The organism is Gemmatimonadota bacterium (assembly GCA_016720805.1).
Taxonomy (GTDB): Bacteria; Gemmatimonadota; Gemmatimonadetes; order Gemmatimonadales; family GWC2-71-9; genus Palsa-1233.
Genome location: JADKJZ010000010.1, coordinates 1 through 46930, shown reverse-complemented (window position 1 = coordinate 46930; position 46930 = coordinate 1). Strand labels below are relative to the sequence as shown.

Annotated in this window: 41 protein-coding genes; 30 read left to right on the top strand and 11 right to left on the bottom strand. The window is 67.4% G+C overall.

Annotation, left to right across the window (positions count from 1 at the left end; all coding sequences use genetic code 11):
* Nucleotides 1-331, top strand: a 331-nt coding sequence (locus tag IPP98_09280; GenBank protein MBL0179300.1) for a hypothetical protein, incomplete at its 5' end; no start/stop codon positions are given.
* A gap of 191 nt (nt 332-522) precedes the next feature.
* Entirely contained in the window at nt 523-1065 is a 543-nt protein-coding gene (locus IPP98_09275; GenBank protein MBL0179299.1) for a hypothetical protein, read from the top strand.
* Between the two features lie 448 nt (nt 1066-1513).
* On the opposite strand, the gene IPP98_09270 is transcribed toward IPP98_09275, so the two are convergent.
* Nucleotides 1514-1741 carry a hypothetical protein gene (locus IPP98_09270; protein MBL0179298.1) on the bottom strand — a complete coding sequence of 76 codons (228 nt, stop codon included), beginning with the start codon at nt 1739-1741 and terminating at the stop codon, nt 1514-1516.
* A 545-nt stretch (nt 1742-2286) separates the two neighbouring features.
* Here IPP98_09270 and IPP98_09265 point away from each other — a divergent pair.
* The 6 genes from IPP98_09265 (at nt 2287) to IPP98_09240 (ending at nt 6045) form a co-directional block, all read left to right on the top strand.
* Nucleotides 2287-2592: a hypothetical protein gene (locus tag IPP98_09265; GenBank protein ID MBL0179297.1), complete on the top strand. Its 306-nt coding sequence runs from the start codon at nt 2287-2289 to the stop codon at nt 2590-2592.
* Nucleotides 2593-2621: 29 nt separating this feature from the next.
* Entirely contained in the window at nt 2622-3146 is a 525-nt protein-coding gene (locus IPP98_09260) for a hypothetical protein (protein ID MBL0179296.1), read from the top strand.
* An 839-nt stretch (nt 3147-3985) separates the two neighbouring features.
* Entirely contained in the window at nt 3986-4669 is a 684-nt protein-coding gene (locus tag IPP98_09255) for a hypothetical protein (protein ID MBL0179295.1), read from the top strand.
* Between the two features lie 386 nt (nt 4670-5055).
* Nucleotides 5056-5238, top strand: a complete 183-nt coding sequence (locus tag IPP98_09250) for a hypothetical protein (GenBank protein MBL0179294.1) — start codon at nt 5056-5058, stop codon at nt 5236-5238.
* A gap of 5 nt (nt 5239-5243) precedes the next feature.
* Nucleotides 5244-5537: a type II toxin-antitoxin system RelE/ParE family toxin gene (locus IPP98_09245; protein ID MBL0179293.1), complete on the top strand. Its 294-nt coding sequence runs from the start codon at nt 5244-5246 to the stop codon at nt 5535-5537.
* Between the two features lie 22 nt (nt 5538-5559).
* Nucleotides 5560-6045: a hypothetical protein gene (locus IPP98_09240; protein ID MBL0179292.1), complete on the top strand. Its 486-nt coding sequence runs from the start codon at nt 5560-5562 to the stop codon at nt 6043-6045.
* Nucleotides 6046-6284: 239 nt separating this feature from the next.
* Here IPP98_09240 and IPP98_09235 read toward each other — a convergent pair whose 3' ends face one another.
* Complete coding sequence (locus IPP98_09235) at nt 6285-6974, bottom strand: hypothetical protein (GenBank protein ID MBL0179291.1); 690 nt, start codon at nt 6972-6974, stop codon at nt 6285-6287.
* Between the two features lie 446 nt (nt 6975-7420).
* Here IPP98_09235 and IPP98_09230 point away from each other — a divergent pair, with 446 nt between their 5' ends.
* The 6 genes from IPP98_09230 (at nt 7421) to IPP98_09205 (ending at nt 12888) form a co-directional block, all read left to right on the top strand.
* On the top strand, nt 7421-7861 hold the full coding sequence (locus IPP98_09230) for a hypothetical protein (protein ID MBL0179290.1): 441 nt from the start codon (nt 7421-7423) through the stop codon (nt 7859-7861).
* Nucleotides 7858-8625, top strand: a complete 768-nt coding sequence (locus IPP98_09225; protein ID MBL0179289.1) for a hypothetical protein — start codon at nt 7858-7860, stop codon at nt 8623-8625. Before IPP98_09230 ends, IPP98_09225 begins: the two co-directional genes overlap by 4 nt.
* A 245-nt stretch (nt 8626-8870) precedes the next feature.
* On the top strand, nt 8871-9404 hold the full coding sequence (locus IPP98_09220; protein ID MBL0179288.1) for a hypothetical protein: 534 nt from the start codon (nt 8871-8873) through the stop codon (nt 9402-9404).
* A 213-nt stretch (nt 9405-9617) separates the two neighbouring features.
* Nucleotides 9618-9998 (top strand): VOC family protein, encoded by a 381-nt coding sequence (locus IPP98_09215; protein ID MBL0179287.1) that lies wholly within the window; start codon nt 9618-9620, stop codon nt 9996-9998.
* A gap of 127 nt (nt 9999-10125) precedes the next feature.
* The gene (locus tag IPP98_09210; GenBank protein MBL0179286.1) at nt 10126-10881 is read left to right on the top strand and encodes a hypothetical protein; all 756 of its coding nucleotides are present in this window, start codon (nt 10126-10128) and stop codon (nt 10879-10881) included.
* Between the two features lie 168 nt (nt 10882-11049).
* Entirely contained in the window at nt 11050-12888 is a 1839-nt protein-coding gene (locus IPP98_09205) for a CocE/NonD family hydrolase (GenBank protein ID MBL0179285.1), read from the top strand.
* A gap of 162 nt (nt 12889-13050) precedes the next feature.
* Here the strand turns inward: IPP98_09205 and IPP98_09200 are convergent, their stop codons facing one another.
* Nucleotides 13051-13398, bottom strand: coding sequence for an alkylphosphonate utilization protein (locus tag IPP98_09200; GenBank protein ID MBL0179284.1), 348 nt, complete (start codon nt 13396-13398; stop codon nt 13051-13053).
* Nucleotides 13399-13707: 309 nt separating this feature from the next.
* Here IPP98_09200 and IPP98_09195 point away from each other — a divergent pair, with 309 nt between their 5' ends.
* Together IPP98_09195 and IPP98_09190 are read left to right on the top strand one after the other, a co-directional pair.
* Nucleotides 13708-14052 carry a hypothetical protein gene (locus tag IPP98_09195; GenBank protein MBL0179283.1) on the top strand — a complete coding sequence of 115 codons (345 nt, stop codon included), beginning with the start codon at nt 13708-13710 and terminating at the stop codon, nt 14050-14052.
* 533 nt (nt 14053-14585) lie between these two features.
* Entirely contained in the window at nt 14586-15221 is a 636-nt protein-coding gene (locus IPP98_09190) for a PEP-CTERM sorting domain-containing protein (protein MBL0179282.1), read from the top strand.
* 125 nt (nt 15222-15346) lie between these two features.
* On the opposite strand, the gene IPP98_09185 is transcribed toward IPP98_09190, so the two are convergent.
* From IPP98_09185 to IPP98_09170, 4 genes are all read right to left on the bottom strand, one after another.
* Complete coding sequence (locus IPP98_09185) at nt 15347-17881, bottom strand: carbohydrate binding family 9 domain-containing protein (GenBank protein MBL0179281.1); 2535 nt, start codon at nt 17879-17881, stop codon at nt 15347-15349.
* A gap of 64 nt (nt 17882-17945) precedes the next feature.
* Nucleotides 17946-19280, bottom strand: coding sequence for a HEAT repeat domain-containing protein (locus tag IPP98_09180; protein ID MBL0179280.1), 1335 nt, complete (start codon nt 19278-19280; stop codon nt 17946-17948).
* Nucleotides 19281-19373: 93 nt separating this feature from the next.
* On the bottom strand, nt 19374-21347 hold the full coding sequence (locus IPP98_09175; protein ID MBL0179279.1) for a HEAT repeat domain-containing protein: 1974 nt from the start codon (nt 21345-21347) through the stop codon (nt 19374-19376).
* Nucleotides 21348-21350: 3 nt separating this feature from the next.
* Complete coding sequence (locus tag IPP98_09170) at nt 21351-21743, bottom strand: BlaI/MecI/CopY family transcriptional regulator (protein ID MBL0179278.1); 393 nt, start codon at nt 21741-21743, stop codon at nt 21351-21353.
* A 196-nt stretch (nt 21744-21939) separates the two neighbouring features.
* Here IPP98_09170 and IPP98_09165 point away from each other — a divergent pair, with 196 nt between their 5' ends.
* Nucleotides 21940-25131 carry a protein kinase gene (locus IPP98_09165; GenBank protein ID MBL0179277.1) on the top strand — a complete coding sequence of 1064 codons (3192 nt, stop codon included), beginning with the start codon at nt 21940-21942 and terminating at the stop codon, nt 25129-25131.
* 32 nt (nt 25132-25163) lie between these two features.
* On the opposite strand, the gene IPP98_09160 is transcribed toward IPP98_09165, so the two are convergent.
* Nucleotides 25164-27410 (bottom strand): hypothetical protein, encoded by a 2247-nt coding sequence (locus tag IPP98_09160; GenBank protein ID MBL0179276.1) that lies wholly within the window; start codon nt 27408-27410, stop codon nt 25164-25166.
* Between the two features lie 81 nt (nt 27411-27491).
* Nucleotides 27492-30896: a TM0106 family RecB-like putative nuclease gene (locus IPP98_09155; protein ID MBL0179275.1), complete on the bottom strand. Its 3405-nt coding sequence runs from the start codon at nt 30894-30896 to the stop codon at nt 27492-27494.
* A gap of 160 nt (nt 30897-31056) precedes the next feature.
* On the opposite strand from IPP98_09155, the gene IPP98_09150 reads away from it, so the two are divergent.
* The 4 genes from IPP98_09150 to IPP98_09135 all read left to right on the top strand — a co-directional run bounded on the left by IPP98_09150 (nt 31057) and on the right by IPP98_09135 (nt 34358).
* The gene (locus IPP98_09150) at nt 31057-32100 is read left to right on the top strand and encodes a WYL domain-containing protein (protein ID MBL0179274.1); all 1044 of its coding nucleotides are present in this window, start codon (nt 31057-31059) and stop codon (nt 32098-32100) included.
* On the top strand, nt 32097-33059 hold the full coding sequence (locus tag IPP98_09145; protein MBL0179273.1) for a WYL domain-containing protein: 963 nt from the start codon (nt 32097-32099) through the stop codon (nt 33057-33059). Before IPP98_09150 ends, IPP98_09145 begins: the two co-directional genes overlap by 4 nt.
* Nucleotides 33060-33150: 91 nt before the next feature.
* Nucleotides 33151-33681: a hypothetical protein gene (locus IPP98_09140; GenBank protein ID MBL0179272.1), complete on the top strand. Its 531-nt coding sequence runs from the start codon at nt 33151-33153 to the stop codon at nt 33679-33681.
* Nucleotides 33678-34358: a hypothetical protein gene (locus IPP98_09135; GenBank protein ID MBL0179271.1), complete on the top strand. Its 681-nt coding sequence runs from the start codon at nt 33678-33680 to the stop codon at nt 34356-34358. Before IPP98_09140 ends, IPP98_09135 begins: the two co-directional genes overlap by 4 nt.
* Nucleotides 34359-34366: 8 nt before the next feature.
* Here the strand turns inward: IPP98_09135 and IPP98_09130 are convergent, their stop codons facing one another.
* Entirely contained in the window at nt 34367-35815 is a 1449-nt protein-coding gene (locus IPP98_09130) for a multicopper oxidase domain-containing protein (GenBank protein ID MBL0179270.1), read from the bottom strand.
* Nucleotides 35816-36037: 222 nt separating this feature from the next.
* Here IPP98_09130 and IPP98_09125 point away from each other — a divergent pair, with 222 nt between their 5' ends.
* From IPP98_09125 to IPP98_09095, 7 genes are all read left to right on the top strand, one after another.
* Nucleotides 36038-36490: a MarR family transcriptional regulator gene (locus tag IPP98_09125; protein MBL0179269.1), complete on the top strand. Its 453-nt coding sequence runs from the start codon at nt 36038-36040 to the stop codon at nt 36488-36490.
* Nucleotides 36491-36594: 104 nt separating this feature from the next.
* The gene (locus IPP98_09120; GenBank protein ID MBL0179268.1) at nt 36595-37668 is read left to right on the top strand and encodes an alkene reductase; all 1074 of its coding nucleotides are present in this window, start codon (nt 36595-36597) and stop codon (nt 37666-37668) included.
* A gap of 137 nt (nt 37669-37805) precedes the next feature.
* Complete coding sequence (locus IPP98_09115) at nt 37806-38330, top strand: hypothetical protein (GenBank protein ID MBL0179267.1); 525 nt, start codon at nt 37806-37808, stop codon at nt 38328-38330.
* Nucleotides 38331-38450: 120 nt separating this feature from the next.
* Complete coding sequence (locus IPP98_09110; protein MBL0179266.1) at nt 38451-39077, top strand: PD40 domain-containing protein; 627 nt, start codon at nt 38451-38453, stop codon at nt 39075-39077.
* A 1083-nt stretch (nt 39078-40160) separates the two neighbouring features.
* Entirely contained in the window at nt 40161-41012 is an 852-nt protein-coding gene (locus tag IPP98_09105; protein ID MBL0179265.1) for an endonuclease/exonuclease/phosphatase family protein, read from the top strand.
* 24 nt (nt 41013-41036) lie between these two features.
* Nucleotides 41037-41441 (top strand): MliC family protein, encoded by a 405-nt coding sequence (locus IPP98_09100; protein ID MBL0179264.1) that lies wholly within the window; start codon nt 41037-41039, stop codon nt 41439-41441.
* Nucleotides 41442-41608: 167 nt separating this feature from the next.
* A complete protein-coding gene (locus IPP98_09095; protein ID MBL0179263.1) occupies nt 41609-42109 on the top strand; it encodes a hypothetical protein in 501 nt (166 codons plus the stop codon).
* 153 nt (nt 42110-42262) lie between these two features.
* On the opposite strand, the gene IPP98_09090 is transcribed toward IPP98_09095, so the two are convergent.
* Nucleotides 42263-43681 carry an Ig-like domain-containing protein gene (locus IPP98_09090; GenBank protein ID MBL0179262.1) on the bottom strand — a complete coding sequence of 473 codons (1419 nt, stop codon included), beginning with the start codon at nt 43679-43681 and terminating at the stop codon, nt 42263-42265.
* Nucleotides 43682-43849: 168 nt separating this feature from the next.
* On the opposite strand from IPP98_09090, the gene IPP98_09085 reads away from it, so the two are divergent.
* Entirely contained in the window at nt 43850-45736 is a 1887-nt protein-coding gene (locus IPP98_09085) for a serine/threonine protein kinase (protein MBL0179261.1), read from the top strand.
* 75 nt (nt 45737-45811) lie between these two features.
* A partial coding sequence (locus tag IPP98_09080; GenBank protein MBL0179260.1) for a serine/threonine protein kinase occupies nt 45812-46930 on the top strand: 1119 nt, incomplete at its 3' end.

Below are 46930 nucleotides of genomic sequence, written 5' to 3'. Positions count from 1 at the left end.
CTGTCTGAAGGGGGACGGGTGCCAGGGTCCCGTCCGAACCGAGTGGTTTACGAACTGCGGCGAGCTGTTCCTCCGCCCGCAAATTGAACTGGTCCGCCCGAAGGTCGTCATCACCGTCGGGGAGCGAGCCTACCGAGGGGTGACGCACTCGTTCGGGATCGCCGGGCCGAAGCGGTTCCGAGAAACCGTCGAGAGCCCCGGCATCGAGCTACCCAACGGGTCGGTGCTAGTGCCTGTGTACCACTGCAGTCAGCGCATTCTGAACACGCATCGCAAGCGTGACCTCCAGTTTGCTGACTGGAAGCGAGTAAGCGCTGCCCTCATGCTGTAGCCCGCCCCCAAGTCCGACTCAGCCATCCCACAAGCGAGGGTAGATGGAGCAGCTACTTGTCTCTCCCGGGCCGCGTGGAAGGAAATCAATCGCCGAGTCAAGAAATCGGGACGCCGGTACTGTGCCGTCGGTACTTTGGGCAAGGCGGCAGCAAGCTGTTGCCTCTCAAAGCGAAACGACGTACATATGATATGAGTCTCGCATGCGTTCGACAGGGTGCAACTGACCCTCGCGAGATCAAGAAGCTGATCGACCGAGGAGTCAATGTATTCTCGCGTGGTCGTTTGCATTCCAAGGTATTTGTGCTTGGAGGTGCCGCGATCGTTGGTTCTACTAATGTCTCGTCGAACTCGATGGATTGGCTCGAGGAAGCAGCGGTTCTATCTACGAACACGGGAGTTGTCGCGGCAGCTGTGAAGTACGTGGAGTCGTTGGCAACCGAGCCGGTCAATCCTGGATATCTGGAGGCATGTTTGGCGGAATACCGGCCCCCACGATTCAAGGCGTTCGTACCTGTTCGATCTGGGGCTGAAAGCTCACCACATGGTAAGGGGAATGCACGTCTCTGGTTCCTCTCTGGACTTGCGGAGATTGAGGTTCCGGAATCCGAACTCGATAGCGTCACCCGGATCGAAGAAAGTGCCAAGAAATTGCGGTCTCGCTCGACCTATCGAGTTGAACAGATCTTCGACAGGTCGCCACGCATTTTCGCTCCAGATGCGAAGGGCGATTAGGTGGTCCAATGCGTCCAGGATGGGCCGCGACAGTTTGTTTGAGGCGCCGGGGCAGCTGCTTTCGAAGCGCTCGTATAAGAGAAAATCGGGTGCGGTGAGGACCGTCTTGAATGTAGAAATCCCGCCAGGTGGAGAACGACTAGCGCTTGGAAAATTTCGTCGGGCCGTAAAGCCCTCCGTACCGAACCTGGATAAGCCCAACCCCCGGTCGAGGGGAATTACAGATGATTCCCACGTCGACGCGATCCTCTCACTCTGGAAGCATGGCGGGAAGCTGAAGAAGTCCCGCTGACGACACGCTCAAGCAATTCAGTGAGGGGGAGACTATGCTCAGCAACTCGGCGAAGCGGTTCTGAGTCGCTGGACCAATGTCTCGACCGGGAGGCATCTATCTGTCCCGTTCCGAACGGGAGAGTCCTGGCGGGCTACACCTACCAGCGCCACAAACTCATGCCACCCATGTTTCCTCCTCCTCGTCCGGCTCAGCATCCCCCGGACCAGGTGGCACAGGGTCGGCACTCCCCCGCTCCGCCTCGAAGTAAATCCCGTCTATCAGCGCCGACCGGATCGCGCCTCGTTTTCCGCCGTCGCCTCCCCACAGCAGCACCGACCCGCAACCCTTGTAGTTGCTGGTGTCGCGGTACAGGTAGTCGAAGCGGCAGACAGGGCGGGGCATGCACTATGGTAAGGCGGGCCCAGCCTGTTAAGTGGTACCGGGAAACGCGCATTCGGTCGGACGATCACCGCCGTGCCAAAGGAAGCCTGGCAAATATCCAACTTACTTATGGGACAACTATTTCTTGGTTAAGTGTATGTATCACTTTGGTTTAGCGTTGCACTCTTCTGTGTCGAGATGTAAGTACTTGCGCTATTAGAGATAAGTTCTTACATTAGTCCTCACACCAGTCGCGTGAGGACACATGGTCACCATCGAAGTTGACGCCCAGGTCATGGAACTACTGGCCCGTCACGCAAAGCCCTTCGTCGATACGCCGAACACCGTGTTGCGACGCCTCCTGGCTATCGACGGCGGGGTAGCCGGGGATGAACACAGCCCTCGGCCCACGTCGCCGAGCCGGCAGCCGGAGCTGACTCGCCCGACTCGGGGTCGCGCCAGTCAGCGACTCGGTGGTGACGAGGAGAAGGCGATCGACATGAATTCATCTCGCGGATCTTGGCTGCCGAATTCGGTGGGCGCTTCAGGGTGCGCTCCCCTACCAAATGCTGTTCGAGTCGGACGAGCAGCTCGTCTACTTCCAGAACTTCAACGCATCCGGAAGCCACAACCTTTGGTTCCGGCTGAATGAGCGACCGCTCGGCATCCTCCGCGATAGCAGCAAGACTGCGTTCGTGTGCCTGACCAATCCGGCAGAAGGCTTCGCCTTCCTGTTGCCAATCGATGATGTCCTCGACCAGGCGCGTCGAGCCGGATGGACTCGGCCTGAGGTCGAAGTGAACATCGACCCAGAGACCAGCAAGTGGCGCGAATTCGATTGGGATCTGACGCCGTACCGGAAGGCCTACTAACTACACCCCAAGATCAAGGAGCGTATCGCATGATGTTGTTCAAAGCCTCTGGCGAGACCTACGATCGGGTGATCACCCAACGCGCTCATGCGTTCCGAGGCCTCCCGCGCGGATTCCGGGAGCACCAGACCGTTCTGCTGAGCAAGAACCGGAGTGGCATGAGTTGGTGCGAGCGCCAGGTACAGCACCTCGCCAGAATCCGCACGATCCGGAAGGCGACACCTGCCGAACTTGAGCGCTTCTACCCTGGAGTGAACGCCGGAGCCAGGTGGAGGTATCTCGTCGAACTGTATGCAGTGACGCCGCTGACTCGACAGTTCGACTTATCACAAGTGCCCGGCCTCGATGCCAAGAGGTACCAAACGGTGCAGAGCTATTCGCTCTTCTCGGAAGCCGAGGATTTGGCGCTTCTCCAGTACTTCCGGTTGAAGAATACGCAGGCGATCATCGACATTCTGAACGCTGATCCCGAGGCAGAGTGGCCGCTCGCTGCTTGGGCGACCGGGCCCGGGCTGCCCCCATCACACGCGGCCCGAAGGGTTGCCCCTCGTTAAAGGTCCTTCGACTACGCACCCCGCGGGTGCTCCCCCCAGCAACATGACAGTCCTTTGCGGGCTCCGCACGAGTACAGCCCCTCGAAATCCCGGCCACAACCCCCAACATCTCCCGCCCACTGTCCAACTTCCCTTTCCCCACCTCGCACTCTCACCTCACGACTGCCAACTTCCGCCGCACCACACTCATCAGCCTGCGCATCACGACCATCTCCCCGCTCACCACCGCCAGAATCTCCCATTCACGACCATCATCCGCCTCGCCACCTCGCACTCTCGGTCGATGACTGCCAACTCGGGGGGCACCACCGGCAACAATCGGCGCACCACGACCAACAATCACCCGACCACGACCATCTCCCGCCCGACCACGCCAACAATCTCCCCATCACGACCAACACACGGTCGCCAGCCTTCATCTCGCTGCCGCGCGCGACCACTGTCCGACGCATCACCTCCAACATCCGACCACTCACCACCAACTCACGCCGCACCACCACCATCATTTCCGTTGCACCGTCCAGATTGCTCGACACCGCTGTCCTCAGAAAAGGACACCACCCCCAACCCACCCCCGCCACGCAGACGCACCACAAGCCCCGAAACACCCCACCATCAACCGCCCCTCAAATCACCCGCAACCCCTTGCCACACGCGGCCTCCAGCGACACGCACCACCCCCTCATCCGTCGCCCATCACCGCGCATGTTGCACGCATGGCACACCGCTCGCCTCTCCCCCTTCCCGTCGTCGACGGTTGGGGTGCTCGGCGACACTCTCTCATCACAACACGCGCAGTACTCTCCCCAACGGGGTACCGCTGCCATAGGAGGTGTACCATGCAAGCCAGCATTCGTCGTCGCCTGTCGACCGCCGGAAAGGTCCTCGCCTTCGAACACGAGCACCTCTCCACCGACCCCGGTCACATCGCCGTCGTCGCCGACCTCGAGGCGCTCGTCGCCCGCGTCGACACCGTCTTCACGAAGGAAAGTCTCGGCACCATCGCCGAACGCGCCGCCACCGCCCGCCGGCGGAAGGCCCGCGCCGCCCTCGCCCTCAACCTGCGCATCCTGGTGCGCGTCGCCGAACGCGCCGCCAAGAAGACGCCGTCGCTGGCCGGGCTGTTCGTCCCGCCCGACTACCAGGGCCCGAACCGCGGCATCGTCGGCCACGCCAAGGCGATGCTCGCCGAGGCCACCCGGCTCCAGGAGCTGCTCGTCCCCGCCGGCCTCGGACCGACCTATCTCCCCGATCTCGCGGCGTCGATCGGCGAGTTCGAGAACGCGTCGCTCACGCTCGACGCGGGCCGGCGCGACCACATCCTCGCGCGCGCCGACTTCGCCGACCTCGCCGGTGAATGCAGCGAAGTCGTCGGGATCCTCAACGTCCTGAACGCCAAGCGCTTCGCCAACGACAGCGAACTCCTCGCCGGGTGGAAGGCGGTCCGCAACGTCTTCGGTCCGTTCACCCGGCGCGACGAGACGCCCGAGACGCCGATGGGGCTGCTGCCGCCGGGGGTGTGATGGGGGTGGAGTGGTGTTGAGTGAAGCGCCCCCCAGGGTTGTCATCCTGAGCGGAGCACCAAAGTGTTGTCATCCTGAGCGAAGCAGCCTGGAAGGCTGCGCAGTCGAAGAGCCTGCCCTGAGCGCAGCGAAGGGACCTCTCAACAGTGCAAGAGATCCTTCGACTTCGCTCAGGATGACAAACCTCAGGGCAGGCTCTTCGACTTCGCACCCCTTCGACAGGCTCAGGGCAGGCTCCTTCGGGGTGCTTCGCTCAGGATGACAGTGCTTCGAGCCGCCTTCCTCAGGGCGGGCTCTCCCTGCATTTCCCCGTCCATGCAAGCGTCCAGTCCGCCCTAGCGGGGGCAGGATCAGCCCTCCATCTTTCAAGGAACCAGGAGGAGCAGATGCCCGCTGAAACAACGAAAGACCGAGTGCTGGATGCCGTGAAGCAGCTCCCTGCGGACGCGACGGTTGAACAGGCCATGGAGCGCTTGTATTTCATTGCCAAAGTGGAAGAAGGGCTTCGGCAGGCGGACGCCGGCAAGTTGGTGAACCACGACGACGTGAAGCGGCGCCTTCTCGGGTGACTGCCATTCGCTGGACCGAGCAAGCGGTTGCCGATGTCGAGGCAATTCGCGATTACGTCGCTCGGGACTCGAGCCACTACGCCACCCTTCTCGTTGAGCGTCTCGTCAATTGCATGGATGCCGTCTCGCGTTTTCCGGAACTGGGACGCATCGTCCCCGAGTACGACCGCGGCGACCTGCGTGAACTCCTCCAGGGATCCTATCGCGTCGTGTACCGGCTGAAGGATGGACAAGCCGAGGTGCTGACCGTCTTTCATGGCGCCAGGATTTTCCCGCTCGGTATTGAGGACGCGCGCTAGCGCGTCTTCCTGCGCGCAGCGCATGACCATTCGCGATTGCGCAGATCCCTCACTGCGTTCGGGGCAGGCTCCCGCAGCTTCATTCCACGCTATCACGCATTTATTCGATCCCCTCGCGCAGCAGATCCTCCCCTACCTTCCGAAGTCCCCAGCTTCGGAGCTGCGCGTGGCCCGTTCGAAATCGAGTCCTCCTCCAAAGGCACCCGAGATACGACGCAAGACCATCCGCATCGACCAGCTGAAGCTCGACGTAGCGAGGCGCCTGCTCGGCGTCTCCACCGAGACGGCGGCGGTGAATGCCGCACTCGACCTGGTGGTGTTCCGTGGCGAGGTATTCGAAGGGATCGATCGGCTGGCGGCATTGCGCCAACCCATCAGCTACGATCCGGACATCGACGCTCGGGGCGTCATGCTTTCTCTGGAGATCCTCGATGCTCGGCGTCGAATGGGAGAGCAATTGTTGGCGCAGCTCACCGAGCGCCCCAAGGCGCGCGTGGCACGGCGCTGACGACGGACTCTCACCCCCCTTGTGCGACGCGCGAAGCGTTGTCATCCTGAGCGAAGCGACGGCGCAGCCGTCGCGAAGTCGAAGGACCTGCGTAATCGCGATCACGCAGATCCTTCGACTGCGCACCCCTTCGGGGTGCTCCGCTCAGGATGACAATGCTCTGGGCGGGGAATCCATCATCCATCATCCATCATCCATCATCCATCATCCATCATCCATCATCCATCATCCATCATCCATCATCCCGCCGCTGACTCGCTCGTCACATCTACCACCAGCGTCAGCAACCGCAGGTACTCCGCGTGGTACGGGGAGTCGACACTCGCTCCGACGATCTGCGCCACCGTGTCACCCAGTCCGTGGAAGCGGGCGTGCTCGCCCGATCCGGCCCAGTGCAGGAAGAGCGTCACCGCGCGCCCTGCATCGGCGCGCACCAGCGCCCACATCATCCGCGACCCGATCGTCGGCAGCTGCCCCGCCATGTGCGCGAGCTCGGCGAAACTGGCCGACCGCAAGTGCTTCAACGCCCAGAGGTCGAGGCCGAACACCGCCTCCTTGGCGTCTGCCGCCGCGCGCAGCCAGTCATGCCAGCGCGGGAGGAGTCGCTTCCGCTGCAACTGCGTCTCGAGCGCGAGTCGCCTCCCCCCCTGGCGCCGGCGGAGCTTGGCGAGCGGCAGCGCCGGAAGGGTCCGCTCGACGTCGAGGCCGGTCACATAGTGCCCCGTGGTGAGCACGTCGATGATGCTGAGTGGCAGCGGATCGCCCGACAGCGGCTTGGTCACGCGGAGCGGACCGCCGCGATCGATCGCGACGCACACCAGGCCGATATCGGACGGGACGTGGTAGAAGCCGGCGTGCGTGGCGATCCAGTCGCGGAAGCCGACGTGATCAAGCAACTGACGGGGAGGCAGGGTTGTGGCGGGGAGCATGAGGTCCTCTTTCGCTGACGAGCCGTCTCGTGCGCGCATCCCCCGTGGTCGGGGCGCCACCGTGACCCGCAGGCGCGGGGTCGGTTGGCAGGCGGACAGGTGCCGCCGTTCTAGATGCCAGAGCCGCCAAGACGGAAGCGACTCCTGAGCCAATTGTACGCGGGGGGTGTGACGGAGGGAAGGGGGCGCTGTCATCCCGAGCGAAGCGAGGGACCTGCGTAATCGTACATGAGCAGACGCTTGCTCATTCGCGACCACGCAGATCCCTCACTGCATTCGGGCTGACATGCCCCCGGCGGGGAATCCATCATCCATCATCCATCATCCATCATCCCGTTCACCGTTCACCGTTCACCGTTCACTCTCCTCCCCTCCCCCCACCCAGCACCTCGCAGTATCGTTGATCCATCCGCGTCGGTGGCCTCCCCTCCTTCCCAGGCTCCTGCATGCATCCCTTCCGCGCCCTCCTGCCGCTGCTCCTCGTCGTCGCCTGTGCCGACGCCTCCCAGCCCGCCCCCGCCTTCACGACCCGCGACAGCGTCGGCGTGACGATCGCCGAGAACGCCATGACGGCGGTGACCGCGAGTTGCACGGTCGATAGCGTGCCGTCGCTGCGGATCGGGAGCGCGGAAGATTCCGAGGACAGCTATCTGCACCGTGTCATGGGAGGCAGTCGTCTGACCGATGGCCGGATCGCCGTGGTGAATCAGGGAACCCAGGAGGTGCGCTGGTACGACTCGACCGGCGCGCTGGTCGGTCGTGCCGGACGCGAGGGCAAGGGCCCCGGCGAATTCACGGACGCGTTCCTGGTGTATCGGACCGTCGGCGACACGCTCTGGGTCGGTGACTACAGCCGTGGCAGTGGCATCTCTTCGGTCCCGACATGAAGTTCGCGCGGACCGTGGTCACGGCGCCCTCGGAGATCAACTCCCCGGACGTGGCGGCGATCTTCGATGATGGCCAGCAGATCTTCGGCAAGTCCGGCCTCGGTCAGCGCGCCAACTGGGCGATGGATTCGGTGACGATCCTGCGCTACGGACCGAACGGCGCGTTGCGCGACACCGTCATGGGGGTGCCGAGCGGCAGGAAGGGGCAGACCGTGGCCGATCCGGGCGCGATCTGGATGGGTCCCTGGTTCGAGGGGGCGGCACAGGTCGAGGGCACCGGTGATCGACTCGCGGTCGGCACGTGGAATGAACCCGAGCTGGTGATCTACAAGGTCGGCCAGAAGGTGGTGCCATCGCTGGTGATTCGCTGGACCACCGAGGACCGCACCGTGACCGATTCGGCGGTGGCCGCCGCGCGCGCGCAACTCGCTGCGCAGTACCCGGACATCTCGCCCGACATGAAGGCACGCCTGGTCGATCCGATGCTCGATCCCAAGCGGCCGGTCGCCGAGCGCTACCCGGCGGTGACCAATATCGTGATGGGGAAGGATGGTCGCATCTGGGTGCGCGGCCGCGCAGCGACCGACTCGCCCCGGCGCCGGTGGATCGCGTTCTCCCGTGAGGGACGTGCGCTCTGCCGCGCCGAATTGCCGGCCCTCGAGATCTACGAGATCGGCAGCGACTATCTCCTCGGCCACGAGCGCGATTCCCTCGGCGTGGAGAGCGTGGTCACCTACCGCCTCAGGGACGCGGTGACGCCGTAGGCGGGGGAATCGATCATCGACCATCCATCATCCATCATCCATCATCCCGTTCACCGTTCACCGTTCACCGATTACCATTCTCTTCGGTCCACCTCCGTCCCGGTGGCCAGCATGTCGAGTGCGGCGAGAGCTCCGGCTCCCTGACCCGCCACCACCCGTGCCTTATCGGTGGTCCTGCCGGCCGACCCTCCCCGGGTCGGAACCATGCGCGAATGGGACGGCATCGTTCATCGCACAGGTGCCTCATGTCCATCGTCACACCCCTCCCGTGGGAGCCGTTTGCGCTCCCGAATCACGACCTCGCCATCATCTTCGCCACGATCGATCGTCACGCCGAGCGGCTCCGGCGCGACCATCCCGACCTCGTCGTCCCGGGCACGGGGTGTCGCGGCCAGCACCTCAATGCGGGGCCGTTCACGGTCGGATCGATCGTCAACATGTGGCACGACGCGCCGCAGTGGTTCACCGGCAACTGCACCGTCTGCGGCGGTAACGCGCGCGGCACCGAGGCGTCGGGGATGCTCGCCAACGGTGGCATCACCGGCTGGTGCCTTTCCTGCGGCCTCCCGTTGATGCGTTTCGTCGGTGGCCTCCCGCGCGTCCTCGGCCTCCTCCCCGACGATGCGCGTGAACAACTCTTCGCCACGGTCCCATCCTTCGACATCACCATCGACGGTGGGATGCTGATCACGGTGCCCAGGGAGGAGTGGCAGCCGGTGGTGCCCGTTCCTGAGGTGAGCTGGGTGCCGTTGATGGAGGTGTTGGCGAAGCTGGAGTGAGGGTACGCCCGTCATCCCGAGCGTAGCGAGGGACCTGCGTAGTCGTTGGTGGGGAAGCGCGTGCCCATTCGCGACCACGTAGGTCCCTCGCTACGCTCGGGATGACAGTGTTTCAGGGGCGGGCAATCCATCATCCATCATCCCCCATCGATCATCGATCATCGATCATCGATCATCGATTATCGTTCACCATCCCTTCATCAGGAGCCCCCCATGCTCTACAAGCCCTCCGGCTACACCTCCGTCGCCCCGTACCTCATCGTCTCCGACGCCAAGGCGACCATCGCCTTTCTCCGCGCCGCCTTCGATGCGGAGCTGATCCAGACCATGGATGCCCCCGACGGCCGCATCCGTCACGCCGAGGTGCGCATCGACGACACCGTGGTGATGGTTGCGGATTCGGCGCCCGGATGGCCGCCGCAGCCGTCGCACGTGCACATCTATCTCCCCGATGTCGATGCCGCCTTCGAGCGCGCCCTCGGCGCCGGTGGCACGTCCGTGCAGGAACCGGAGCAGAAGGGCGATCCCGATCGGCGCGGCGGCGTCAGCGATCCGGGCGGGACGACGTGGTGGATTGCGACGCGGGTGGGGTGAGGCTGTCATCCCGAGCGTAGCGAGGGATTCGCGTGATCGTGGATGAGCAGGCGCTCGTTCGTTCGTGACTACGCAGATCCCTCGCTACGCTCGGGATGACAGCTCTCAGGCGAACTACATTTCCCCCATGCCCATCACCATCCGCTCCGCCCACGGCACCGTCGCCACTCTCGACGACTGGGCCGCCGCCGTTCCCGCGAAGCTGTGGAAGCAGCGCGCCAGCAGCAGGGCGCTCGCCGAGGCGTGGCTGGCCCCCGGGCCGCGGCCGGCCGAGCCCGAGGAATTCGCCGCACTCCTCGATAGCGATCGCCTCGCCGGCCTGACGCTCGGCACGGTGCAACCGCACGCCGCCATTGCCGTCGCCGACACCACCTGGCACGCCGACCTCGCCATCACCGCGCATGCGCAGGAAGGGCCTGTTGCCATCGTCGTCGAGGCCGTTGCCGATGAACGCTTCGGCGATCGCCTCGGCAGCCTCCTCGTCGATGTCGCCCGCCAGATCGGCCGCGATGAGCCGTCGCCGATGGTCGAGCGCGTGCAGCGCCTCGCCGCGGCCATGCTCCCACCTTGGCGCACGGGACTGCCCCACCTCGACGACCTCCGCCACGACCTGCTGATGGGCGTTGCCGCGACGATGGCGTTCGCCGAATCGATCGACGCCACGCGCGCCATCTATATCGTGCATGAGCTCGTCCACCTCGATCGCACCAAGGAATCCGATCGGCGGAAGAATCGCGAGGAGCTCGACCTCTTCGTGCGCCGAATCAGCAATGGCGCGGACGAGCGCCTCAAGCGCGGCGTGCTCACCGCGCCGATCACGGTGCCGGGCTATCCCGGGATTGCGCTGCAGCTGGGGAAGGCGAGGCGGGACCTGGATCGGTGAGGGGTGAGGGGGTATTTGTCATCCCGAGCGTAGCGAGGGACCTGCGTGATCGTGAATGGGCCAAGCTTCTGCTCATACGCGACTACGCAGGTCCCTCGCTTCGCTCGGGATGACACGTTCCGGGTGACCCCCGCACTTATCTTCAACCATCCCCCGCTGGAGAAGCCGATGGCCGCGTTCCGTCTCGCTCGTCTCGCCTTGATGCTGTTCATCGGTGCGTTGCTCACCGCGCCAACCCTCTCCGCCCAGCAACCCGACGCGGCGCTCGACGCGCTCTTCACCCGACGCGAGGTGATGATCCCGATGCGCGACGGCGTGAAGCTCTTCACGGTGATCCTCACGCCGCGCACGGCGACCGGTCCGCTCCCCGTGCTGATGTCGCGCACGCCGTACGGCACGAATGGCTGGGGCGGCACGAGCGGGATCGCGGTCGGCTTCAAGGAGCTGATCGCCGACGGCTACCTCTTCGTCTTCCAGGACATCCGCGGACAGCACAAGTCGGAGGGCGTCTTCATCATGAATCGCCCGCCGCGCGACAAGTCGAAGGCCGGCAGTGTCGACGAGGCGACCGACACCTGGGACACCATCGACTACATCCTCACGAACAACCGCACCAACGGCCGCGTCGGCATGCTCGGCATTTCGTACCCCGGCTTCCTGGTCAATGCGGCGCAGGTCGATCCGCATCCCGCACTGAAGGCGATGTCGCCGCAGGCCTCGATGGTCGACACCTGGATGGGCGATGACTTCTTCCACCAGGGCGCCTTCCGGCAATCGTACGGCACCGAGTGGGTGCACGGCCGCGAGTCGAAGCAGGCCGGCACCGGCCCGCTGACGATCACGCGCTGGGACACCTACGACTGGTATCGCTCCTTCCCGACGCTCGCCGCACTCGCGCAGGCCACCGGCGCCAACAAGTGGCCCACCTGGCAACGCTTCGTGGCGCACCCGAGCTACGACTCGGTCTGGCAGCAGCGGGCCGTGCAGCGCTATCTCAATCACACCGATATCCCGACGCTCACGGTCGGTGGCTGGTGGGACCAGGAGGATGGCTTCGGCCCGCAGGCGTCGTATCCGGCGCTCGAGCGCACCGACACCGCCGGCGTGAGCAAGCTGGTGATCGGCCCGTGGTTCCACGGCCAGTGGTTCGACGAGACCGCCGACTCGCTCGGCGCGATCCGCTTCGGCCGCAACACCGGCGACGATTTCCGGGCGCTGCAGGCGCGCTTCTTTGCGCTGTACCTGAAGGATCGTGCGACGGCGCCGATCGCCGAGGCGACGATGTTTGATGCGGGGAGCAACAGCTGGCGGGAGTTCGCGGCGTGGCCGCCGAAGAACGCCGAGCGGAAGAAGCTCTACTTCGGGGCCAACCGCACGCTCTCGTTCACGGCGCCGACCGCGGCGGTGGGGCAGGATGCGTACGTCTCCGATCCGGCGAACCCGATTCCGTATCGGCCGCGGCCGATCCCGTCCTACGTGGAATGGAACGAGTGGCTCACGCGCGACCAGCGCTTTGTCGATGGGCGACCCGATGTGCTCACCTGGCAGACGGCGCCGCTCACTGCCGACATCACCATCGCCGGCGACGTGGTGGCGAAGCTCTTTGCGTCGACCACCGGGTCTGACGCCGACTGGGTGGTGAAGTTGATTGATGTGTATCCGGACAGCGGCGTGGCGCGTCCGGCGATGCGCGGCTACCAGCTGATGGTGGCGAGCGAGATCATGCGCGGCCGCTATCGCAAGTCGTTCGCGAAGGCGGAGCCGATCCCGGCGAACACGGTGGTGCCGTTCACGGTGGACCTGCACCAGCAGGCGTACACCTTCCGCGCCGGGCACCGGATCATGGTGCAGGTGCAGAGCAGCTGGTTCCCGCTGTATGACCGGAATCCGCAGACCTTCGTCCCCAACATCTTCCTCGCCAAGGCGAGCGACTACCGCGCGCAGACGCACCGCGTGCAGCGCTCGGCGAAATGGCCATCGCATGTCGAGGTGGGGGTGCTGCGGTAACCGATCGGTACCTCGCTGTCGCGGGCAGATCCCGGTCTTCGTAGGGGCGACGCATGCGTCGCCCTTCTCCCCGCCGGGCCAGGTCATCGCGTCGCGGGCCGGGGGCGACGCATGCGTCGCCCCTACGAAATGGGATAGTTTCCCGTGCAGGCGGATGTCGATCTACGATTTCCGCACGAACTCCGACTTGAGTCCCATCGACCCCACGCCGTCGATCTTGCAATCGATGTCGTGGTCGCCGTCGACGAGGCGGATGTTCTTCACCTTGGTGCCGACCTTCACCACCAGGGATGATCCCTTGATCTTGAGATCCTTGATCACCGTCACCGTGTCGCCATCGGTGAGCGGGGTGCCGTTCGCGTCGCGGATCACCTTCGGCCCGCTCTCGGCGGCCTCGACCACGGCAGTCCACTCGTACGCGCACTCGGGACAGATCAGCATCGGCCCCTGCTCGTAGGTGTAGGGCGAGTTGCAGGACGGGCAGGGCGGCGGCGATTGGGTGTTGGGCATGCCGGAAAGGTAAGTACGTCCACGGTTGCCCCTGCGACGATTGATCGCGCATTCGCGATCCGCGTCGCATCATCGCGCGCCGCTGGGGGTGGCCCCTCCTGCGTCCTTCATGGCATGCGACACCATCACCGCCAGTCGATCCGCATTCGGGGTTGGCATTACGCCAGTCCGGGGTGGTACTTCCTCACCTTCGGGACGTGGGGGCGCCGGCGCCTGCTGGCGGAAGTGCGGGACCGTCGCATCTGCCTCACCCCGGCGGGGCGAGTCGTCGAGGCCACGTGGCATGCGATCCCGACGCATTTCCCTGGCGTGACGCTCGACGCCTTCGTGGTCATGCCCGATCACGTGCACGGGCTCTTGCATCTCGATAATCGGCGCCCGACCGCTGGCGATGGCGAACGCACGCTGTGGAGCGGCCATGGCCCGCCGCCCCGCTCCGTGGGCGCCATCATCGGCTCCCTGAAGTCCGCCTCCAGCCGGGAGATCCGTCGTTGCTGGCCGGATGCGCCGCCTCGCATCTGGCATCGCAACTACTACGAGCGTCTCATCGACACCGAGCCCATGCTCCACATCATTCGGCGCTATATCGCACTCAATCCTCCGCGCCTCATCGCCAAATTCCACCCCCCGCGCCGCCCCGCCCGCCCCGGATGAATCGCGGTGACGCGAGCGGAGGGCGACGCATGCGTCGCCCCTACCCATGGCGAGCCCCACCCGCGCTCGCCAATGCCCGCCCGCATCCGACCGCCCGCCCCCGGCCCCCCACCCGCGCGCACCGATCCCCCCATGCGTACGGGCGACGCATGCGTCGCCCATCATCTCCCCCGGGCAAATCCCAATCCCGCGCGCGCCAATCCCCGCCCGCATCCGGCCGCCCGCCCCCGGCCCCCCACCCGCGCGCACCGATCCCCCCATGCGTACGGGCGACGCATGCGTCGCCCCTACCAATGGCGATCCCCGCCCGCGCGGGCCATCTACCAATGGCGATCCCTGCCCGCGCGGGCCATCTACCAATGGCGATCCCTGCCCGCGAGGGCCATCTACCAATGGCGATCCCTGCCCGCGCGGGCCATCTCCCCCCGCGCATCAATCTCCCCATGAGCCATTTCCCGCTACCCCTGCGCATGACCGAATACCCCCTGACCCGACCGGGTCCCCGGGGACATCCGTCATAATCTGGAGGCAGCATGCGCAGTCGATTCATCGTCGGGGCGCTCCTGGTCGCCCTGGGAGCGGCGCCAGCATCGGCGCAGTGGACCTACCAATTCAGCGGGACCTGGGATTTCACCGGCACACCCCAGACGCTCGCCTTCACCCTCACCACGGCGGCCCCGATCACCTCGGGCGGCTTCTGGAACCCGTCCAGCTGCTCGATCACGCCGGGCACCGTGGGGACCAACTACTACCTGTGCGACCAGCCCGAGATCGATCCGAACGGCTTCGGGACCGGCTTCGGGTACATCGGCGCCCGCTTCCTGAACTTCGACGTCGCCACCAACAGCCCGACCGGCGGCGGCGCGGCCTTCTTCTGGTTCGCACCGGGGACCTTCTCGACGCCCGGGAGCTACTCGCGGGTGCCGGATGGGACCACGATCAGCGCGCCGAATCCCTTCTACGATCCGAACGCGGTCTGCAACGACCCGAACGATGACCTCTGCCGCATGACGGATTTCTATGGCAGCGCGGGCCAGGCGACGCTCGACGTCAGCTTCTCGACGCCGGTCGGCAATGGCGACGTGGTGCCGGAGCCGGCGACCCTCACGTTGCTCGCGACGGGACTGGTTGGGATGGCTGGCGCACGGCGGTCACGGAAGCGCGGATGAGCGTGTCATCCTGAGCGGAGCGAGGGAGCTGCGTAGACGCGTATGAGCTGAACCTTGGCCCATTCACGATCACGCAGCTCCCTCTCACCCCCTGCGTACGGGCGACGCATGCGTCGCCCCTACGACTATCGATTCAGCCAATACGACAACTTCACCAGAAACCGATCCTCCGCCCGCCGACTGAAGAGATCCTGCACGTCGCCGCGGAAGGTGCGGTCGCCCTCACGATCGGCGAAGCCTTCCCGGCCCTGATTCCAGACCAGGAAGAGTGTCGACCCCGGCATGTACTCCCAGCGGAAGACCGCGTTCGAGCGGAATTGCTGGACATTGAAGCCGCCAGGATTCGCCGGAGCATCGGCGTACGGCTGGTAGCGATCGTCGTACGCCTTGGCGCGCGCATCGGCGAGCTCGCGCACCCGCGAGTACGTCCCCTTGGTGATGAAGGGGTTGGCGTACCACTGGAACGATGCCGTCGGCGACAGCGTGTAATTGAGCCGCCAGGTGATGCCGAGCGTGTGCTGGTCAAGCGCGGCGAAGGTGTAGTGCGTCACGCCCGCGCCGTCGGTGACGTTGTCGAACCACTGCGCGTCGCGCTTGTTGCGCCCGATGTTCAGGCTCAGCGAGCTCGAGAAGCGGCTGGACGGCCGGAGCGTCACCTGCGGATTGAGGCTCAGGTTGGTCGTCCGCCCGCCATCGGCGTTGGTGTAGTTGACCCAGAGCGACGGCACCAACGGCCGACGGCCATCGCCCTCGAGCCCCAGCCATGGCCGGAACGCCGGCTCTTCCTTCAGCGCCGGGCCGCCGCGCGTGCAGTCGCGATCGCAGTAGGTCTGGCCGATGCCGATCGTGCCGCCGGTGTGCAGCCACCAGCGATTGTTGAACTGCACGTGCACGTTGGAGTTGAAGGCACGCTCCGTCGGCAGGCCGTCGAGCGTCCAGTACTGCCACCAATTGAAGTTCCAGTTGAGCCGCTGATAGACGGAGGTCGGCTTGTTGAAGCGGAGCGCGTACCAGTTGGTGAACGTCTGCTCGTTGGCACGGTTGAGGAAGCCGATGTCGTTGATCTCGAAGCCGGCGGAGCGACGCGCGTAGCCGGTCTCGAAGCGCGACTTCTGCCCGCCGACCTTCCCGATCCGGAACTCGAACGAAGTCCCGCCCAGCGACGTCGCCGTCGGATCGAGGGCGAGGTCGTCATCGGGGCGCTGGTAGTAGTGCGCCGGCCGCGACTGCGTCCGTGTGATCGCCTCGGCGCTTCCCGCCACCCGGCTCCCCATCAACGAACCCGACACCTCGTAGAGGCCGATCCGCCGGCGTGCATCGAGGCCGCCGGTGAGCGCGCTCGAGTGCTGGAACGCCTCGCTGCTCGGGTCGAGCGACCGGAACACCGAGGTCACCATCGCGCCGACGCTCCCCTTGCCGCCATCGAAGTCCTGGTTGGCGCGCGCGACCGCGTAGTTGGCCGCCGGCTCGGCCGTGAGGCCGTTGACGCCCTCAACCCGCTCCGTCGCCGCATCGAGGAATCCGACCGCGAGCCCGCCCGGGAGACGACCGGTCACCTTCGCCGCGCCGAGGATCCGCGTCGAGGTGGGCGTGGTGGCGTCGCCGTTTCGTCCGGCCAGATCGGGAGAACGACCGATGCGGCGAGAATAGAACAGCCCTTCACCAGTCTGGCAGTCGACGACGACAAAGCAATTCACCCGGAAGTCGAAGAGCCCTGACCCGGAGACGAAGAACGGCCGACGCTCCTCAAAGAAGATCTCGAAGGCCGAGAGGTTCAGCTGCCCGGGGTCGGCCTCGACCTGGCCGAAGTCTGGGTTCACCGTGGCATTCAGGAGGATGTTCGAGGCGAGCGCGAGACGCAGGTCACCGCCGGCCGAAAGCTTCTGGCTCCGGTCGACCGTCCCCGGCGTCGGTGCACTCTGCGCCACGACATACGGCACCACCTCGGCGCGGCGCGGCGACGCGAGCCCGACCAGCCCGCGCAATTCACCGAACTGCGAGACGAAGCCGGTCTTCGACTGGCGGAAGATCGGCCAGCTCACCTGCGCCGTGAAGCGCTGCAGGTTGCGGAACACCATGAAGCCGAAGGTGACCTCGTCCTTCGGGGCGAAGCGCAGCTGCGAGAATGGAATCCGGTACTCCGCCGTCCAGCCGAGCGAATCGACCTTGGTGGCGACATCCCACACGGCGTCCCACGCGGCGTCTTCCTGACCATCGTTGTAGATCGCGTAGTCGGCCTTCACGCCGACCGGATTGACCTGGAACTCGAAGCCGGTGCGCTTGTCGTGATAGGAATCGATGAGCACGGTGACGTGGTCGGAGACCGACTCGTCGTCACGGCGCGACAGCCGACCGACAATGCTGTCGGGGCGCGCATCGAAGAGGCGCACGAAGACATAGAGGTACTGCGCGTCGTAGCCCACGCGGAAGGCGGTACGTTGCAGCGGTGCACCATCCTCGCGCGGGCGAACCTCGCGGAACTCGTCGGTGCTCGGCACGCCGCGCCACGACGGGTCGTCATCGACGCCGTCGAGCACGGGCGGCGCGGTGACGCGGTGCGCCGTGATCGAGGCGGGCGCGACGCCCTGTGCCGCGGTGGACGCCACGGCCAGCGTGGTGAGAAGCAGGAGACAGGGGAGAATCAAAGCGCGACGCAGCATCAGGGGGTCCTGGTTGGGGGACGGCTCGCATGAGACGCCCCCAGTGGTGGGAAGGGTTGTCAGCTCACGGGAAGGGACGCGGGCGCGGCTGCGGCCACGGCCACGGATTGATGTGTCCTTTGCCCGCGAGCGCCTGCGCCACCGCGGCACGCACACTCGCGTCGGGCGACTTCAACTGCTCCACGAGCCGATCGGGATCCTCGCCCATCTCAAGCAACGCGCGGATCTGCGCCTTGCGCGTCCGATCCGTCGCGGGCCGCGAGAGCGCGGTGCGGAGCGCGGGGAGTGCCGCGACATCGCCGATCTCGGAGAGCGCCCATGCGGCGGTCATCCGGACGCGCTCGTCGTCGTCGGTCAACGCGCTGATCAAGCCGCGTGGCGCCATCTTCGGCTCGAGTTTACCGAGTGCCCACGCAGCCGTGGCGCGCACGGCGGGGTTCTTCTCGTTCGCGAGCACGTCACTGACTGTGCCCGCGGCACTCGCGTCGCCACGCTCGGCGATCGTCCACACGGCGGTCTCGCGGACGCGCTCATCGGTGTCGGACTTGGCGGCCGCCAGCAGCGCCGCATTGCCCTGACGGATCGAGAGGTTGCCGATGGCCCAGGCGCTCATTTCGCGGACATCGGCGTCCTTGTCGTTGGCGAGTGCCTCGCCGAGCGCGCCGTCGGCAGTCTTTGCTTCGAGCTGTGCGAGGGCCCACGCCGAGATGCGGCGAACGTTGGCGGCCGGGTCCTGGCGCAGATGACGGATCAGTGCGGTGATCGCGGCCGAGGAATCGAGCTGACCGAGTGCAGTCGCGGCGGCTTCGCGGACGACCGGGTCACGATCGTCGATCGCACGAAGTGCGGCGGGGAGCGCACGGCCATCACCGATCCGACCAAGCGCCCACAGCGCATTGGCACGCGGACCCACGGCCGCATCGTTGGTCAGGGTGATCAATGTCGGCACCGTGGTGGCCTTCTCGATCAGGCCGAGGCCGTACGCGGCGACGCTGCGCAGCGAGGAATCGCGCGAGGTGGCGTGCTGCGTGAGTCCCGCGACGGTGGCGTCGCTGCCATCGCGGCCGAGGAGCCGCACCGCGACTTCGCGGGTGCAGTTGTCGGGGAGGACAATCGAGTTGAGCAGCAACGTGCGGTCGCCGACGGAGAGCGGCGTGTTGCGACCGGTGCGGATCGAGTAGCTGTCGCCTTCGACGAGCGGTGACACGGGGGCGTGCATCCCGCCCCACCAGCCGCCATTGCCGATGGCGCCTGCCGCGAGCAGGCAGAGGGTCGGTGGCGCGCCGCGCGTCTCGGCGATCAGCGTCGTGATGTCGGCGGACGTCGTGGCGACGGCCGGTTCGTGCAGGGAGCCGAGCGCGAGGACGCCGGCGGCGGTGGAGCAGAGGATGCGCAGCACAGGGAACTCCGTGGTATGGTGAAAAATCAGCACTTCAGGGCAATGAAAAGGCGGCGGACGCGCGAGCCGGAGCTCACGCGCCGCCGCCGGAGATCAGGGGTTCGGGCGCGGCCGCGGCCAGGGCCACGGCCAGGGGTCGATGCTGCGCTTGCCGGACATCGCCGCGACGGCCGCAGCACGGACACCGGGGTCGGACGAGGTGAGCAGATCGCTCAGTCCTTCGGGCGAGGGGTCCATCGCCATCGCGGCACGCAGCAGCGCGCGCGTGGTGCCGGCGTCCTGCGGCTGCTTGAGCGCGGCGCGAATCGCGGGGAGCGTCGCCTTGTCGGCGATGTTCGAGAGCGCCCACGCGGCGGTGAGTCGGGTGTGCTTCGACTCGTTGCTGAGCAGCGCGGTGAGCTTCGCCGGGGCGCGCTCCATCGGGACGGTGCCGATGGCCCAGGCGATGGTGCCCAGCGTGCGGTCGGACGTTTCCTTGGCGAGCGCTGCGGCCAGCGGTGCGGCGGCTGACGGATCGGCAAACTGGCCGAGCGCCCACGCCGCCATCTCGCGCGCATCGGCGTCGCTGTCGCGCGCGAGCACGCGGCCGATCAACTCGCTGACCTTGGTGTCGCGCGACGACTCGAGCGCCCAGACCGCCATGGTGCGGACATCGGCGTCGGCATCGCGTTCGGCGGCCGCGCTCAACGCGCTGAAGGCCACCGGAACGTCGGCGTGATCGTGCAGCCCCCACGCTGCCACGCGGCGCACTTCGGCGCTGCTGTCGGTGCGGAGGATCTTCGCGAGCAGCTCGGGATTCGCATCACGGATCTCGGCAGGCAACTCGCCCTGCGTGCGGACATTGATCCGCACGTTCGGATTGATGTTCACCACGGTCGACTTCGCGTCGGGCGTCGTGGCCGGTTCGGGCGACGCCTTCGGCGCCGGCTTCGCGACCGGCAGCGGATCCTGCGGCGGATCGGCGTGGACGGTCTTCGTCGCGCTGTTCGCGATCTCGAGCGGCTTGGCCTGAGCCGGTGCGGGCGCCGGTGCGGCCGCCGCGACCAGCAGCGACATCGCCATCAGCGCACCGGTGATCGACGCCACCTGCCAGCGCGGCGGCGCCTCGCGACGGAGTGCCGGGTCGAGGATCGCCAGCATGCGCCCTTCGAACTCCTTCCGCTGCGCCATCGCGAGCGCCACGCTCGGTACCGCCGGACGCCCGACCGCGGTGACGATCTGCAGCAGATGCTCGGCGTACTCGCTCGGCCGCGAGCCGAGGCGGATCGCGAGGTCATCGCAAGCGCGCTCGCTCGCATCACGCAGCCGGCGCGCGGCCGTCCACACCAATGGATGGAACCAGTAGACCGCGCAGGCGACGCGACCGAGCGTGTGGCCGAGGAGGTCGCGACGACGCACATGCCCGAGCTCGTGAATCAGCACGGCGTCGCGCTGGCCTGGCGTCCAGCTGTCGCACTCGGCCGGGAGGACAATCGTGGCGTTGAGGAGGCCGGTGGCGAAGGGGACGTGGATCGATTCGCTCTTCACGACGCGCGGCGCGCGGGCGATGCCGAGGCGATCGGCCACATCGTAGAGACGATCGTTCCAGTCGTCATCGGCGAGCGGCTTCGCGCTGCGCACGATGCGCTGCACGGCGAGGGTGCCGTGGATGAGCCGTGCAATCAGCAGCAGCGCGACCGCGGCCCAGAGACCGATCAGCATGGTGCCGATCGATGGCAGGGCACGGGTCGGCGTGGTCGAGGCCGGCGCAGTGCTCGGCGTCGACTGTTGCTGCGCGGGGGCGACGGTGGTGATCTGCTGATTGTCGACCGGGGGCGGCGTCACCGTGGCAACGCTGGCCGCGGCGGGGAGCACCGGCAAGTCGAGCGGCATCCAGCGTGAGAGCGCCGGGAGGAGCAGCACGGCGGCGATCGCCACCAGCCAGACCAGGTGACGGACCCCTGCGGAGGCCTTGTGCAGTGCGCCGGCCAGCATGACGGTCACCAGCAGGATGGTGGTGGCCTTCAGCACGAGAAGGAGCGTCGGACCGGAGGGGGTCCCGATGCCGAGCAATGAAGTCAGGGTCATCGGTTAGCGCCCCTTCGCTTCGGCGTCGCGGATCCGCTCGCGGATGCGGGCGAGCTCCTCGGGCGAGAGCGTCGCGTCGGCCATCTGGAGCAGGGCGGTGAACGCCTGCTCGGTCGAGCCGGCGAAGTAGGTGTGCACCACCTGTTTGAGGACGTCGGCGCGGGCCTGGGTCGTGGGAGTGGCGGGGCGGTAGACGTAGCGCGGCCCATCCTCCTGGAAGGTCACCAAGTGCTTCTCGGCGAGGATCCGGAGGATCGACCGGACCGCCGAGTACGACGGCGGGTCGGGGATATCGCGGAGGATCTCCGCCACGGTGGCCTCGCCACGGCGGTGAAGGGCGTCCATGACCTGGCGTTCGCGCCGGGAGAGGTCGTCGGTCAGGGAGGGCTTCGGCATCGAGACTCCGAGGTGCGGGTTCCTGCTGATAATTCAGCACTGCTGATATTTCACCATATGCGCCGGTTCTGTCAATGGGGGGTGGCGGCGATGGCCCGGGGCAGTGCCGCCGTGCTGGCGTCAACCCCGCGCCAGCCCTACACTTATGCGGTCTCCTCACGCCCGACCCGCCGTCTTCCCAGCTCTCAGGACCCCCGTGGACCTTCGCGACCAGCTCCAGGCCCATCTCGGTGACGCGTTCCGCATTGAGCGGGAACTCGGCGGCGGCGGGATGTCGCGGGTCTTCCTGGCCACGGAAGTGCGACTTGCCCGCATGGTGGCGATCAAGGTCCTCTCGCCGGAGCTGGCGCAGGGGATCAACGCCGAGCGGTTCGAGCGGGAAATCCTGCTGGCGGCGTCGCTCCAGCAGGCGAACATCGTCCCGGTGCTGGCGGCCGGTGACGTCGCCGGCTTGCCCTACTTCACGATGCCGTTCGTCGAGGGCGAGTCGCTCCGCACCCGGATCCGTGGTGGCGGAATGCCGATCGCCGATGTGATCGCGATTTTGCGCGACGTCACCAAGGCGCTCGCGTACGCCCACACGCGCGGCATCGTCCATCGCGACATCAAGCCCGACAACGTGCTCCTCTCGGGTGGCACCGCGGTGGTGACCGACTTCGGCATCGCGAAGGCACTCAGTGCCTCGCGTGCGGAAGTGGCCGGCGGCACGCTCACTTCCGTGGGGACGAGCATCGGCACGCCGGCGTACATGGCGCCGGAGCAGGTCGCCGGCGATCCGACGATCGACCATCGCGTCGATCTCTACGCGTTGGGCTGCATGGCGTACGAGCTGCTCACCGGGGCGAGTCCGTTCGCCGACCGCACGCCGCAGCGGATGCTCGCCGCACACCTGAGCGAGACGCCGCCGTTGGCCACGCAGAAGCGGAGCGACTGTCCGCCCGCGCTCGCCGCGCTCGTCAAGCAGCTCCTGGAGAAGGATCCGGCCGACCGCGTCAACAACGCGACCGAAGTGCTGCGCACGCTCGACGAGGTCACGACCGCCTCCTCCAGCTCATCGCCGACGATGGCGCTCTCCGGGCCCGGGTCGTTCGGCAAGGCGTTCGGATTGTACGTGATGGCGACGGTCGCGGTGGCAATCGTGGCGAAGGCCGCGGTGGTGGCGATCGGCCTCCCCGAGTGGACTTACCCGGGCGCGGTCGGCCTGATGCTGCTCGGGCTGCCGATGCTGCTGCTCACCGGGTACGCCAAGTCGGTCGCGCGGCGCAGTGCCCGCGCCACGCCGACGCTCACGCCCGGCGGTACGATGGTGGGACGGGCGCCGTCGGGGACGCTGGCGACGATCGCGCTCAAGGCCAATCCGCACCTGTCATGGCGCCGCAACCTGCGCTACGGCATGGTCACCATGGGCAGCTTCGTGCTGCTGGTGATCGGCTACATGGTCACGCGGCAGATGGGGATCGGCCCCGCGGCGTCGCTCTTCGCGAGCGGCACGCTCGCGGCGCAGGACAAGGTCTTGCTGGCCGACTTCACCACGACCGGTGGCGACTCGACGCTCGCGCCGATCGTGCAGGCGGCGGTGCGCGCCGCGATGTCGCAATCGCGCGCGGTGACGGTGTTGAGCCCGTCGGATGTGGCGGCAGAGCTCGTGCGGATGCAGCGCCCCGACAGCACGCCGCTCGATCTGGCCACCGCCAAGGCCGTCGCCACGCGCGCCGGGGCGAAAGCGATCCTCGGTGGCCGACTCGCCGCGGCCGGCCCAGGCTACCTCGTCTCGATCGAGCTGACGTCGACGGCGCAGGGCACGGTGCTCGCGTCGTATCAGGGCACCGCCGACGGCGTGAAGGATCTGCTCAATGTCGTCGACGATCTGACCAGGAAGCTCCGTGGCAAGCTGGGCGAGTCGCTCAAGGAAGTGCAGAACGCCGTCCCGCTCGAGCGCGCCACGACCGCCAACCTCGAGGCGCTCCGCAAGTACACCGAGGCGACGCGCGCCAACGACGTCGAGAGCGACTTTGATCGCGCCGTCACGCTGCTCCGCGAAGCGATCGCGCTCGACTCGACCTTCGCACTGGCGTACCGGAAACTGAACGCCGCGCTCACCAACTCCGGCGCATCACAGATCGCGCGCGACTCCGCGCTCGAGCGTGCGGCGCGCTACGCCGACCGGTTGCCGCCACTCGAGAAGAACCTCGTGCTTGGCGCCTTCAACCAGGGGCACAGCACGCTCGGCGATCGCGGGAAGGCGCTGACGGCCTACTCGGCCGCGATCACCATCGACTCGACCCAGACCGCCCCGCTCAATCAGCTCTCGCTCCTCTATCGCAGCCGCGAGCAGTACGACAGTGCGTTGCGGTATACGGAACGGCAATTCCGGATCGCCCCGAACGGTCGCAATGCAGGCAAGTACGCCAACTCGCTGCTGGAGGTCGGTCGCTACGACGACGCCGAACGCTTCATCGACTCGATTCGGAAGGTCTCCCCTGCCGCGATTGAGGAGTTCAATATCATCGGGGCCGTGGGGCTCGCGGCCTTCGTGCGCGGCGACATCGATTCCGCGAAGCGCGTGATGGAGCGGGTCGCCCGATCCACATCGGTTCCAGAGCAGATGGGGGCGCAGGCAATCCTCGCCGATGTGGCGTTGACGCAAGGCCAGCTTGCCGCGTTCCGGAGCCACGCCGGCAGCCTCGATGCGATCCTCGCGGCGCGTGGCATCCCCAATGCGTTGGACGGTTACGTCGAGGCAGCCACCAACATCTTTGCGGGGTTGCAGCTCCCGCAGTCCGTCGCGCAGTTCGACAAGATCGTCGCGAGTTCGCAGTGGACGGCGATCCCGGCCGTGGACCGCCCCTGGGGAACCACGATTCGACTCTATGCCATGGCGAATGCACCGGCACGCGGACGCGCGTTGTTGGCGCGCATGATGACCGACCGTCCTGGCGCCGCGACGTCGCGGAGTCTGCAGCCCGAGATCGCCTGGCTGGAGGCGGAACTGCTCCTCGCCGAGGGGAAGCCGACTGAGGCGATCGCCAAGTTCCGGGCGGCCATGGTCGCGAGTGATGGTGCGCCGTCGGGGCTGACGGCGACCGGCTCCTTTGGTATCGCACGGAGCTTCGACAAGGCGAAGCAGCCCGATTCGGCGATGGTGTACTTCGAGCGCTACTTGAGCGTTGAGCCCGCCGTCCGCTTCGGCGGCATCAACGATCCATTCGCCCTCGCGGCGACCGAGAAGCGCCTTGGCGAGCTGTACGATGCCAAGGGCGAACGGGCCACGGCCCTCAAGCACTACGAGGCGTTCGCCACGCAGTGGAAGGATGCCGATGCCGAGCTGCAGCCCGCCGTCGTCAGCGTGCGCAAGCGGATCGAGGAACTGAAGCGGCTGGGGGGCTAGCCCCTCGCCGTTCGCGGTTCGCTGTTCGCCCCTTATCGCACCCGCAGCACCATCCATCGTACTGACCCACCCACCGTCGACGTCGCGACATAGCTCCCACCGGCCGCCGCATCATCAATCTGGAAGACGCCGCTGTTGCCCGATGGCGACGTCTTCAGGGTGGTCGCGCCGCTACCGGCGGACACTCCGCCGGACGGCGTGACGCCGTTGTGCACGTAGAGCCCGTTGAACTCGCGGGCTGCGGTCCGGCTGGTCAGATCCTGAAAGCGTGGATTGCTGGTGAGGTCATCGGCGGCCTGCGCCATCGTCCATTCAAGCAGGGCATCGGCCGGATGCCACGACGGTCCGAAGCGCGTGCGCATCCGCGGCACCAGTCCCTGACCGTACGACGCGCCCCCGAAGCCGATGCCATACCAGCCTTCGATCGCCCCGATCTGCACCTCGCGAAGCGCATCGGTCCAGGTCATCCCGCGTTCGGTAACCAGCCGCTGCGCCAGATAGCGGAAGAACGCTGCCGACCCTCGATAGCCCAGCGTGAAGGGCCCGACATTGCCATTGGTGAAGATGGCGGTCTGCCGGCGCGGGTCGGTCCCGGCGAAGGCCTCGAATTGCGTGTTGGCATTCCACGCGATGCTGTGCCGCTCCAGCGCGGTCAGCAGCTCGTGCAACGCGGCGCCGCCTTCCAGCGACCATGACTGCCCGAATGGTGACTGCCCGTTGCGCAGCTCGCGGTTCGAGAGGAACTGGTAGGTGTGCGTCGTCTCGTGCACGATGATCGGATCCACGCCGCCGTCGCTGCAGTTCGCCGGGATGGCATAGCAATTGGTCGAGTTGAGCAGCATGCTCACAAAGCTGAAGGCGCCTTGCGGCACGCTGCCGTCGGTGGTGGTGCGAATCGTGTTGGCCGTGCCGCCCGCCTCGAACATCACGACCAGTTGCCCCGAACCGGGTGAGGTGACGACGTCGCGGGTGGTGCCGAGCGACTGGCGAAGCGAGGCGAGGTATTGCGTGTCGAGGAAGTCGAGCGTCGCCTCGATACGGGTGAGTGCCGCCGGGGCGAGGAGGGCATCGTCCGCCTGGATGATCGCCGCGACGACCTTCGGGCGCGTCGCGATGATGCGTGCAGTCGTCGCCGGTCGCGCGACGGCGGTCGGCTGGAAGTTGAACGTGGCGCCCACGACCCATGGCGTCGTGCGACAGTAGATGGCCCACGCGGCCGCAGTGGGTGTCGAACCGCAGGCTGCGAAGGGAACATCCATGAAGGCGCTGGCCGCCTGAGGGCCACTGGCCAGCAGCGAGATGGCGCGGCTCGACGTGGCCATCGGCGCGAACGGATTGGGCGCCGCTGCCGCGGCCACGAGCCCGGCACCGGACACCGTGGCGGGCGGACCGCTCTGATCCTGCAGCTGCAGGGTGACATCCCCGGGTGCGGGGACCTCGAACTGCGTCTCCGCCTGGACCATGCGACGGTCGTCGACCCAGGCGAGGAGGTAGCGCGCATTGGCGGCCTGCGGTGCGACGCGGAGGCAACCCGCCGCCGTGCTGGTCAAGGCAACGGCCTCACCTGCGGCGAGCGCGAGCTCCCCGGTGCGTGCCCGCGTGTACGGCGTTGCCACCGGAATCTCGAGGTCCACATTCGTGGGTGTGAGCCGATACGCCACGGTCCGGCCGGTGCACGGCCCGCCGCTCGCGGCCGCGGAAGTCACCAGGCGGAGCGTGGCACTGTCGCTGGTCGTGGCCTTGCTCACGCCGAGCGTGCCGGGAAAGAGCTGGTCGGGCACGACGGTCTGCATCCCGTAGCCCCGGATGGCAAGCGTGTCGCCCGTGCCGAGGTGGGTGCGTCCAGCAGGGCCGGCGAGGGCGGTGATCAGCGCTCGCGGGGGGACGACCCGCACGATCACCGAATCGGTGAGCCCGTCCGCCGCCACATTGACGACGACTTCGCCCGGTCCCGCCGCGACCAACTGCCGTGCCGCGAGCGACGCCGTGTTGAGCACCGCGCGCTCCGTGAGCCAGCGCCGCTCGGTGCGGACCGTGAGGGTCGGGGTGACGGCTTGCCCGTCACGGGTCACCGTGAACGCGAGGGTGGCACCGATCGTCGGTGTCGTCAGCAGGGTCGCCGACAAGACGAGCGGTCCGCCTGGCGGTGGCGGTGGTGGCGGCGGCGGTGGCGGGGGTGGTGGCGGCGGTGGCGGTGGTGGCGGCGGTGTCGTCGGCGATCCCCCGCCACCGCACGCTCCAAGGAGCAACAAACCGCAGACCATCAGCGATCGCGTCATCGGCGACCTCGGCGAGGGCAGGTGGGGCAGGATGGCAGGCTAGGACTGTTCCACGTATCGACTCCAAGTATCGACCGCCTCCTACCCCTCGGCAAGCAGCTCGATCCGGCACCACCGACTCACCAGCGTCAACTCCTCCACCGACCGCACCCGCACATCGCCGAGCGTCGAGGAGCCGACGACCACGGCGAGCGCCTGCGCACGCGAGATCGCCACGTTGAGCCGATTGGGCGAGAGCAGGAACTGCGGGCCGCGTGGCGCATCGTCGAGCGTGCTCGCGCACATCGAGACGATCACCACCGGTGCTTCCTGCCCCTGGAACTTGTCGACCGAGCCGATGCGCGCCGCGTCGCCCAGGCGGGCGCGGAGTGCGCGCACCTGCAGATTGAATGGCGCGACAATCAAAATGTCGTCGAGCGTCATCGGGCGTGGGGCATCGCCGTGCACCGTGACGGTACCCTGCAGCAACGAGGCCACCAAGCCGACGATCGCCTCGACCTCTTCGTCGCTCCCCTGCGTATTGCCTGCGTGTTCGACCGGGAGGAAGGCGACACCGTGGCCGGTCGTGATCGGCGCGGTGGCCGGGAGCGCGACGTGATTGCCGGCGGTGAGGGCGTGGCTGCCGAGCCGCCCCTCGTAGAACGACTCGGAGATCAGGCGGCAGACGTCGGGGTGCATCCGGAACGAGGTGCCGAGGAAGATGCCGAGCTCGTCGGGGATGACGGCGCGATCCTCGAGGAGATAGGCGAGGCACGACTTGCCGCTCTCGCCGGGGTGCTCCCCCTGCGTCGGTTGGGCGAGCTGCATCTGGTCGCCCATGAGGATCAGGTTGTGCGCCGACATCCCGGCGGCGACGGCGTTGGCGAGGGGCACCTGGCCGGCCTCGTCGATGAAGAGGTAGTCGAGCGCGCCGATCATCTCCGGCCGGCTGAAGAGCCAGGCGGTGCCACCGACGACGCAGGACGCCGCTGCCACGGCATCGGGCGCCTTCGCCGAATCGAGCAGACGCATTGCGCCGCTCACCGCCAGGGGGTGGTCGCTCTCCTTGCCCACCTTGAGGACGCGCCCGGCCAGGTCGGGGCGCTGCTGCAGCAACTTCTCCAGCACATTGAGGATCACGGCGTGGCCGGTCGCCATCACGCCGACGCGCTTGCCGTCGTCGAGCAGCGCCGCGATGAGCTTCGCGCCGGTGGTGGTCTTGCCGGTGCCCGGCGGCCCCTGGATGGCGAGCGTGGTGCCATCCATGGCGCGCGCGGCGGCGATCGCGCCGTCGCTGCCGCTGCCGTCCGCGATCACCCGTCCGCCACCGTGGCCGCGCAGGCGTGGCGCGCGGCGATGGATCAGGTCGTCGACGGCTGCGGACGCCGGCGTGCCCTCGTCCCAACTGCGCACGTAGCGCTCGACCGATTCGGGAATCGGCGTCGGGTTCACGTATTCGTCAGGAATCAGCTGGCAATGCTCGGGGAGCGACCGCCCGGTGCCGACCTTCAGCGTCAGTCGACCGTTGGCCAGGTCCATCGTGTCGATCTTGGTGCTGGTGATGCCATCACCCAGGACATACACGGCAGAGCCGGCATGCAGCCGAGTGTCCTGGTCCGGATCGAAGGCATACTCGTAGACCATCGACCGCTTCTCCGGCCACGGCTCGCGCGCGGTGCGTGTCACCCCCGCGAGACAGTCCGCGTCAGCGTGCAGCTCCAGTTCCGACAGCGTCTGCCGTTGAAAGAAGCGCCACCACAACGGCTTGGCGTCGCGCCGGTGGTATTCCAGCAGCCAGCCGAGCAGTTCGGTCACACGCCGCTCTTCCGAATCCGGCGGCAGCGCTGCCGCGCGCTCGGCCAGGGCCGCGGCGTAGAGCTCAACCGCCTTCGGCTCGCGATCACTGACCGATTCGGTCGGCGCATCGGGGCGGGGAAGCCACGAGAGCCCGGCGTCCTCCTGCCGCGCCAGCAGCCAATCGCGGAGCGGGACCATCGACTCGCAGTCGACGCGGTTGTAGTCGCGGATGGCCGAGAGGATCGGCGACTCCGGCCATTGCCGGCTCTCACCACTCTCGATCCATCGCTGGTACTCTATCACGGAGCCGCCGGCGCTGGTGATCGCCTCGGTCCGCGGCGGCATGTAGAGATGCTCGATCTCCTTGAGCGAATAGCTCGGCGTGCCGATCACCATCCCTTGCCGCACCACGGTGTACAGGTCGACGAAGACATCGTGGCGGAGCAGCTGGTCGAGTTCGTATTCACGCGTGGCGTACTTGGTGCTCAGCCGCGAGAAGGCGGTGCGTTCGTAGGCGGCATAGTGGTAGATGTGCATCGTCGGGTCCTGCTTCAACCGCTCCCACGCCCAGTCGATGAAGCCCTCGAAGGCGACGCGTTCCTCCGGTTCGTCGTGCGCCCACCAATCGTCGAAGGCGAGCGTGCCATCGGCCGCGATCGTCGTGGCGCCGATCAGGTATTCCAGCCCGCGTTCCGCGTAGGGAAAACCCTCGAGGTCGAGGAACACATCGAGCCGCGATCGGGGCGGCAGCAGGGCGAGGCCGCGCCGAGGTTGGTCCGCGTCGAGCGGGCGCAGCGACCAGGCGATGGTGCCGGTGGTGCGCGTGGCAACCTGCATTCGCGCCTGCTCGCGGATCGCGGCGAGCGACGCTGGCGAGATCCGAGGGATCGTCGTATCGGGTGCGAGATTCGCCAGCTCTTCGACCGTGTCCACCGCGGCCGCGCGCAGCCGAATGATCTGGCTGCGGCTGATGCCGGCGATCAGCGAGAGATCATCGACATCGGTCAGCATCTGCTGTGCGGCTTCGCTCCATCGGCCGTGGGTGCGATCGAGGGCTGGATCGGGCAACGTGTCGATTTGCCAGTCTGCTTGAAAGCGCTCGAACGACTGCTTCAGGCGCCGGTAGTAGTGGATGACGTCTGCGGTGCGGAAGGTGGCCTCGCTGCCATCGCCCAGAATGAAACCGAAGCGATCGGGCGCGCGCCCCTGCATCGCCTCGAGCATCTCGGCGTAGGCACAGAGCTGCAGCAGGAAGTACGGTTTGGCGGAACGGGCGAGCTTGGTGTCCCACGGCTCGTAATGATGGTCTCCCAACGAGGAATCGCCCGGTACGCGATGAAGGAAGTCGGCGATCCCCATCCACGGCTCGGCGCGGAGCTCGCCCTGAAAGATCACCGGGGCGCCGGCCTGCATCGCCGCGATCGTCAACGCGTGGGCGTCTTCGGCTCGCGGCACCTCCACCAGCGTCGGCTCCTTGGCGCGGAGCCGTGTCAGGTGGGCCGCCTCGTGATCCAGCCCGCGCTGCTTCACGAGCTCGAGTTCCGCGTCGGAGCCGTCGGGGGCGAGCGTCCTGGTCCCCAAGCGTTCCCGTCCGCTCCCGCGCACGCGCTCTGCGGCGTTGCGCTCGCACCACGCCGCGAAGTCGCCCTCGAGGTAGGCGATCAGATCCTTGGGCGAGAAGCGGTACGAACCATCGGGCAGGCGCCGCATGAGCAATCCGTCGGGAGGGGTGCGGAAGCAGGTCTCCTATGATACCTCCGACCCGTGACAGGCGGGCGGGTGGTGCCCTGACCGTCACACCTCCCGTCTACCTTTCCGGGCATCCCCTTCGGAGCCCGCCCTGAGCCAGCACGCCAAACTTCGCCGCTGGATGGACCTCGTCGCCGCACTGCTCGCCCGCAAGTACGGCGCGACGCTCGACGAGCTGCGAAACCTGGTCCCCGGCTATGGCACGGGCGCTCCAGAGGCGGTGCGACGCGCCTTCGAGCGCGACAAGGACGAGCTCCGTACCCTCGGCATTCCCATCGACACGGCGGGGACCGCCGGCGACGCCGAGAGCCGCTACCTGATTCGCGCCGACCGCTTCTACCTCCCCTATCTCGGCGTGGTCACCCCGCGCGGCCTCAAGGCACCGCGTCGGGTCGATCGTTACGGCTATCGCGCCCTCGCCTCCTTCAATTTCACCGACGACGAGTTCGCGCTCCTGGCCGACGCCGCCGCGCGCGTCGCCGAGTGCGGCGACCCGACGCTGGCGGACGACGCGGCGCACGCGCTCCGCAAGCTCGCGCTCGATGTCCGCCCGCCCGAGCTCGCGGTCACTCCGGGGATTGCCCTGAGCGCGCCACTCGCTGCCGCCGACCCCGCCATCCTCCGGAGTCTGGGCGACGCGCTGCTGGCGCGGAAGCAGGTGACCTTCACCTACTACGGCATCGAGCGCGACGAGACGGAGCAACGGATCGTCCTGCCCTATGGCCTCTCCTTCACCAGTGGTCACTGGTATCTGCATGCGCTCGATCCGTCGCGCGGCTCGGTGCGCCGCTTTCGCGTCTCGCGGATGCGGCGGGTGATCGTCAATCGACGGAATCCCGGGAGTCAGGACTACGAAATTCCGCTGGACTTCCGGTTGGCGGAACGCGCGGTGCCGGTCCCTGCGTGGGCGCTCGGCGACGAGTCGCTGGTGATCGTCGAGGTGCGCTTCGTTCGGAAGAACGGCGCCGTCCGCGCGGCGCGGGCGCTTGGCAGCACGGTCCGCGGTGCCCCCGACGTCACCCGCTACCGCGTGCGCCGTCGAGAGTCATTCCTCCGTTGGCTGCTCGGGCTCGGAGGCGACGCCGTGCCCATCAGTCCGCCCGACATGGTGCGCGGCTACCGCGAGTTGGCCGAGCGTACGCTGGCCGCGCTGGAGGTCGAATGACCACCGCAGCCGCCACCTTCCGCCGATTGATGACGGTGCTGCCGCGCTTCGCCGAGCGTGACACGCATCGCCTCGAGGACCTCGCCGCGGAGTGCGGCGTTCCGGTGGCCCAGTTGTCCGCGGACCTGCAGGCGTTGTCCAATCGCTTCGACGATCCAGGCGGCTATGTCGAAGGCGTGGCGGTGCTGATCGATGGTGAAGAGGTGTCGGTGCGGACCGATCACTTCCGCCGGCCGATGCGCCTCACGGTCGCCGAGCTCTGCGCGCTCGAACTCGGCCTGGCGTTGCTCGAACGGGAACACGATGGCGAGGAAACCACCGCGCATCCGATGGCCCTGCTCAGGGCACGGCTCGCCGAGTTGATCACCAAGCTGCCGCAGGACACCGCCTACGACGGCCTCCGCGACGGTGCGCTCTCCCATCCGGCACAGGCGCTGGCGGTGCCGCGGCTCCGCGAGGCGTTGCGCCGCCAGCGCGTGGTGGAGCTGCACTACCAGAAGGACCACGACGAAGAGGCGCAGCCGCGCGCGGTTCGACCCTATGCGCTGCGCTTCAGTCGTGGTGCCTGGTACCTGAGCGGCTGGTGCGAACGCAGCGATGGTTTGCGCCTCTTTCGCTGCGACCGCATCATGTCGGTCACGCTCACCGATCGGGAGCATGCGGTGCCGGCCGATTTCTCGGCCGATCAGCTGATGGTCGATGGCAAGGTCTTTCAGAGCGGCGAACCGACGCCGGAACTCACCGTGCGCTACAGCGCCGGCATCGCGCGGTGGATCGCCGAGCGGGATGGAGGACCCATCGCGGCGGACGGCAGTGCGCTGCGCACGATGCCACTGGCCGATCGCGAGTGGGCGATTCGGCATGTGCTGCAGTATGGGCCGGATGCGCAGATCGTGAGCCCGACCGAACTCCGCAACGAGCTGCGAGATCGAGTCAAGCGGATGATGGATGATGGATGATGGATGATCGATGATCGATGATCGATGATCGATGATCGATGATCGATGATCGAATGAGTAGATTTGTTCCTTCCCCACATCGGATCGGCCCATGCGCTTCGTCGTGCTGCTCGTCGTGTGTTTCGCCGCGTGTGCCCCATCGGTCGATGCGCCATCCGGCGCGTCGGTGCCGGATCGCCACGCGTACGTCTGGGCCGGCGGGATGGACTCCACCGTGGCCGACGTGCTGCTGGTGCTGGACATGGATTCGGCGTCGACCACCTACGGACAGGTGGTCGGCAGCGTGCCGACCGGCACGAAGGGCGGGATGCCGCACCACATCGAGCGACGGGTGAGCGCCGACGGACGGCTGCTCGCCAATACCTGGCGCGCCAATACCAGCTGGCTCTTCGACGTCACCACCCCGCGCGCGCCAACGATCCACGCCTCGCTGCAGGGCGCTGGCGGGATCATCGGCTGGGCGCACGACTTCACGCGGCTCCCGAACGGCCATCTGCTGGTCGCCTTCAACGGCGGCCCCGGTGCCTACGTCGGCGCGGGTGGACTCGGCGAACTCGACCGTGATGGCGCCGTGGTGCAATCGGCTCTCGCACGAGTCCCGAAGCAGGCGACACCGCGATGACGCCGTACACCGTCCACGCGGTGCCCGGACGGGACCGCGCCGTCGTCGGGCTCAGCGAGATGGGGATGGGCCCCGACTACAAGTTCCACGACACCAGCGCCTTGCAGTTGTGGTCGACGGCGCCACTCGCGCCGCTCGCCCTGATTCCGCTCGCGCCGAACGGCAAGGATCGCGGACACGTCGCACCGTCGACCGTCACGACGACGGCCAGCGGGGCGATGTTCGCCAATACCTTCTACTGCGGGCTGTACCACGTGCGCGGTCTCGAGGGCGACACGCCGTCCGCGACCCGCGTCTTCACCTTCCCGGGCGGCGACACCGACGACAACCTTTGCGCCGTCGCCACCACGGTGGGGAACTACTGGATCCAGGCCGTCGCTGCGCTACCCGGCGTGATGGTACTCGACCTGAGCGACCCCGCCGCGCCGCGAGAGGTCGCGCGCCTCGTCGTCGACGGGACGCGCTTCGCCAAACCGCACTGGGTCTCGGCGGATCGCGACGGGACGCGTCTGGCCATCACCGGAATGGGATCGTGGGTCCTGATGGCGCGGTTCAATCCGGCGACCGGAGCGATCGCCCTCGATTCGACCTTCCACGAGGGTGGCACCCCAGGCATCACCGTGAAGACGCCGAACGGCGCGATGCTGCATCCGCACGGGGTGGCCTGGGGGCCATAGCGGATGGCCTATTTGATCTCGAAGTTCATCATCATCCCGCCATCCTCGTGCACCACGTTGTGGCAGTGCAGCAGGTAGCGGCCACGATGCTGGGTGAACTGCGTGATGACCTCCACGGTCTCGCCGGGCTCAAGAAGCACGGTGTCCTTCCAACCCACTTCCCACGGGAAGAGCCGAGCGCGACCGCCGCTGCGTGAGAGCACCTGAAACTGGACCTCGTGCATGTGCACCGGGTGCGGGAACTGCGCGACATTCACGAACCGCCACACTTCGGTGCTGCCGAACGGGACGACCTCGTCGATCCGATCCATCTCCCACGACTTGCCGTTGATCGTGTGTTGCATCATCCGACTGTCGAAACGGAACTCGCGCACCTTCGTGTCGGCGGTGCGCACCAGCGGCGCGATCGTGGGGAACGGCTTCGGCACCCAGGGCCGCTCGGTGACCGCCTTGGTGACCACGAATTCCAGCAGGTCGAGGTCGGCGCCCTGCGCCTTGCCGCCGGCCCCCATCCGGCCCATCCCCATCCCCCGCCCCATCTCGCCGGTCGGCGTGAACGGCAGCGACTTCAACATCACGCGCGTGCCCACCGCCAGTCCGCTGAAGTCGACCAGCAGGTCGGCGCGTTCGCCGGTTCCGAGGTCGAGCCAGAAGATCTTTTGGGGCGCGGGGAGCAGGCCACCATCATTGCCGATCAGCGTCATGGCGGCGCCGGTCGAGAGGCCGAGCCGGGTGATGCGGGAACCTGAGCCGTTCACGACGCGGAGTCGGTAGAGCGCGCTGTCGACGTTGTGCCTCGGCTCCATGATGCCGTTGCCGAACATCGTCGAGCCGAAGAAGCCCTCCATCCGCTCGTGCATCACCGGAGTGTACGCGAACTCGTTGTTCGCATCGAAGCGTCGTTCCTGCAACAGCAGCGGGATCTCCCGCGCGCCGCTCGGCAGGCCGAGCGCGTCTTCCTCCGCGTCGCCGATGAGGAAGAGCCCGGCCATTCCGCGGTAGATCTGTTCGCCGGTCTGGTGGTGCGGGTGCGCGTGATACCAGTAGGTGCCGGCACGATTCAGAATCGGGAAGTCGTAGCGATACGACGCGCCGGTGTCGATGGCGAGCCGTGGTGCTCCATCGGCGGCCTCCGGGACGGCGAGCCCATGCCAGTGGAGGATCGACTGCTGCGGGAGGTTGTTCTGAAACGCGATCTGTGCGCGGTCGCCACGCCGCACCCGGATGGTCGCGCTGGCCGCCTGTCGCGAACCGTCACCGACCACCCACGCGTTCGCCTGCACGCCCGGCGCAATCTCGGCGCGGACCTGGCTCCCGATCAGCCGCTTGCCATCGGGGCGGTATACCGGGGGCATCACCAACGGGGCCCGCTCCGCACGGCCGAGGGCGGCGAGCTGGCGACCGCGCGCAAAGGCGGCGGCAGTGGCGGCGGTGGCAAGGAAATCACGACGGCGCATGGCGAGACCAGGTGCAGGTGCGGGGGAAGGGAATCTTAATGGTGAACGGTGAGGGGTGAGGGGGGGCCTGTCATCCCGAACAACGTGAGGGATCTGCGTGCTCGCGAATACGCAGGTCCCTCGCTGCCCTCGGGATGACGGCGTTCGCCCCCTTACCCCTCACCCCTCACCCCTCACCCCTCACCCCTTGCATTCCGTGTTGTCAACACGTATTGTTCCCTCATGTCGATTCGATCCAGGCTCAATCAATCCAAGTTCGCCGACTCCGCCGACGAGGCCGTTGTCGGCATTCTGATGGTCGCGGCCGAGGTCAATCGGGAGTTCGCGGAGCTGTGTCAGGCGCAGGGGATCACGCTCGACCAGTACAACGTCCTCCGGATCCTGCGGGGGGCGAAGGACGCCGGATTGCCGCGCTGCGAGGTGGCGGGGCGGATGATCACCAAGGCGCCCGACGTGACGCGGATGATGGATCGGCTGGTGAAACAGGGGCTGGTGATCCGCACCTGGGGGACCGAAAACCGGCGGCATTCCATCGCCAAGATCTCCCCGGAGGGGTTGGCGGTGCTGGCGGCCCTCGATCCGCATGTCGCGGCGCTGAATGCCCGAGTCACGAGCCAGGTTGGTCCCGAGGAGCTCCAAGGGCTGATCGGCGCGTTGAACCGGATGCTCCCTTAGGCCTTGGCGTGGCGTGGGCAGGGTGATGTTGCGCCCATATATGTGTTGTCAACGTATATCGTTTTTCACAATTCTTAACCAAGGAACTAACCGTGGCTGATCCGATGCTCTTCACCGCCACCACGCTCGGCGACATCCCGATCGCCAACCGCCTCGTCATGGCACCGATGACGCGGAACCGCGCCGAACCGGATGGCCGTCCGTCGCCGATCATGGCCACCTACTACACCCAGCGGGCATCCGCCGGGTTGATCGTCAGCGAGATGACCCAGATCGCCGCGACTGCCGTTTCCTACGCCAACACGCCGGGCATCGAGACGCCGGAGCAGGTGGCGGGATGGAAGCAGATCACCGACGCCGTGCACGCCGAGGGCGGACGCATCGTGCTGCAGATCGCGCATGGTGGTCGGATCTCGCACCCGTCGCTGCTCGGTGGCGCGACGCCGGTGGCGCCCTCCGCGGTTCGCCCCGCCGGCGAGACGTGGACGCCGCTCGGCCTGGTGCCGTTCGAGACGCCGCACGCGCTCCGCGCCGAGGAGATCATGGCGATCGTCACGCAGTTCCGCGTGGCGGCCACGAACGCGCGCGAGGCCGGCTTCGACGGTATCGAGTTGCACGCGGCGAACGGCTATCTGCTCGACCAGTTCCTGCGCAGTGGCAGCAACCAGCGCACCGACCAGTGGGGCGGCAGCGTCGCGAATCGTGCGCGCTTCCTGCTCGACGTGATCGAGGCGACGGTGGCCGTGTGGGGACCGGGTCGGGTTGGCGTGCGCCTCTCGCCGTTCAACCCGTACAACGCGATGCATGACGACGCACCATTCACCACCTTCCCTGATGTCGCGGCCCTGCTCGACACGCAGGCGCTGGCCTATCTGCACGTCACCTACAGCGGCGGCTCGCCCGAGGATCGTGCGCGGATGCAGCAACTGATCCGCTCCGCCTTTCACGGGTCCATCATCGCCAATGCCGGCTTGAATGCCGCGTCGGGCGAGGAAGTGCTGAGCTCCCATCTCGCCGAAGCGGTTGCGTTCGGCGTGCCGTTCCTGGCCAATCCGGACTTGCCACTCCGTCTTGCGAGCGGCGCCGCACTCAATCTTCCGGATGTGCCGACCTTCTATCAGGGCGGCGAGAAGGGGTACGTCGATTACCCATCGCTGAGCGTCAGCGCGATCCGCTGAGTCGCCGCGCGTGGACGCGAGTCGAATGCGGAGTGTCGCGATCCGCATTCGACTTGTTCGTCTCACCTATCAATCGATCGGCCGCGACATACACTTCGGCACAGTACGCATTCTCCTCGTTGTCCCGGAGTGCCGCCATGCCGACCTCGTACTCTCCCCGTACCATTCCCACGCCGATGATGATCGGTCTCACGCTCGCCTTCATCGGGGTGCTGCTCGGCTTCCTCCTCGGCGGGGCGTTCGGATTGCTCGAGCCGCCGATCCTCGCGCACCTCAAGGCCTCGGGCGAGGCCGTGCTGGCGACCACGTACGGCGGCGACGTCGCGAAGCTCGATGCGGTCGTCGACAAGTCCTGGACGTACATGCTGCGCGCGCACATGCACGGCGGCGCGATTGGATCGGCGGCACTCGGGGCGATCGGCATCCTGCTGCTCACGACCGGACGCGGCGGCATTGCGCAGCTGAGTGCGCTGTCGATCGGAGCCGGTGCGCTCGTGTACCCGACGTTCTGGCTGGTCGCGGCGCTTGCCGCGCCGGGACTCGGCGGGACCGGCGCAGCCAAGGATGCCTTCGAGTGGATCGCAGTCCCCGGCGCGGGACTGGCGATTCTCGGCATCATCGGCTGCCTGATCGCGGTCTGGACGGATCGGCGAACGGCGTGACGCGGTGCGCTGCCCCGCAACTTTTCGCGTCGGCTGATCGTCCTACTCCCCTGGAGATGGCGGTTCACTCGAGTCGACAGGAAAGGGAACACGATGTGGCGAGGCGTACGGTGGGTCGTGATGCTGGGATTGATGGGGTGCGTCGAGGCGGTAGGACCGATCGAGCCGGGGCCGGCACGCTACGCGTTGCTGTACGAGGCCCATCCCGAAGGGGTACCGGAGATCTTCCGTGCCACACTGGATGGCGGCATCACGCCGACGCGGGTCTTTCCGGCAGGGACGGTTCGCCGCACGCCCTCGGTTTCGCCGAATGGTGAATGGATCGCGTTCGTCACCTGGAACAGCGAGGGGATTTCCAGTCTTCGGGTCCGTCGTGACGGGAGCGGGCTGCAGCAGCTGACCAACTCGGGAGAGGACGACGACCAACCGAGTTGGTCCCCTGACGGCAGCAAGATCGTCTTCCGGTCCTGGCGGCGACTCCGAGCCGGCGAGATCTGGGTGATGAACGCCGATGGGAGCCAGCAGCGCAATCTCACCCCCGATGTCGGCCAGGGTATCATCTCGTACAACTATCCCGCGTGGTCGCCGGATGGGCAGCGGATTGCCTATCAGTCGACCGAAGGCGGCGACGAGGGCATCTGGAGCATGAAAGCCGACGGCAGTGACCGCCGGCAACTGACCAACACCATGGACTTCGACACCAGCTGTGCCGAGGCTGGATCCACTTCCGGCGGAGCAGCAACCTGACCGGATCGGACATCGCCCGAATCCCCGGGGCGGGGCGGTTGACAATCCCCACGCGCAGCTGCGGTGGCGGCGGGGCCGGATCGCGTTCGTCACGTTCGACGGAGCATTCTCGACGGGCCGCATCGCGACGATGCGCCCGGATGGAAGCGACATCATCCTGCACACCCCGCCCGGTCCCTTGAGCGGGCTGTCGCCGGCGTGGGAGCGCGTGCGATAACAGGCGGCACATCGCCCCGTCTCGCATCGGATCGCCCCCGCGCGATGCGTGAATGCCGATTCCATGATCGCCGCACCATCCGCCTGCCCGGCTGGAATTACCGCCGGGCCGGGTGGTACTTCGTGACCATCAATACCTGGGGGAGCTGCCACACATTGGCGCGGGTACGCGGCGGCCGCATGCTGCTGACGCGGATGGGTGAGATTGTCAGCGAGCGGTGGCATGCGATTCCTGGGCACCACCCCGGGGTGCGGCTGGATGAATTCGTGGTGATGCCGAGTCACATTCACGGCATCGTTGTGCTTACGAGCTCGCGTCCACCAGCGGACGGTCGTGGGTTGGGCTACTCCGCCGGGTCCCTCGCGGCGATCATCGGGTCATATAAGGCATCGTGCACCAGGATCGTCAGGGCGCCCACGGTGCAGGTTGGCGAGGAACTTTACGAACGCATCCTGAGGGATGGGGGGCGATCGATGCGGTCCGCGGGTATATCGTGGCCAATCCGTCGCGGTGGATTGCCGAGCGTCATCGGGCATGATGACCTTGGGCCGGGATTGGCGCGATCCCACCATCGGTGGATGTCGGGAGGTGCGGGTGGAGGGCGCGGCCTGCCGCGCCCGTCCCACCATCGGTGGATGTCGGGAGGTGCGGGTGGAAGGTCGTGTGTAGGGGCGCGGCCTGCCGCGCCCGTCTCACCATCATCGGGATATCGGCATGTCAACGACGGCGTCCCGCGTCACGTCGCGGGGATCGGTGCGGACGGGAGGACGGGCGCGGCAGGCCGCGCCCCTACATCCCCGCGCCGCGATGATCCCGGATGGGGCCGGGGGGCGGGCGGCGGCGCCCGCGCGCATTATCATTCCCCGATGCGATTCCTCGCCCCCGCGCTCTTCCTGCTGGCCGCGGCGCCCCTGCCGGCGCAGGCGCCGGTGCGGGCGCTCTCCTTCAACATCCGCTATGGCACCGCCGCGGATGGCGATCACGCCTGGCCGAATCGGCGCGAGCATGTGGTCACCCTGATCCGCGACCATGCCCCGCACCTGATTGGCTTTCAGGAGGCGCTCCGCTTCCAGCTCGACGAACTCGAGCAGCGGCTGCATCGCTACCAGCAGATCGGCGTCGGGCGCGACGACGGCAAGACTGCCGGCGAATACGCCGCGATCTGGGTCGACACGCTCCGCTTCCGCGTGGTGACGAGCGGCACCTTCTGGTTCTCGGACACGCCCACGGTGCCTGGCTCGAAGCACTGGGGCAACGGAATCACGCGCATCAGCACCTGGGCGCGGCTGGTCGATCGCGCCACCGGTGACACCCTCCGGGTCTACAACAATCACTGGGATCATCAATCGCAACCGTCGCGCGAGAAGAGCGCCGCGTTGCTGTTGCAGCGGATTGCGCAGGATGGTGCACCGGGCGACGGCGTGCTGGTCTTCGGCGACTTCAACGCCGACGAGACGAATCCGGCGGCGCAGGCAATGGTTACCTCGACGCGCACGCCGCTCCGCGACACCTTCCGCGCCGCACACCCCGACGCGCGCGTCGTCGGGACGTTCAACAGCTTTCGCGGCGACTCGACCGGCGGGAAGATCGACTTCATCCTGGCCGATCCCTCCTGGCGCGTCAGCGATGCGGGGATCGATCGTCGTCGCTTCGGGCCGCTCTGGCCCTCCGATCATTTTGCTGTCTGGGCCGTGCTGCAGCGGCCACGTACCCCCTGATTCGCCATCATTCCGGAGTGCTCCATGCGCCGTGCCCCGCTTGCCCTGCTCCTCGTCGCCGCCTGTGCACCGAAGGCTGCCTCCGATGCCGCCAATCCCGATAGCGCCAAGCAGGCGATGATGGCACCGCCGCCGGGTGCGTCCGCGGCCGTCTTCAACTGCGACGACAAGACGGAGATCTTCGCCCTCTTTGCCACCGATTCGAGCGGCACCGGCGTCGTCTCCCTCGCGATCGGCGACGAGCGCGTGCGGTTGCGCCAGGTGCCGGCCGCCTCGGGAGCACGCTACGCCGACTCCACCGCGACCTTCTGGAACAAGGGGAACGAGGTGACCCTCGAGCGGGGTGGAAAGACGGTCACCTGCACCACCGCCCCGACGGCCACCGAGCCGCCCGCCCCGCCGGCCGAGAAGCCGGCCGGCAGCGAGTAATCGGTACGGCTCGTTCTCCTGATCCGACCCGCCTGGGCGGGATCACACGGCCCGCCCGCGACCCGCACAAGGTCGCGGCGCGGGAGCTGAGCGCGCGACACCCGCGACTGGCGAGGCTCGTGGAGCTGGCGCACCCCCTGGAGCGGATCGTCCCTGATGAACGGCCGTTGACCGACCTGGTGGTCCGGACCGTGGTCGCCCAGCTGGTCTCGGCCGCCGCAGCGCGCACGATCATGGAGCGTTTGCTGGTGGCGTTCGGGACCGCCGAGGGGGTGGTGGACTGGGCGATGGCGACGCCGCCCGACGATCCGCCGGTGCACGGGCTCTCGCGCGGGAAGCGGAAGACCCTCGCGGCGTGGGGGCGATATGTGGCGGAGCGGGGCGACCCGCGGTCGGCCTGGCAGGGCCTCGACGCCGACGCCCTGATCGCGGAAATCACCACCATCAAGGGGCTGGGGCCGTGGAGCGCCCAGATGGTGGCGATCTTCGGCTTCGGCCATCCCGAGATCTGGCCCACCGGCGATGCCGGCGTGGCGCGTGCGGCGGGCGTGGTCTTCCGGCGGATGAAGCCGGCAACGATCCGCCGGCTCATTGCGGGGTACGAGTCCCACGTGGCGATCTGCTGCTGGGCGCTGATCGACCAGCGCCGTCTGCACGAATTCGGTTAGTTTTTCCCCCGGCCATATTCCCGGAGTCGTCCCGTGCGTCCCATGCCGTTGCCTGAACTCGTCTATATCTATGCGTTGCTCGGTTTCTTCATCGTGACGTTCATCGTCGCGAACGTCCTTGCCCGCGCGGTCGGCTACAAGGAGTAGCCGCGCTCACGGGCCGACGAGGATCGTGGTGCGCCAGATGCCGGTGCCCGCCTCGATGGCCCCAGGTGGGACTGCCACCGGGATGGTCAGCGACGGATTTGCCGCGTTGATCAGCAACATCGTCGCGCCCGGACCATACCGCCAGTAGCCGAAGCGGCGGTCCGGTTCGGCGGCCGACACCGGACAGCCGCAGGGTCCCGCCGCATCCTTCAGCGTCATGTCCACATCGAACTTGTCGCTCGCCAGCGACCGGACGAACGGCGTGAAGTACGTCGAGCCGTTGATGACGTTGTCGATCGTGAGGCTCACGATGCCATCGGGGTTGGTCAGGGTCGCGAGGGTTTCCGACAGCGGCTCGCCGGCCGTGCCGGCCTTGGGCCGGATGATGACCCAGCGAATGCGGGCGCTCGCCACCTTCTCCAACTGGAGCGCGGTCGACGAGTTCTCCTGCAGCGTCACCACCTGCGAGTCGTTCACGAAGAGCCGCACCGATGCCATCAGCTGATTGGTCACCTCGAGCTGATAGACATTCTGCGGGATGCTCAGCACCGTGAACGTGGCCGAACCGGTCTTTCCGCCCGTGGTGGCGCGCACCGTGGCGCTGCCCGGCGAGACGGCGAGCAGTTGCCCCGCGCTGGTGACGGTGATCACATCGTTGTTGGTCGAGGTCCACAGCACGGTTCGATCCGTGACCTCGACGTCGAATTCGTCGATCACGGTCGGTCGCAACAGGAAGGTGGTCCCCAGCGAGATCGTCGCGGTGTCGGGGCGAATGGCGACGCTCTTCACCTCGGACGGAATCACGGCGACGGTCGCGAAGCCGCTGATGCCATCCACGCTCGCGAAGATCGGGGTGTTGGCGTCGTAGCGGAGGCCGAGCACGAGGCCGTTGGGCGCGACGATCGCGACGGTCGGATCGGAGACCGACCATTCCGGGGTGATCGGCACGATGCGACCGCCGACGTCCCGCCCGATGGCGCGGACCCGGGTGGTGTCACTCGACTTGATGACGGGGCGGTCGATGCTGACGGTGATCGCCTGCAGTGCGCCGTAGACCTGCACCTCGACGGTATCCGCCTTGCCACCGGCCGAGGCGACCACCATCGCGCTCCCGGGAATGACACCGGTCACCCTGCCCGTGCCGGTCACGGTGGCGATGGTCGGGGCGAGGGAGCGCCAGACGATCGGGGTGGTGACGGCACTGCCGCCAGCGCCGATGGCGATCGCGGAGAGCGAGTCGATCCCGCCCACCCCGACCGAGAGCGTCGTCGGGGTGATGACGACCACCTCGACGCCCGCGGTGCCGGTGGGTGACCCGCCACACGCGGCGAGCACCAGGGCTGCCGCCACGAGACGTCGGGCAGGGCGTCGGGCCCGGAGTGGGGTGGGCAGGGGCGTCGTCGGGGCGGAGGTGGTGCGTCGCATCAGGTGCCTCGGGCATCGGGCAGAAAGTGACTGGGGGTGAAATCTATCGTGGCCTCGGCCTCCCATGGGGAGGATCGGCGGTCTCATCCTTCGGCCCGTCGAAGCCGTATATTCAGCAGACGAACCCGCGGGGGGCTTCCCCCGACCGACCAACGCACCAGGAATGACGTGACCGACGCCCTGCTCACCGACCTCAAAGCCGCCCTTGGCGAGGCCTACCTGATCGAGCGCGAACTCACCGGCGGCGGGATGAGCCGGGTGTTCGTGGCGCGCGAACAGGCGTTGGGGCGCGAGGTCGTGATCAAGGTGCTGCCACCCGAGTTGGCGGCTGGCGTCAATCGCGAGCGGTTCCGGCGCGAGGTGCAGTTGGCGGCGCGCCTCTCCCATCCGTACATCGTGCCCCTGCTCCACGCCGGCGAGGCGGGCGAGCTCCTCTGGTTCACGATGCCGTTCATCGCCGGCGAATCGCTTCGGCACCGCCTCGAGCAGCAGGGCCCGCTCCCGGTGCGCGACACGATCGTCATGCTGCACGACGTGGTCGAGGCGCTGGCGTATGCCCACGCCCGCGGCGTGGTCCATCGCGACATCAAGCCGGCCAACATCCTCTCCGACGGGCAGCACGCCGTGGTCACCGACTTCGGCGTGGCAAAGGCGCTCTTCGCCGCCTTGCCGACCGGGATCGCCGGGCACACCACGTCGGGGATGGCGATCGGCACGCCCGCCTACATGGCGCCGGAGCAACTCGCCGCCGATCCGGCCGCCGATCATCGCGTCGACATCTATGCGGTCGGTCTGCTTGCCTACGAATTGCTGATCGGCGCGAGCCCGTTCTCCGCACCTTCCCCCACGGCGACGATGACGGCGCAGCTCACGCGCACACCGGAGTCGCTGCACGCGCTCCGCGCCGAGGTGCCGGAAGCGCTCTCGGTGCTGATTGCGCACTGCCTCGCGAAGAATCCGAGCGAGCGGCCGGCCGATGCGCAGACCGTGCTGCGGGAGCTCGACCGCATCGCCGGGATGATGGCCGCCGACGCGCATCGCGAGACGTCGGGTGAACGGACGGCCGTCGTGGTGCCGAAGAGCCGGATTCCGCTTGGTGTGGCGGCCGTGGCACTGCTGACGGTGCTGAGCGCGGCGGTGTACTGGGCGCAGATTCGGAACTCGCCGCCACCGGCGACGCCCGCGGCACCGAACACGGTGGTGGTCGCCGGTGGCCGTGATTCGCTGGAGGGCGGGGCACTCATCGGCAAGCCGATGACGCGCGCCGATTCGCTCAAGATCGCGCAGCAGATGTGGAGCGAACTCGAGATGACTCGGCCCACCACGGCGCGACGCATGGTGGTCGAGACCACGATGGTTGCGCTCCCGCTCGACGTGCAGATTGCCACCGTCGACTCGATCCTGCGTGCGCGCTTCGGCGAAATGAGCCGCACCCGGATGCCGCAGCCACCGACTGCGCCCAGCGCGACGGCCGTCGCCCCAGGCGCCGCCGTGGCCACCATCGTGGGCACGGCCAAACCGCGCCGCCTGGTGCTGGTGACGGCGCCGCGCGCGCCCACGACGCCGGAACTCGCGGCGCTCAATGCGCAGGTGACACAGGAACTGGCCCGCCGGGTGCGCGGTGGCACCGGCTGGGAGGTCGTGGTGCCCGAGCAGAGCGCGGACCGAAGCGTCCGCAACACCAGCTTCGAAGGCGCCGACGGCATGGTGCTGGTCCAGTTGGCGCCGGGCACCAACGATTCCGTCGACCTGCGGATCACCGTCCGCAACCTCGCCCCGGGGTCGGCCTATGGCTTCAACGTCGTCTCGAGTCAGGACGTCTACAAGCCGACGACACTCGAGCCATTCCGCGAGACGATCTTCCGTGCCTCGCGGATGATCGAAGATTTCAAGCGGGTGCCGGTGGGCGGGACCTGGCAGATGGACTTCAATCGGACGGGCCGAGCGCCCTTCGATACCACGGGCGGGCGTCGGCCGAGCGGGCCCGGCGGGCCGCGCGAGGGATTCCAGCCGGACACCAACTTCCGGCCGAAGTACCGGCCACCCCAGCCGTGAGGGATCGATCATCGATCATCGATCATCGATGATCGATGATCGAAACCACCGTGACGCTCCCGCCGTACGTTGACCATGTTTCAATCTGAAAACGCTCTTTCCCCCGAGTTCCTCGCCCTTCAGGCGCAGGTCGCGGGGCGCTATTCGCTTGACCGGGAGTTGGGGCGGGGCGGAATGGGGGTCGTTTTCCTGGCCCGAGAGGTCGCCCTCGACCGGCTAGTGGCGATCAAGCTCCTTCCGCCATCGTTGGCGGCGAACGCCTCACTCCGCGAGCGCTTCCTCCGCGAGGCGCGCACCGCCGCCCAGCTGTCGCACCCCCACATCGTCCCGATCCATGCGGTCGAGTCGCACGAGGCACTGGTCTTCTTCGTGATGGCGTATGTCCGCGGCGAGACACTCGGGGAGCGGCTCCGTGCCCGCGGCGCGTTGCCGATGGCGGAGGCGCTCAGGGTGATGCAGGAGGTCAGTTGGGCCATCGCGCACGCGCACGCACGCGGCGTGATCCATCGCGACATCAAGCCCGACAACATCCTCCTCGAAGAGGGGAGCGACCGCGCGCTGGTCACCGATTTCGGGATCGCCGCCTTCGGTGAAGGCGACACGCCCGTCGGCGCTGCGATGGGCACCATGCACTACATGAGTCCCGAGCAGGCGCTCGGTGCCGACGCCGATGCGCGCGGCGACGTCTATGCACTCGGCGTCACGGCCTTCGCCGCCCTCGCGGGGCGGCGGCCGTTCGAGGGCGCCGAGGGGCGCGCGTTGCTGGCCCAGCAGTCCGGCAGCGATGCACCCGCGATCCGGACGCTGGTGCCGGCGCTGCCGGCAGCGGCGGCGACCGTGATCGACCGCGCCCTCGCGCGCGACCCGGACCAGCGCTGGCCCTCGGTCGAGGAGTTCGCGTCGGCGCTGCAGGGGGCGCGGGCGCTCGAACCGCAGTTGCCGGTGCGCCTGCAGCGTTTCGCGCGCGAGGCGCTCGTGCAGGGCAACCAGCTCAGTGCCGTGGTCGGCGGCACGCTGAGCGCGGCGATCGGCGCGGCGCTGATCGACATGGTGGTGGAGCACAACTTCCTTGGCCTCGAGAGCTTCCTCTTCCTGATGGTCGCCGCGCTCGGCACCGGGCTGACGCTCCTGATGCTCGGCTTGCAGGTCGCCTCCATCCGTGGCATCGCGGGCTGGGGCTATTCGCGTGAGGCG

Excerpts from the sequence above, each read along its gene's own strand:
- IPP98_09275 (MBL0179299.1), top strand. The coding sequence starts at position 523 with ATGAGTCTCGCATGCGTTCGACAGGGTGCAACTGACCCTCGCGAGATC.
- IPP98_09270 (MBL0179298.1), bottom strand. The coding sequence starts at position 1,741 with ATGCCCCGCCCTGTCTGCCGCTTCGACTACCTGTACCGCGACACCAGC.
- IPP98_09265 (MBL0179297.1), top strand. The coding sequence starts at position 2,287 with ATGCTGTTCGAGTCGGACGAGCAGCTCGTCTACTTCCAGAACTTCAAC.
- IPP98_09260 (MBL0179296.1), top strand. The coding sequence starts at position 2,622 with ATGATGTTGTTCAAAGCCTCTGGCGAGACCTACGATCGGGTGATCACC.
- IPP98_09255 (MBL0179295.1), top strand. The coding sequence starts at position 3,986 with ATGCAAGCCAGCATTCGTCGTCGCCTGTCGACCGCCGGAAAGGTCCTC.
- IPP98_09250 (MBL0179294.1), top strand. The coding sequence starts at position 5,056 with ATGCCCGCTGAAACAACGAAAGACCGAGTGCTGGATGCCGTGAAGCAG.
- IPP98_09240 (MBL0179292.1), top strand. The coding sequence starts at position 5,560 with ATGACCATTCGCGATTGCGCAGATCCCTCACTGCGTTCGGGGCAGGCT.
- IPP98_09235 (MBL0179291.1), bottom strand. The coding sequence starts at position 6,974 with ATGCTCCCCGCCACAACCCTGCCTCCCCGTCAGTTGCTTGATCACGTC.
- IPP98_09230 (MBL0179290.1), top strand. The coding sequence starts at position 7,421 with ATGCATCCCTTCCGCGCCCTCCTGCCGCTGCTCCTCGTCGTCGCCTGT.
- IPP98_09225 (MBL0179289.1), top strand. The coding sequence starts at position 7,858 with ATGAAGTTCGCGCGGACCGTGGTCACGGCGCCCTCGGAGATCAACTCC.
- IPP98_09220 (MBL0179288.1), top strand. The coding sequence starts at position 8,871 with ATGTCCATCGTCACACCCCTCCCGTGGGAGCCGTTTGCGCTCCCGAAT.
- IPP98_09215 (MBL0179287.1), top strand. The coding sequence starts at position 9,618 with ATGCTCTACAAGCCCTCCGGCTACACCTCCGTCGCCCCGTACCTCATC.
- IPP98_09210 (MBL0179286.1), top strand. The coding sequence starts at position 10,126 with ATGCCCATCACCATCCGCTCCGCCCACGGCACCGTCGCCACTCTCGAC.
- IPP98_09205 (MBL0179285.1), top strand. The coding sequence starts at position 11,050 with ATGGCCGCGTTCCGTCTCGCTCGTCTCGCCTTGATGCTGTTCATCGGT.
- IPP98_09200 (MBL0179284.1), bottom strand. The coding sequence starts at position 13,398 with ATGCCCAACACCCAATCGCCGCCGCCCTGCCCGTCCTGCAACTCGCCC.
- IPP98_09190 (MBL0179282.1), top strand. The coding sequence starts at position 14,586 with ATGCGCAGTCGATTCATCGTCGGGGCGCTCCTGGTCGCCCTGGGAGCG.
- IPP98_09185 (MBL0179281.1), bottom strand. The coding sequence starts at position 17,881 with ATGCTGCGTCGCGCTTTGATTCTCCCCTGTCTCCTGCTTCTCACCACG.
- IPP98_09175 (MBL0179279.1), bottom strand. The coding sequence starts at position 21,347 with ATGACCCTGACTTCATTGCTCGGCATCGGGACCCCCTCCGGTCCGACG.
- IPP98_09170 (MBL0179278.1), bottom strand. The coding sequence starts at position 21,743 with ATGCCGAAGCCCTCCCTGACCGACGACCTCTCCCGGCGCGAACGCCAG.
- IPP98_09160 (MBL0179276.1), bottom strand. The coding sequence starts at position 27,410 with ATGACGCGATCGCTGATGGTCTGCGGTTTGTTGCTCCTTGGAGCGTGC.
- IPP98_09155 (MBL0179275.1), bottom strand. The coding sequence starts at position 30,896 with ATGCGGCGCCTGCCCGATGGTTCGTACCGCTTCTCGCCCAAGGATCTG.
- IPP98_09150 (MBL0179274.1), top strand. The coding sequence starts at position 31,057 with ATGGACCTCGTCGCCGCACTGCTCGCCCGCAAGTACGGCGCGACGCTC.
- IPP98_09145 (MBL0179273.1), top strand. The coding sequence starts at position 32,097 with ATGACCACCGCAGCCGCCACCTTCCGCCGATTGATGACGGTGCTGCCG.
- IPP98_09140 (MBL0179272.1), top strand. The coding sequence starts at position 33,151 with ATGCGCTTCGTCGTGCTGCTCGTCGTGTGTTTCGCCGCGTGTGCCCCA.
- IPP98_09135 (MBL0179271.1), top strand. The coding sequence starts at position 33,678 with ATGACGCCGTACACCGTCCACGCGGTGCCCGGACGGGACCGCGCCGTC.
- IPP98_09130 (MBL0179270.1), bottom strand. The coding sequence starts at position 35,815 with ATGCGCCGTCGTGATTTCCTTGCCACCGCCGCCACTGCCGCCGCCTTT.
- IPP98_09125 (MBL0179269.1), top strand. The coding sequence starts at position 36,038 with ATGTCGATTCGATCCAGGCTCAATCAATCCAAGTTCGCCGACTCCGCC.
- IPP98_09120 (MBL0179268.1), top strand. The coding sequence starts at position 36,595 with ATGCTCTTCACCGCCACCACGCTCGGCGACATCCCGATCGCCAACCGC.
- IPP98_09115 (MBL0179267.1), top strand. The coding sequence starts at position 37,806 with ATGCCGACCTCGTACTCTCCCCGTACCATTCCCACGCCGATGATGATC.
- IPP98_09110 (MBL0179266.1), top strand. The coding sequence starts at position 38,451 with ATGCTGGGATTGATGGGGTGCGTCGAGGCGGTAGGACCGATCGAGCCG.
- IPP98_09105 (MBL0179265.1), top strand. The coding sequence starts at position 40,161 with ATGCGATTCCTCGCCCCCGCGCTCTTCCTGCTGGCCGCGGCGCCCCTG.
- IPP98_09100 (MBL0179264.1), top strand. The coding sequence starts at position 41,037 with ATGCGCCGTGCCCCGCTTGCCCTGCTCCTCGTCGCCGCCTGTGCACCG.
- IPP98_09090 (MBL0179262.1), bottom strand. The coding sequence starts at position 43,681 with ATGCGACGCACCACCTCCGCCCCGACGACGCCCCTGCCCACCCCACTC.